50 protein-coding genes and 5 pseudogenes are annotated in these 56350 nt (G+C 71.8%); 30 read left to right on the forward strand and 25 right to left on the reverse strand.

The genetic code is table 11. The features are described from left to right. Positions 1 to 54 precede the first annotated feature (54 nt). Positions 55 to 525, reverse strand: coding sequence for an SRPBCC family protein (locus ABZ453_RS14340; RefSeq protein ID WP_359014969.1), 471 nt, complete (start codon positions 523 to 525; stop codon positions 55 to 57). 92 nt (positions 526 to 617) lie between these two features. Further along, the gene (locus ABZ453_RS14345) at positions 618 to 1445 is read right to left on the reverse strand and encodes a DeoR/GlpR family DNA-binding transcription regulator (RefSeq protein ID WP_359014971.1); all 828 of its coding nucleotides are present in this window, start codon (positions 1443 to 1445) and stop codon (positions 618 to 620) included. A 283-nt stretch (positions 1446 to 1728) separates the two neighbouring features. Here ABZ453_RS14345 and ABZ453_RS14350 point away from each other — a divergent pair. Further along, positions 1729 to 4038, forward strand: a pseudogene (locus ABZ453_RS14350) (hypothetical protein); the annotation flags it as partial. Positions 4039 to 4496: 458 nt separating this feature from the next. Here ABZ453_RS14350 and ABZ453_RS14355 read toward each other — a convergent pair. The 4 genes from ABZ453_RS14355 to ABZ453_RS14370 all read right to left on the reverse strand — a co-directional run bounded on the left by ABZ453_RS14355 (position 4497) and on the right by ABZ453_RS14370 (position 9167). Further along, the gene (locus tag ABZ453_RS14355) at positions 4497 to 6938 is read right to left on the reverse strand and encodes a right-handed parallel beta-helix repeat-containing protein (RefSeq protein WP_359014973.1); all 2442 of its coding nucleotides are present in this window, start codon (positions 6936 to 6938) and stop codon (positions 4497 to 4499) included. A 111-nt stretch (positions 6939 to 7049) separates the two neighbouring features. After that, on the reverse strand, positions 7050 to 7655 hold the full coding sequence (locus ABZ453_RS14360) for a hypothetical protein (protein WP_359014975.1): 606 nt from the start codon (positions 7653 to 7655) through the stop codon (positions 7050 to 7052). Positions 7656 to 7858: 203 nt separating this feature from the next. Then, positions 7859 to 8686, reverse strand: a complete 828-nt coding sequence (locus ABZ453_RS14365; protein WP_359014977.1) for an MOSC N-terminal beta barrel domain-containing protein — start codon at positions 8684 to 8686, stop codon at positions 7859 to 7861. Between the two features lie 43 nt (positions 8687 to 8729). After that, entirely contained in the window at positions 8730 to 9167 is a 438-nt protein-coding gene (locus ABZ453_RS14370; protein ID WP_356764708.1) for a DUF6643 family protein, read from the reverse strand. A gap of 297 nt (positions 9168 to 9464) precedes the next feature. Between ABZ453_RS14370 and ABZ453_RS14375 the strand changes: the two genes are divergently transcribed. Then, a complete protein-coding gene (locus tag ABZ453_RS14375; RefSeq protein ID WP_359015137.1) occupies positions 9465 to 10778 on the forward strand; it encodes a TerD family protein in 1314 nt (437 codons plus the stop codon). Positions 10779 to 10782: 4 nt separating this feature from the next. On the opposite strand, the gene ABZ453_RS14380 is transcribed toward ABZ453_RS14375, so the two are convergent. Beyond that, positions 10783 to 11958, reverse strand: a complete 1176-nt coding sequence (locus ABZ453_RS14380; protein ID WP_359014979.1) for a glycosyltransferase — start codon at positions 11956 to 11958, stop codon at positions 10783 to 10785. A 57-nt stretch (positions 11959 to 12015) separates the two neighbouring features. Between ABZ453_RS14380 and ABZ453_RS14385 the strand changes: the two genes are divergently transcribed. Together ABZ453_RS14385 and ABZ453_RS14390 are read left to right on the forward strand one after the other, a co-directional pair. Beyond that, on the forward strand, positions 12016 to 12801 hold the full coding sequence (locus ABZ453_RS14385; RefSeq protein ID WP_359014981.1) for an aspartate/glutamate racemase family protein: 786 nt from the start codon (positions 12016 to 12018) through the stop codon (positions 12799 to 12801). Positions 12802 to 12905: 104 nt separating this feature from the next. Further along, positions 12906 to 13448 carry a hypothetical protein gene (locus ABZ453_RS14390; RefSeq protein ID WP_359014983.1) on the forward strand — a complete coding sequence of 181 codons (543 nt, stop codon included), beginning with the start codon at positions 12906 to 12908 and terminating at the stop codon, positions 13446 to 13448. Between the two features lie 112 nt (positions 13449 to 13560). On the opposite strand, the gene ABZ453_RS14395 is transcribed toward ABZ453_RS14390, so the two are convergent. Continuing rightward, positions 13561 to 14571, reverse strand: a complete 1011-nt coding sequence (locus ABZ453_RS14395) for an O-antigen ligase family protein (RefSeq protein ID WP_359014985.1) — start codon at positions 14569 to 14571, stop codon at positions 13561 to 13563. Between the two features lie 312 nt (positions 14572 to 14883). On the opposite strand from ABZ453_RS14395, the gene lnt reads away from it, so the two are divergent. The 4 genes from lnt (at position 14884) to ABZ453_RS14415 (ending at position 19867) form a co-directional block, all read left to right on the forward strand. Further along, entirely contained in the window at positions 14884 to 16503 is a 1620-nt protein-coding gene (gene lnt / locus ABZ453_RS14400) for an apolipoprotein N-acyltransferase (protein WP_359014986.1), read from the forward strand. A 10-nt stretch (positions 16504 to 16513) separates the two neighbouring features. Continuing rightward, positions 16514 to 16993 carry an NUDIX domain-containing protein gene (locus ABZ453_RS14405; RefSeq protein ID WP_359014988.1) on the forward strand — a complete coding sequence of 160 codons (480 nt, stop codon included), beginning with the start codon at positions 16514 to 16516 and terminating at the stop codon, positions 16991 to 16993. 54 nt (positions 16994 to 17047) lie between these two features. Continuing rightward, positions 17048 to 17848 (forward strand): 3-hydroxybutyrate dehydrogenase, encoded by an 801-nt coding sequence (locus ABZ453_RS14410; protein WP_359014990.1) that lies wholly within the window; start codon positions 17048 to 17050, stop codon positions 17846 to 17848. 75 nt (positions 17849 to 17923) lie between these two features. Next, positions 17924 to 19867, forward strand: a complete 1944-nt coding sequence (locus ABZ453_RS14415) for a GAF domain-containing protein (protein ID WP_359014992.1) — start codon at positions 17924 to 17926, stop codon at positions 19865 to 19867. Positions 19868 to 19909: 42 nt separating this feature from the next. Here ABZ453_RS14415 and ABZ453_RS14420 read toward each other — a convergent pair whose 3' ends face one another. Next, positions 19910 to 21295 carry an MFS transporter gene (locus ABZ453_RS14420; protein WP_359014994.1) on the reverse strand — a complete coding sequence of 462 codons (1386 nt, stop codon included), beginning with the start codon at positions 21293 to 21295 and terminating at the stop codon, positions 19910 to 19912. Positions 21296 to 21680: 385 nt separating this feature from the next. On the opposite strand from ABZ453_RS14420, the gene ABZ453_RS14425 reads away from it, so the two are divergent. Next, complete coding sequence (locus ABZ453_RS14425) at positions 21681 to 22130, forward strand: SsgA family sporulation/cell division regulator (RefSeq protein ID WP_359014996.1); 450 nt, start codon at positions 21681 to 21683, stop codon at positions 22128 to 22130. Positions 22131 to 22177: 47 nt separating this feature from the next. On the opposite strand, the gene ABZ453_RS14430 is transcribed toward ABZ453_RS14425, so the two are convergent. The 6 genes from ABZ453_RS14430 to ABZ453_RS14455 all read right to left on the reverse strand — a co-directional run bounded on the left by ABZ453_RS14430 (position 22178) and on the right by ABZ453_RS14455 (position 28594). Continuing rightward, positions 22178 to 23323, reverse strand: a complete 1146-nt coding sequence (locus ABZ453_RS14430) for a DUF6596 domain-containing protein (RefSeq protein ID WP_359014998.1) — start codon at positions 23321 to 23323, stop codon at positions 22178 to 22180. A gap of 8 nt (positions 23324 to 23331) precedes the next feature. Continuing rightward, on the reverse strand, positions 23332 to 23778 hold the full coding sequence (locus ABZ453_RS14435; RefSeq protein ID WP_359014999.1) for a YciI family protein: 447 nt from the start codon (positions 23776 to 23778) through the stop codon (positions 23332 to 23334). A gap of 41 nt (positions 23779 to 23819) precedes the next feature. Further along, entirely contained in the window at positions 23820 to 24692 is an 873-nt protein-coding gene (locus ABZ453_RS14440; RefSeq protein WP_359015001.1) for an aminoglycoside phosphotransferase family protein, read from the reverse strand. Positions 24693 to 24790: 98 nt separating this feature from the next. Beyond that, positions 24791 to 25456 carry a YceI family protein gene (locus ABZ453_RS14445; RefSeq protein WP_359015003.1) on the reverse strand — a complete coding sequence of 222 codons (666 nt, stop codon included), beginning with the start codon at positions 25454 to 25456 and terminating at the stop codon, positions 24791 to 24793. A gap of 131 nt (positions 25457 to 25587) precedes the next feature. Next, a complete protein-coding gene (locus ABZ453_RS14450; RefSeq protein ID WP_359015005.1) occupies positions 25588 to 27039 on the reverse strand; it encodes a cytosine permease in 1452 nt (483 codons plus the stop codon). 103 nt (positions 27040 to 27142) lie between these two features. Then, positions 27143 to 28594 carry a glyceraldehyde-3-phosphate dehydrogenase gene (locus tag ABZ453_RS14455; protein WP_359015007.1) on the reverse strand — a complete coding sequence of 484 codons (1452 nt, stop codon included), beginning with the start codon at positions 28592 to 28594 and terminating at the stop codon, positions 27143 to 27145. Between the two features lie 189 nt (positions 28595 to 28783). Between ABZ453_RS14455 and gndA the strand changes: the two genes are divergently transcribed. Next, entirely contained in the window at positions 28784 to 30223 is a 1440-nt protein-coding gene (gndA, locus tag ABZ453_RS14460; RefSeq protein WP_359015009.1) for an NADP-dependent phosphogluconate dehydrogenase, read from the forward strand. Positions 30224 to 30556: 333 nt separating this feature from the next. Here the strand turns inward: gndA and ABZ453_RS14465 are convergent, their stop codons facing one another. Beyond that, complete coding sequence (locus ABZ453_RS14465; RefSeq protein ID WP_359015011.1) at positions 30557 to 30793, reverse strand: hypothetical protein; 237 nt, start codon at positions 30791 to 30793, stop codon at positions 30557 to 30559. Between the two features lie 151 nt (positions 30794 to 30944). Between ABZ453_RS14465 and ABZ453_RS14470 the strand changes: the two genes are divergently transcribed. From ABZ453_RS14470 to ABZ453_RS14490, 5 genes are all read left to right on the forward strand, one after another. After that, the gene (locus ABZ453_RS14470) at positions 30945 to 32444 is read left to right on the forward strand and encodes a cytosine permease (protein ID WP_359015013.1); all 1500 of its coding nucleotides are present in this window, start codon (positions 30945 to 30947) and stop codon (positions 32442 to 32444) included. Beyond that, positions 32441 to 32989: a cysteine hydrolase gene (locus tag ABZ453_RS14475; protein ID WP_359015015.1), complete on the forward strand. Its 549-nt coding sequence runs from the start codon at positions 32441 to 32443 to the stop codon at positions 32987 to 32989. Before ABZ453_RS14470 ends, ABZ453_RS14475 begins: the two co-directional genes overlap by 4 nt. Next, positions 32986 to 33708: a peptidase E gene (locus ABZ453_RS14480; protein ID WP_359015017.1), complete on the forward strand. Its 723-nt coding sequence runs from the start codon at positions 32986 to 32988 to the stop codon at positions 33706 to 33708. Before ABZ453_RS14475 ends, ABZ453_RS14480 begins: the two co-directional genes overlap by 4 nt. A 204-nt stretch (positions 33709 to 33912) precedes the next feature. Further along, positions 33913 to 34314 carry an SseB family protein gene (locus tag ABZ453_RS14485; protein ID WP_359015019.1) on the forward strand — a complete coding sequence of 134 codons (402 nt, stop codon included), beginning with the start codon at positions 33913 to 33915 and terminating at the stop codon, positions 34312 to 34314. Between the two features lie 206 nt (positions 34315 to 34520). Continuing rightward, entirely contained in the window at positions 34521 to 35630 is a 1110-nt protein-coding gene (locus ABZ453_RS14490; protein WP_359015021.1) for a hypothetical protein, read from the forward strand. A 78-nt stretch (positions 35631 to 35708) separates the two neighbouring features. Here ABZ453_RS14490 and ABZ453_RS14495 read toward each other — a convergent pair whose 3' ends face one another. Next, positions 35709 to 36635 carry an oxidoreductase gene (locus tag ABZ453_RS14495; protein ID WP_359015023.1) on the reverse strand — a complete coding sequence of 309 codons (927 nt, stop codon included), beginning with the start codon at positions 36633 to 36635 and terminating at the stop codon, positions 35709 to 35711. Between the two features lie 136 nt (positions 36636 to 36771). Between ABZ453_RS14495 and ABZ453_RS14500 the strand changes: the two genes are divergently transcribed. Then, a complete protein-coding gene (locus ABZ453_RS14500; RefSeq protein WP_359015024.1) occupies positions 36772 to 37377 on the forward strand; it encodes a TetR/AcrR family transcriptional regulator in 606 nt (201 codons plus the stop codon). A gap of 11 nt (positions 37378 to 37388) precedes the next feature. Here the strand turns inward: ABZ453_RS14500 and ABZ453_RS14505 are convergent, their stop codons facing one another. From ABZ453_RS14505 to ABZ453_RS14520, 4 genes and pseudogenes are all read right to left on the reverse strand, one after another. Then, the gene (locus ABZ453_RS14505) at positions 37389 to 37775 is read right to left on the reverse strand and encodes a MarR family transcriptional regulator (RefSeq protein WP_359015026.1); all 387 of its coding nucleotides are present in this window, start codon (positions 37773 to 37775) and stop codon (positions 37389 to 37391) included. A 74-nt stretch (positions 37776 to 37849) separates the two neighbouring features. Further along, positions 37850 to 38200 carry a VOC family protein gene (locus tag ABZ453_RS14510; RefSeq protein ID WP_356764758.1) on the reverse strand — a complete coding sequence of 117 codons (351 nt, stop codon included), beginning with the start codon at positions 38198 to 38200 and terminating at the stop codon, positions 37850 to 37852. Between the two features lie 112 nt (positions 38201 to 38312). Beyond that, complete coding sequence (locus ABZ453_RS14515; protein ID WP_359015028.1) at positions 38313 to 39056, reverse strand: class I SAM-dependent methyltransferase; 744 nt, start codon at positions 39054 to 39056, stop codon at positions 38313 to 38315. A 49-nt stretch (positions 39057 to 39105) separates the two neighbouring features. Further along, positions 39106 to 39456, reverse strand: a pseudogene (locus ABZ453_RS14520) (substrate-binding domain-containing protein); the annotation flags it as partial. Positions 39457 to 39462: 6 nt separating this feature from the next. On the opposite strand from ABZ453_RS14520, the pseudogene ABZ453_RS14525 reads away from it, so the two are divergent. Together ABZ453_RS14525 and ABZ453_RS14530 are read left to right on the forward strand one after the other, a co-directional pair. Next, a pseudogene (locus ABZ453_RS14525) lies at positions 39463 to 39723 on the forward strand (beta-galactosidase trimerization domain-containing protein); the annotation flags it as partial. 7 nt (positions 39724 to 39730) lie between these two features. Then, positions 39731 to 40063, forward strand: a pseudogene (locus tag ABZ453_RS14530) (glycosyl hydrolase 53 family protein); the annotation flags it as partial. Between the two features lie 53 nt (positions 40064 to 40116). Here ABZ453_RS14530 and ABZ453_RS14535 read toward each other — a convergent pair. Continuing rightward, the gene (locus ABZ453_RS14535) at positions 40117 to 40947 is read right to left on the reverse strand and encodes a ribonuclease BN (protein ID WP_359015030.1); all 831 of its coding nucleotides are present in this window, start codon (positions 40945 to 40947) and stop codon (positions 40117 to 40119) included. A 180-nt stretch (positions 40948 to 41127) separates the two neighbouring features. Here ABZ453_RS14535 and ABZ453_RS14540 point away from each other — a divergent pair, with 180 nt between their 5' ends. The 10 genes from ABZ453_RS14540 to ABZ453_RS14585 all read left to right on the forward strand — a co-directional run bounded on the left by ABZ453_RS14540 (position 41128) and on the right by ABZ453_RS14585 (position 50252). Continuing rightward, the gene (locus ABZ453_RS14540; RefSeq protein WP_359015032.1) at positions 41128 to 42090 is read left to right on the forward strand and encodes an SMP-30/gluconolactonase/LRE family protein; all 963 of its coding nucleotides are present in this window, start codon (positions 41128 to 41130) and stop codon (positions 42088 to 42090) included. 165 nt (positions 42091 to 42255) lie between these two features. Then, the gene (gene crcB / locus ABZ453_RS14545) at positions 42256 to 42717 is read left to right on the forward strand and encodes a fluoride efflux transporter CrcB (RefSeq protein WP_359015034.1); all 462 of its coding nucleotides are present in this window, start codon (positions 42256 to 42258) and stop codon (positions 42715 to 42717) included. Then, positions 42714 to 43094, forward strand: a complete 381-nt coding sequence (locus ABZ453_RS14550; RefSeq protein ID WP_359015036.1) for a DUF190 domain-containing protein — start codon at positions 42714 to 42716, stop codon at positions 43092 to 43094. Before crcB (ABZ453_RS14545) ends, ABZ453_RS14550 begins: the two co-directional genes overlap by 4 nt. Continuing rightward, positions 43091 to 43468: a fluoride efflux transporter CrcB gene (crcB, locus tag ABZ453_RS14555; RefSeq protein WP_359015038.1), complete on the forward strand. Its 378-nt coding sequence runs from the start codon at positions 43091 to 43093 to the stop codon at positions 43466 to 43468. Before ABZ453_RS14550 ends, crcB (ABZ453_RS14555) begins: the two co-directional genes overlap by 4 nt. A 69-nt stretch (positions 43469 to 43537) precedes the next feature. Next, entirely contained in the window at positions 43538 to 44374 is an 837-nt protein-coding gene (locus ABZ453_RS14560) for an undecaprenyl-diphosphate phosphatase (RefSeq protein WP_359015040.1), read from the forward strand. A 154-nt stretch (positions 44375 to 44528) separates the two neighbouring features. Further along, positions 44529 to 45206, forward strand: a complete 678-nt coding sequence (locus tag ABZ453_RS14565) for a FadR/GntR family transcriptional regulator (protein ID WP_356764917.1) — start codon at positions 44529 to 44531, stop codon at positions 45204 to 45206. Beyond that, positions 45203 to 46657 (forward strand): amino acid permease, encoded by a 1455-nt coding sequence (locus ABZ453_RS14570; protein ID WP_359015041.1) that lies wholly within the window; start codon positions 45203 to 45205, stop codon positions 46655 to 46657. Before ABZ453_RS14565 ends, ABZ453_RS14570 begins: the two co-directional genes overlap by 4 nt. A 31-nt stretch (positions 46658 to 46688) precedes the next feature. Beyond that, entirely contained in the window at positions 46689 to 47705 is a 1017-nt protein-coding gene (locus tag ABZ453_RS14575; protein ID WP_359015043.1) for an asparaginase, read from the forward strand. Positions 47706 to 47851: 146 nt separating this feature from the next. Then, complete coding sequence (gene aspA, locus ABZ453_RS14580; protein ID WP_359015045.1) at positions 47852 to 49264, forward strand: aspartate ammonia-lyase; 1413 nt, start codon at positions 47852 to 47854, stop codon at positions 49262 to 49264. 58 nt (positions 49265 to 49322) lie between these two features. Next, positions 49323 to 50252 carry a glutaminase gene (locus tag ABZ453_RS14585; protein WP_359015047.1) on the forward strand — a complete coding sequence of 310 codons (930 nt, stop codon included), beginning with the start codon at positions 49323 to 49325 and terminating at the stop codon, positions 50250 to 50252. Between the two features lie 21 nt (positions 50253 to 50273). On the opposite strand, the gene ABZ453_RS14590 is transcribed toward ABZ453_RS14585, so the two are convergent. Next, positions 50274 to 51032: an alpha/beta hydrolase gene (locus ABZ453_RS14590; RefSeq protein ID WP_359015049.1), complete on the reverse strand. Its 759-nt coding sequence runs from the start codon at positions 51030 to 51032 to the stop codon at positions 50274 to 50276. Positions 51033 to 51200: 168 nt separating this feature from the next. On the opposite strand from ABZ453_RS14590, the gene mptB reads away from it, so the two are divergent. Beyond that, positions 51201 to 52595, forward strand: coding sequence for a polyprenol phosphomannose-dependent alpha 1,6 mannosyltransferase MptB (gene mptB, locus ABZ453_RS14595; RefSeq protein ID WP_359015051.1), 1395 nt, complete (start codon positions 51201 to 51203; stop codon positions 52593 to 52595). Continuing rightward, on the forward strand, positions 52592 to 53938 hold the full coding sequence (locus tag ABZ453_RS14600; RefSeq protein ID WP_359015053.1) for a glycosyltransferase 87 family protein: 1347 nt from the start codon (positions 52592 to 52594) through the stop codon (positions 53936 to 53938). Before mptB ends, ABZ453_RS14600 begins: the two co-directional genes overlap by 4 nt. A 32-nt stretch (positions 53939 to 53970) precedes the next feature. Here the strand turns inward: ABZ453_RS14600 and ABZ453_RS14605 are convergent. Both ABZ453_RS14605 and rho read right to left on the reverse strand, forming a co-directional pair. Next, positions 53971 to 54852 (reverse strand): annotated as a pseudogene (locus ABZ453_RS14605) (serine hydrolase); the annotation flags it as partial. A gap of 120 nt (positions 54853 to 54972) precedes the next feature. Beyond that, entirely contained in the window at positions 54973 to 56115 is a 1143-nt protein-coding gene (gene rho, locus ABZ453_RS14610; RefSeq protein ID WP_359015056.1) for a transcription termination factor Rho, read from the reverse strand. Positions 56116 to 56350: the final 235 nt, after the last annotated feature.

Here is a 56350-nt window from a genome sequence, read left to right on the forward strand (position 1 = left end):
CCACGACGCCGCCGCGGACGACCGACGCCGCGTCCGGCACTTCCAGCGGAGCGCTCAGCCCTGCAGGCGCCGGTCCAGCGACACGACCGCGTCGCGGAAGGCCCGGCCGAGTCCCGCGCGGGCCGTCTTCAGGGCAAAGCGGAAGAGGGCCGTCCCGTCCGCGCCGAACGTCCACTGCACCCGGGTGCCGGTCCCGGCCGGCACCAGCCGCCACTCCTCGGCGAGGGCGCGCGCCCCGGGCGCGTTGGTCACGTCCACCCGGTAGGCGTACACCTCCGCCTCCTTCGCCGCGATCACCGTCTCGCGGAAGCGCCCGCCGCCCCTGAGCCGGATGTCACGCCCGGCACCGCCGTCGATCGCGCGGGCGTGCGTCACCGCCGCGAACCACTCCGCCCACCCCGGCACGTCGTCGTTGAGGGCGTGGAAGACCGCCTTGGGTGACGCGGAGATCTCCCGCGCGAACACCAGCCGTACGGGTGCCGTGTCGACGAAGTCGAGTCCGACGGGACGCAGACGATGGGCCATGGACGTGAACCCCCTTGACGGAAAGGGTGGTTGACCGGGGCAACGTCACGATAACTGGCGGTCCGTCAGATGTCAGCACCGCCCGGCCGGGATCAGTCCTCGTCCTCGTCTCCCTCGCCCGCCACCACCAGCCGCCGCAGATGCTCGGCGATCTCCTCGCGCGCCTCGCCCGCCAGCCCGGCGTCCGTCACCAGCGTGTCGACCTGCTCCAGCGCGGCGAACGAACTCAGGCCCACCACACCCCACTTGGTGTGGTCGGCGACCACCACGACCCGCCGCGCCGACTGCACCAGACGACGGTTGGTCTCCGCCTCCGCGAGGTTCGGCGTCGACAGGCCGGCCTCGACCGATATCCCGTGCACACCGAGGAAGAGCACGTCGAAGTGGAGCGCCGCGATCGCCTGGTCGGCCACCGGCCCCACCAGCGAGTCGGACGGCGTGCGCACCCCGCCGGTCAGCACCACCGTGGCCGCGCCCTGCCGGGGACCCGTGGTGCGCTGCGCCGCGTGGAAGACGTCGGCCACCCGCACCGAGTTGGTCACCACCGTCAGATCGGGCACGTCGACGAGCTGATGCGCCAGCGCGTACGTCGTCGTACCACCCGACAGCGCGATCGCCGTACCCGGCGTGACCAGCTCGGCCGCCGAGCGCGCGATGTCCTCCTTGGCCGTCAGTTCCAGACCCGACTTGGCCTCGAAGCCCGGCTCGTGCGTGCTCGCCTCGACCACCGGCACCGCGCCGCCGTGCACCTTCTCCAGTACGCCCTGCCGGGCCAGCGCGTCCAGATCACGGCGCACGGTCATGTCCGACACGCCGAGCTTGCGCGTCAGCTCGTTCACACGAACCCCGCCCCGGCGCCGTACCTCGTCCAGGATCAGGGAGCGCCGCTGCTCCGCGAGGAGGTTCTGATTCTCACTCACGTACGCTCCGGTCCTTTCGCCTCAATCAGCCCGCCACGCCCCCTCCGACGAGGGCATTCTTTCCCGCAACCGGTGCGCGGGAGGTCCCATCCTCGCACGTGCCCCCGCCGATGACGCCACCGACCGGCACGCCGATCCCACGCCACCGTCGCCACACGCCTTCCTCCTACGGCACACGTATCGGGGAAATTCCGTGAGAAGAGGTGTACGCCGCGGCCACAGCGGCAACCCTTGTGCCCGCACGGACACAAGCCGACGGCGCGTCACGGGGGAAGTGCGAACAGTGGAACGTGCGCAGGATCGTGTCTTGAACGCCGACCCCGCCCAGGGGCCCGGGGGATCCGGGATCGCCCTGGAACTGCTGGTCCACGGCGTGGGCGGGACGACACCGCAGGAGATGCTCGGTGATCCGCGCACGGTGCGGATCACAGGCGACGACACGGCGGCCCTCTTCCGGCGCGCCGAGGACGTCGAGGCGGAACTCAGACCCGACGACCACCGGGGCGGACCCGTCCCGGAGGCGTACGTCTGGTGCAATCTCACCTCCGGAAACAGCGCCCGCGCCCTGTGGCTGTTGCTGCTGCCCTTCATGGTGGCCAACCTCGCCCACTGGATGCGGCCCACCGCGCGGGGCCGGTCGCGCACGGTGCGCGTCTACGGACTGCTGGTCCGGCTGGTCGGTCTGAGCCTGACGGTGCTGCTGGTCGCGGCCGCCTGCGAGGTGGCCCTCGACCTCGCCGCCTGGCAGTGCGCGGGCACACGCGCGTGCGCCGAGCGGCACTCCTGGCTGGGCTTCCTGTCGCCCGATCTGTCGCACGACGGCTGGTGGAGCAGACCCGGGCGCCGCCTAGCGCTGGCCGCCGTCGTGCCCGCCGCGCTGACCGGACTGCTCTGGTACCTCTCCCGCCGCACCTGGAGCGCGTACGAGTCGGTGCGGCCGGTCCCCCACCTCGACGAGCCCGACGAGGACGGCGACCACACCTCCCTGGGCCGCCCCGGATTCTGGTACGGCCGCCGCCTGGTCGCCCGGCTGCGCGCCGCCCACACCGCCGCCGGACTGCTGACGGTCGCCGCGGCCGTCGCCTCGTCCGCCTCGCGCTTCGACCGCGGCCAGGACGGTCCCGCCGTACTCGAGACCCTGGGCGTCCTGCTGTACACGGCGCTCGCCGCCACCGCGCTCGTCGTGCTGTGGGTGGTCTGCCGCCGGGGGCGCACCGAGAACCGCCTCGACCAGGCACTCGACGCGCGTCTGGTACGACGCCTGCCGCTCGCCGCCCTCCTGCTGCTGCTCCTCGCCGCCGGATACGCGGGCTGGGAGCGCCCGGGGTGGGAGTCGGCCGGCCGGCTGTCCGGTGGCGGCACCGCCTTCGGCGGTCTCGCCCTGATCCAGGGCGCCCTGGTCGTCGCCCTCGCCGTGATCGCCCGTGCGCTGTACCGAACCGCCCCCGACCGGCGTGCGGTCCTGCGCGGCCTGGGCGGACCCGCCGTCGCGATGCTGGCCTGCGCCCTCGGCGGAGTGATGTCCGGCGGTGTCTCCCAGCGGGTGTCCGACTGGCTGGACGGCACCGGTACCTTCCTGGCCGGCCCCCCGGTCCTGCTGACCTGGCAGGCGTCCGTGATCCCCGTCCTCCTTCTGGTGCTGCTGGTGCTGTGCGCCGGCCTCGGACGGCGGGCCTGGCGGCTGCGCCGCACCGAGCTGGCAGAGGTGGAGCTCGACCACCCGGGGGAATCCGTCGACCCCGCCCGCACTCGCGCCATCGCCACCACGCGCGCGATGGCCACGCTCACCGACCGCGCCCCCCTCGTCGTCGCCGTCGCCTCCACCGCGACCCTGCTCCTGGGCGCCGGCGCCATCGTCGGCGCGCGCCTCACCGACCGGGCCCCCGGACCGGCCGCCCGGCACGCCCACGCCTTCGTGCACGGCGCCGCCCAGACCGCGCAGGGACTGGGCTCGTGGCTGATAGGGCTCGGCTTCGTCCTGTTCGTCACCTGGGGCAGGCGCGCCTACAAGGACGCCTCCGCCCGCCGCACCATCGGCATTCTGTGGGACGTCGGCACCTTCTGGCCGCGCGCCGCTCACCCCTTCGCCCCGCCCTGCTACGCCGAGCGCGCGGTGCCCGACCTCAGCTGGCGGATGGCCGGCTGGACCCGCGCCACCGGCGGTCGCCTCGTCATCTCCGGCCACTCCCAGGGCAGCGTGCTGGCCGCCGCGGCGGCCTGGCAGCTGAAGCCGTCCGTCCGTAAACGAGTCGCCCTGCTCACCTACGGCTCCCCGCTGGAACGCCTCTACGGCCGCTGGTTCCCGGCCCACTTCGGCCCGGCCGCACTCAGCTCGCTGCACCGGGAGGTCGACTGCTGGCGCAACCTCTACCGGCTGACCGACCCCATCGGCGGCCCGGTCCGGCTGCCCGGCGACTGCGGCCCCGAAGTGGACCGTGCCCCGCTGAAGGACCCCCTCGCCTACGGCCGTACCGCCCGGCACCCGCTGCCCGCCCCGATCCTCGGCCACTCCGACTACCAGGCCGACCCCGCGTTCGCGGAGGAACGCGCACGCCTCCTGGCCCGGCTCGGCCCACGGCTCCCCGCCCCGAGGGAACGGGAAGAGCGGCGGAACGACACCGCCGCGGAGCCGCCCGCCCGCGTGGAGACCACAGCTCCGACCGCACCCGCACCGGCCCCGCACGTCTACATCGCGGCCGTGCCCCCACGCACCGCACGGGCCACCGCCCCCGGACTGCGGCAGGCGGCGGCCCTGGCGCTGGTGTCGGCGGTGGCCTTCCTCGTGGCGTGGGCCTGCACCCGCGGCGCCGTCGCGGGGTTCGAGGGGCACGGCGCGCTGGTGCCGTCCGACACCGCTCAGGTCGTCGCCGCCGTCGGTGCCACGGGACTGGGCATCGGCTCGGCCATCGCCTCCGTGCTCAAGGCGATCGCCCTGCTCACCCGCGCACGGCCAGAGCCCGCCCGCACCCGCCCCGCGGCACCCCGTGCCCACGGCGCCGACGAACCGTCCGCACCGGATCCCGGCGCCGTGGCGGACACCGGCGGGATCGTCTAGGACCGGTCCGGGAGGTCCTCCGGGAAGAGCAGCGTCAGGTCGTCCGTCGACGGCTCAGCGACCTGGGCGACCCGGCCCGCGTGCCGTTCGACCATGGCCTCGAAGGTCTGCCGGGCGGTGCGGCCGTTGCCGAACGCCGCGCCCTTGGGGATCTCGGTGAAGTACCGCAGCAGCGCCTCGCCGGTACCGTCCGCCAGCCGGTACTCGTGCTCCTCGGCCTGCTGCTCCACGATCCGCAGCAGTTCCTCGGGGTTGTAGTCGCTGAAGGTGATGGTCCGCGAGAAACGGGAGGCCACACCCGGGTTGACCGACAGGAAGCGCTCCATCTCGGCCGTGTATCCCGCGACGATCACCACGACCGCGTCCCGGTGGTCCTCCATCAGCTTCACCAGGGTGTCGATGGCCTCCTTGCCGAAGTCACGGCCGGAGTCCTCGGGGGACAGCGCGTAGGCCTCGTCGATGAACAGCACCCCGCCGCGGGCCCGGTCGAAGGCCTCCTGGGTGCGGATCGCGGTGGAGCCGATGTGCTCGCCGACCAGGTCGACGCGGGAGACCTCGACGAGATGGCCCTTCTCCAGGACGCCGAGGGAGGCGAGGATCTCGCCGTACAGCCGGGCCACGGTGGTCTTGCCGGTGCCGGGGGAGCCGGTGAAGACCAGGTGCCGTTTGACCGAGGCCGCCTTCAGGCCCGCCTGCTGGCGCCGCCGCCCCACCTCGATCATGTCGGTGAGGGCGCGCACCTCGCGCTTGACGCTGTCCAGTCCGACCAGCGCGTCGAGCTCCCCGAGCACGGCCTTCGACGTGCGCACCGGCTGCTCCGGCTCGGCGGCGGCCACCAGGGGCTCCTGCTCGGTGATGCGCTGCCCGGGAATCGAGCCCAGCAGACCGGGGGACTGGCTCACCATCTCCACGGCGGTCTCATGCGCCACGGGCGGTCGCAGCCCGCCGCCGCTCTCGTCGCTGGTGCAGTCCTCGACGACGGGCCCGCTGCCGGGCGCCGCGTCGGGGCCGGCTTCCGCGAACTCGTAGCCGCCGCGCGCGCACCGCTCCGTGCGGCACTTCCTGAGCGTCGTACGGCAGCCGTCGATCACATGGAAGCCGTAGCCGCCGCTGCCCGTCACCCGGCAGTTGAGGAAGCTGCCCCGGCCGCCCGCCGAGACGTAGAAGCCGGCCTCGGCGGGGGAGTCGACCGTGCAGCGCTCGATCGTGGGGTCCGCGCCCTTGGTGACGATCACGCCGGTCTGGGTGGAGTCCACGGTGCAGTTGTTGAGCGTGCCGCCGCTGCCGTGGTCGCGGAACCAGGCGCCGGTCGCCGCGTCCCGGATCCGGCAGTCGTCCAGCTGGGCCGTCGCCCCGTCGCTCACCGACACGGCCGTGTTGCGCACCTGGGAGAGGTCGCTGTCGACGACGTCCGCGCGCGAGCCGCGGTCCAGCACGAACAGCGCGTCCGGCACGTCGTGCACCCGGCAGGAGTCCAGCACCGCAGTGGCGCCGTCGCTGACCCACACCGCCGGATAGTCGCCCGTGCTGTCGAAGATCTCGCACTGGTTGGCGTCCACGCGCGTGCCCGGGTCCCATACCGACAGCCCGTTGCGCCCGAACTGACGCACCGTCGTACGGGTCAGGGTGAGTACCGACCGGGAGCGCAGGTCGACCGCGTTCTCCGGGATGTCGTGGATCCGGCAGTCCTCCAGCGTGAGCACCGCGTCGGTGTCGAGCGTGACACCGTCCGTCGTGGTGCGGTGCACATCGCAGTCCGTCAGATGCGCGGTGGCGCGGGCGGTGACCTGGACGCCGCTGCCGCGCACCTCGTACACCTCGCAACCCACCGCCTCCAGGGCCGAGTTCTCCCCGGTCGCCGACAGGCCCGAGCCCGAGGCGTGATGGATGCGGCAGCGCTCCAGACGCGGGTGCGCCCCGCCGCGGACCGCGACACCGGACTGGCCGGCGGCCACCACCTCGCACTCCTCGAACACCCCGCTCCCGCCGTCGAGTACGGCGATGCCGACGCCGGCGGGGTTGTCGACGGTGCAGCGGCGCACGGTCGGACGCGCGCCGCCGCGCACCTCGATGCCGGCCGCGGAGCGGGTGACGATCCGCACGTCCAGCAGCTCCGGGGTGCCCTCCTCGACCAACAGGGCGGGCGCGGCGGCGTCCTGGCCCTCCACGTGCAGGTCCTGGACCACCGCGGAGGCGCGCACGGTCAGCGGCACCCCGTCCATGGGCGCGATCCGCACCGAACCGGGGGAGCCCTCGGGGCCGCGCAGGGTCACCGCCCGCTGCACCACGAGGTTCTCCCGGTAGGTGCCGGGAGCGACGGTGAGGACGTCACCGTCGGCCGCGGCCTCCAGGGCGGCGGCGAGCGACGCGTACTCACCCGTGCGGCGCCGCCACCGCGATGTGCCGGTGTGCGTCACCTGGACCGTGCCCTGTGCCATGGCGTTGCCGTGCCCCCACCTCGTCGTACGCGGGTTTGTGCTGCCGAAGAAGCTCGGCCGGTCCACCGTAGCGTGCGCGCGGGTGGTGGGTTGACCAGAGCCGTCAGGCCGTCAGCTGCCGGTGCCGGTCCGGCCCCAGTCGGGACCCGCCTTGTCCCAGGCCTGGTCCCAACGGGCGTAACGGCGGCGGACCATGCGCCAGACGATCATCCGGCGCCCGCCCTCGACGGCTCCTGCGGTCAGCAGGGCGGCGCCGAGCCCGGCCAGTACCGCGTGGGTCGTGGCCGTCGCGGAGTCCAGCGGGCGGGCCACTATGCGGCCGTGCGCGTCGGTCCATATCCGGAAGTGGTCGCCGTGGTGCGGCGATGTGAGGGCCGCGAGGGCGGCGCCCCGCCGGGCCGTGCCGTCCGGGGCGGTCCAGTCGGCGAGGACCCGGCTGCGCAGGTCCCTGCCGGAGGTGGTCTCGGGATCGGTGTCCAGCGGGGAGCGGTCCAGCTTGCGCACCACGGTGGCCGTCACCGGGTGCCGGGCCGCCTGCTGGTCCTTCGCGGCTCGCTGCAGGGCGTCCTGGGCGACACCGCCGACGAGCGAGCCGATCACGGGCGCGGCGACCAGGATCAGCAGCAGGGCGACCAGAGCCACCCACGCCTCGACCAGATCGCTCGTGCGGCGCAGCGGATTGTGCCGCCAACGCCAGAGTCCCCGGATTGCTCGCACCGTCCCGCACCCCCTTCCCGCTCCGTGATAACTCCCGGCGGAGGCGTTCACCTTGAGTCCCGGTCAAAGAGAGAGGGAAATCACCTGCGACCGGGGCCTCTCAGGAACTTCTCACGAAGAACCCAACGCCCGGCCCCCCGGCAGGGGTTCCCGCGCCACCCCCGTTGTCCGGATCTTTCTCCGTGAGCGGACGCGCCGGGCCTTCACTCCAGGACCGTGACCGGATCGCCGACCCGGATCGTGCCGCGGGAGAGGGGCACGAGGGTCTGCCCGAAGGCCAGCTTGCCGTCGATGTGGCGGTGACGCCCGAGCGAGCGCAAAGGCTCCCTGCCGCGTACGGCGGTGTCCTGGTCGGTGGTGGTCACCACGCAGCGCCCGCACAGCTTGGCGACACGGAAGGCGACGTCGCCGACGGCGATGCGCCGCCAGCCGTCCTCGGCCCAGGCGGGGCTGCCCGTCACGACCACGTTCGGCCGGAAACGGTTCATGGGCAACGGTCCCTCGCCCCGGTGGGTGCCTTGCGAGATCAGGGAGTTGAGGGCGTCGAGCGAGGCGTCCGAGGTGAGCAGCAGCGGAAAACCGTCGGCGAAGGTGACGGTCTCACCCGGCAGCGCGTACTCAGGATCCACGGGCCGGCGCGTGGCCGGATCGTCCATGTGCACCAGACGCGTACCGGCGCCGAGGTACGCGCTGCACCATGCGTGCGCGGCCGGGTCCTCGGCCGGTACGCCCTCGACCTTCTCGCCGAAGATCTCCACCGGGATCGTGCCGGCCGGGCGGGGGACCGGCACGGTCAGCGGATTCGCCCCGGGTGCGGAGACACGGATACCGCCGCCGGGCAGGAGCGCGGCGACGGCCAGTGCGAGGCGCGGCTGCTGACGCTGTGTGACGACCTTTCCCCCGTCGTCGACCAGGGTCCAGCGCCGGTCCCCGGCCAGCCCCCAGGGCTCCACGACGGCCTCCCGGACCGCGACGGCACGGAACGCCTTGACCGGGTGGACGTGGATCGACTGCAGCAGCGTGTTCCCCATGCGTCCATCGTGCCAGGCCGCGCGGGCGGCCCGGCAGGACGGCTCAGTAGCCCCGGTACTGCTGCTGGTTGTTGTACGGGTCCTGGTACGGGGCCGCGGCGGGCCGCGGAGCGGCAGGACGCATCGCCTCGTAACCGGCGCCGCCCGTCATCGGACGCATCGGCTGCGGCTGCTGCTGGGGGCCGGGATAGCCCCTCGGCGCCGTGGCCTGCTGCGGGATGTACGCGGCGGGCGCCTGCTGCAGCGGAGACGGCTGCTGCGCCTGCGGGTAGCCGTAGGAGGGCTGGGAGGGGCCCGCCGGAAGGGCGGGCAGGGCCGACGGCAGCGCGGGCAGGCTGCTGCCGGGCATGTCGTAGGCGGCGGGGACCCGGATCGGGGCGATCTGCGGGGTTCCCCGCTCGGCGACGAGCTTGTCGTAGATCGGGGTGTCCGGGAAGGCGGAGTAGTAGCCACCGCCGTAAGTGGAGCGGGGGGAGGTCATGGCACATAAGTTAAGCCCACGATGTGCTGGTTGGGGAGACCGATAAGAAGGTTGTTTTTCGTGTCCGCAGTGACTCGGGAGCACCAATGCGAGCGAACGCGGCAAAATGGGACGGCGAACCGGGTTCTGATCCGGTAAAGCCCATGTTCCGGGCGGGTTACCGGCGGGTCGGTCCGATGTCGCGCGGTGCTCCTCATGGGACTTCGCCGTCCTGGGGAATAGGTTGTGCGAAAGGCGGGCCGAACGGCCGCCGAACCCGTAATGGCGCGGTGACACGTGATGGGGGCGGACATGTCAATGTCGAAAGGCTCGAACACACCGGTGCCGCAGACGGCGCTGCGGGTGGAACTGGGCTGGCGCTCCGGCCCGGGTGTGCCCGACGCGGACTCCTCGGCGCTGCTGCTCGTGGGCGGCAAGGTCCGCTCCGACGGCGACTTCGTGTTCTACAACCAGCCCGTGCACTCCTCCGGCGCGGTGCGGCACGAGGGCAAGCGGGTCGCCGGCGGCCGCATCTCCGACACCCTTCTCGTCGACCTCGCGCGCGTGGAGCCCGCGATCGAGACCATCGTGCTCGCCGCCTCCACGGACGGGGGCAGCTTCGGGCAGGTTCCCGGCCTGTACATCGAGGTCCGCGACGCGGCGCGGGACACGGTGGCCGCCCGCTTCGACAGCGACGGCGCCACCGTCGAAACCGCTTTCGTGCTCGGGGAGTTCTATCGCCGCAACGGCGCCTGGAAATTCCGCGCGGTCGGCCAGGGCTACAGCAGCGGGCTCGAAGGACTCGCGACGGACTTCGGCATCACGGTGGACGAACCCCAGCACGCGGCCCCCGCGCCGGCACCCCCGGTGACCGTGCAGCCGCCCGTCGCCCCGCCCGTGACGATGCCACCCCCGTCCGGCCCGCCCGTTCCTCTGGCGCCCCCGGTCGGGCCCCCGGCCGCCGTACAGCCTCCGGCCCCGTCCACCGCGCCGGTCCGTCTGTCCAAGGTCACGCTCACCAAGGCGGCACCGGCGGTCTCCCTCGCCAAGCAGGGAGGCACCTCAGGCGCGATGCGGGTAAACCTCAACTGGCAGGTGCGTAAGCAGTTCTCCGGCTGGGGCAGCAAGCGGGGCCGCGCGGTCGCCATGCACGCCGACCTCGACCTGGACCTGTGCGCCCTCTACGAACTCACCGACGGCAGCAAGGGAGTCGTCCAGGCACTGGGCAACGCCTTCGGCTCGCTGCACCGTCCGCCGTACATCCACCTCGACGGCGACGACCGCACCGGTGCCCTCGAGAGCGGTGAGAACCTCACCGTCAACCTCGACCACAAGCAGGACTTCCGGCGGATCCTCGTCTTCGTGACCATCTACGAGGGCGCGCGCTCCTTCGCCGACCTGCACGCCACGGTCACCCTCCAGCCGCAGTACGGCGCAGCGATCGACTTCTCGCTGGACGAGTGCACGGTCCCCTCCACCGTCTGCGCCCTCGCCCTGATCACCAATACCGGAAGCGACCTGGTCGTCCAGCGTGAGGCCCGCTACCTGGTGCCCGAGCGTGGTGTCAGCCCGCAGCGGACCATCGACCACGCGTACGGCTGGGGCATGAACTGGACGCCGGGCCGCAAGTAAAGGTTCAGCCCTTGTCGGGCAGCGTGTCCGGGCGGGTGTAGGTGCGGCCCTTCCAGGCCGCGCCACGGCCCCGGTAGTGCTGCACCGCCGAGTCGACCGTCATCAGGAGGTAGAGGAACGCGGTGAACGGCAGGAGGGGGGCGAGCCAGGACGGCTGGTCGTAGTAGCGGAGCATCGGAAGGTACGTGCCCGTCATCACCAGCCATGCCAGGCCCCCCACGACGGCCGCCGTGGCGTCCCCCGTCGCCAGGCCCGCGATCAGGGACAGCGGCGGCACCAGATACACCAGGAGCAGTCCGAGGACCGTGCCGAGCAGCAGCAGAGGGTTGTGCCGCAGTTGTGCGTACGCGCTGCGGGAGACCATCCGCCACAGGTCGTGCAGGCGGGGGTAGGGGCGCACGCTGTCGACCTTCTCTGCCAGCCCCAGCCAGATGTGCCCGCCGCCGCCCTTCACGGCGCGCGCGAGCGCCACGTCGTCGATGACGGCGTGCCGGATGACGTCCGGGACGCGTGCCCGCTCGGCGGTCTCGGCGCGCAGCAGGACGCAGCCGCCCGCCGCGGCCGCAGTCCGCGCCCCCTTCCTGCCGATCCGGCGGAACGGGTAGAGCTGCGCGAAGAAGTAGACGAACGCCGGCACCACGAGCCGCTCCCACGGGCTCTCCACTCGCAGCCGGGCCATCTGAGAGACCATGTGGAAGCCGCCGGTGCGGGCCGCCGCGACCAACTCCCGCAGACTGTCCGGCGCGTGGGCGATGTCCGCGTCGGTCAGCAGCAGATACTCCGGCCCACGCGCGCGTGCCAGCACGATCCCGTGCCGTACCGCCCAGAGCTTGCCCGTCCAGCCGGCCGGTGGTTCACCGGGGGAGTCGACGGTGAGGGGCAACCCGCCGTGCTCGCGCGCCAGTTCGCGGGCCAGCTCCCCGGTGCCGTCGGAGCTGCCGTCGTCGACCAGGAAGACCTCGGCCCGCCCCGGATAGTCCTGCGCGAGCAGCGAGGGCAGGCTCGAGGGCAGTACGGCGGCCTCGTCGCGCGCGGGGACGACGACGCACACCGGCGGCCAGTCGCCGGGGTCGTCCCGGCGCGGCAGTCTGACGTCCGTGCGCCAGAACCAGCCCTGGCAGAGCAGCAGCCACAGCCAGGCGGCGAGGGAGACGGCGGCGGTCCACGCGATGGCGCTCACCCGCGCAGTCTGCCCCACACCACCGGCCGCCAGGGGCCCATCGTCTATCGTGGCCGGGTGAAGATCGCGCTCATGGACTCCGGAATCGGTCTGCTGGCGGCCACCGCCGCGGTACGGCGTCTGCGCCCCGACGCCGATCTCGTGCTCTCGCTCGACCCCGACGGCATGCCCTGGGGACCCCGCACGCCCGAGGACCTGACCGAGCGTGCCCTGGCGGTCGCCGAGGCCGCCGCGGCGCACCGGCCCGAGGCGCTGATCGTCGGCTGCAACACCGCCACCGTCCACGCGCTGCCGTCCCTGCGCGCCCGGCTGGAGCCGGAGCTGCCCGTCATCGGCACCGTCCCGGCGATCAAGCCCGCCGCGGCCGGCGGCGGGCCGCTCGCGATCTGGGCGACCCCGGCCACCACCGGCAGCCCCTACCAGCGCAACCTGATCGCCGAGTTCGCCGACGGGGTGACCGTCACCGAGGTGCCCTGCCACGGGCTCGCCGAGGCCGTGGAGCACGCCGACGAGGCGGCCATCGATGCCGCCGTCAGCGCGGCCGCCGCCCTGACCCCCGAGGACGTGACGACCGTCGTCCTCGGCTGCACCCACTACGAACTCGTCGGCGAACGCATCCGGACCGCCGTCCAGCGGCCCGGAAACCCGCCCCTCGTCCTGCATGGCTCGGCGGGCGCCGTGGCCGCCCAGGCGCTGCGCCGCCTCGGCGCCCAGCCCCTGCCCGACGCCCCGGCCACCGGCACCCTCACGGTGCTGCTCAGCGGACGCGAGGGCGGCCTGCCGGCCGCCGCCCTCTCCTATGAAGAGGGTCGCATCCTGCAGGCGGTCAGCCCCGCGCGGTGACCGCCTGTCACCGCGCGAACGCCCTCGGTGGACGTGTCCCGGTCGGCGGAGTCACTCTCCGCGACGCGCTACCAGCGCAGCGAAACCTGAGTAACCTCAAGGGTATGAGGGACCACCCCCACGGCGAGAGCGCCCACCCCGACGTCTGGACCGGACGTGCCACCAACCGGGTCCAGTGGCTGCTGGCGCTCGGCGGCGCGGCCTGCATGGCGCTCGGCGTCGAGCTCGCCGTCGACTCCGCCTGGAACTCCGGCATCGCCCCGCTGGTGATGTCCGTGGTGGGCTGCATCGCCGCCGGGCTGCTGGTCATGTTCGGCACCCTCGCCTTCGTCCACGTGGACCTCAAGCTCGACAAGGATTCCCTGGAGGTGCGCTGCGGTCACATCGGCCTGCCGCGCCGCCGGATCCCCCTCGACCACGTGGCCGGCGCCGAGTTCGCCCCGCACGTCACCCCGCGCCAGTGGGGCGGCTGGGGCTACCGCTGGCGGCCGGAGAAGGGCACCGCGGTCGTCGTACGGCGCGGTGAGGGTGTGGTGCTGCGCCTGTGGGACGGCCACACGTTCACCATCACCGTCGACAACGCCGAGACGGCGGTACGGGTCATCCGCGACCGTCTGCGCCCGAGCACACCCGGCACGACCCTCTGAACTGGGGCCGGCCGCTCGGATCTGGCCGGCCGCGAGGTGCCGTTCCCCGCGAGAGACGAGCGGCGGCGGCTGCGCAGGTCCCGCGACGTCGGCCTGGTCAGGATGACAGTTCTCAGGGACCGCCCGGCGTCAGTCGGTCGTCCCGTGGTCGTACGTCCGTCTCCTGCCGCGGTGAGGCGTCGGCCAGCGGGCGGGCGGTGGCCAGGCCCGCCAGCAGGCCCGCGCCCACCGACACGGCGGTGAAGCTCAGTGCGTTGCCGATGGCGGCGATCGCCGCGAGCGCCGTCAGGGCCGCGCCCGCGGTGAGCACGACGGGCGTCGGGCGCGGAGAGCGCCACAGCGTGTACAGCACCCAGCCGAACGCCGCCGCCAGCAGCACCACCCCGACCACTCCCTGTTCCGCCGCCTGCTGCAGCGGCGCCGAGTGCGGCTTGCCGTCCGGGACCAGCGTGCGGGTGGCGGTCGAGCTCAGCTCCCCGAAGCGGCCCGGACCCACGCCCACGGCGGCGTTGCGGCGCGCCAGACGCAGGGCGTCCCGCCACAGCTGCACGCGGTGCTCGGTGAGTCCGCCGGCCAGGGACGCGGTGAGCCCGGAGGGCAGCCGGTCCGCGGCGACCGCCCAGGTGACCCCACCCGTCACGACCGCCGCCCCGGCGAGGCCCACCAGCCCCGGGCCGCGGCTGGTCATCCGGCCCGCCGCGAGCGAGCACAGCAGCACGGCGACACAGGCGACGAATCCACTGGTCGAGCCGACCGCCGCCGCGGCCACCGTGATCCCGGCCGCCAGCGCGCCGAGCGCGTACCGCAGCACCGGCGCCTCGGCGGCCCAGGCGGCACAGCACGCACCACCGGCACAGAGGGTCAGCAGGGCGGCGGTGGCTCCCGCGTGCCCCAGCGGCCCGTCGATCTGCGGCCCCGGCGCGAGTCGCGGCACGGCGACGGCCAGCCCCAACCCCGCCAGCGCCCCCGCGCACGGCGCGGCGACCGGCAACAACGCCCCGCAGATGCGGCCCGCGGAATAGCCGGCGGCCACGGCCAGCACCGCGAGCAGCACACCCTCGGGGCGCCCCTCGTGCACCGTCGCCGTGATCACCGACCAGACGGCACAGGCGCCGAGCACCACGACGCCCGTAGCGTCCGAAACGTTTCGTCTGTCGCCGTCCTCCCCAGGACCGACCGCAGACGTCCTCCCCGCTGAACCCACCCCGCCCCCCGGAACCCGGCCGAATCCCCCCGACCTCGCACGACCCAGGCCGTCGAGACCGTTTCCGGCCGGACGACTGTGGCTGGGATCACCGTAACGGCTGATGGATATTTTGTGGATGAGTTGGGACGGGTTGTGCAGGAACGATGCGGCGGCCGGCCCGCCCAGCGCCGTGGGCCGCCATCCGGACCGCGCTGTCCCGGCCAAGGTCACCCGCCGTACACTCCCGGAGTGACCGTCACCGCAACCTCCGTGGACGAGTCGGACCAGCTACGGCCGCAGCCCGCGCCCGCCTCGCGCACGGCGCCCCTCGTACGCCTCGTCCCGGCCCTCGTCGCCGCGCTCTGCGGAGTGCTCCTCTACGTCAGCTTCCCGCCGCGCACCCTGTGGTGGCTGGCCCTGCCCGCCTTCGCCGGCTTCGGCTGGGTCCTGCGCGGCCGCAGCTGGAAGGCGGGCCTCGGGCTCGGCTACCTCTTCGGCCTCGGCTTCCTGCTGCCGCTGCTGGTGTGGACCGGCGTGGAGGTCGGCCCGGTGCCGTGGATCGCCCTCGCCGCGATCGAGGCGATCTTCGTCGCGCTGGTCGGCGCGGGCGTCACGCTCGTGTCGCGGCTGCCCGCGTGGCCGCTGTGGGCGGCCGCGGTGTGGATCGCGGGAGAGGCGGCACGCGCGCGTGTGCCCTTCCACGGCTTCCCCTGGGGCAAGATCGCCTTCGGCCAGGCCGACGGCGTCTTCCTGCCGCTGGCCGCGGTGGGCGGCACTCCCGTGCTGGGCTTCGGGGTCGTCCTGTGCGGCTTCGGGCTGTACGAGGTCGTGCGTCTGGTCGTCGAGGGGCGGCGGACGCGGGAGGTCCGGCGATCGGCGGCGGTGGCCCTGCTGAGCGTGGCCGTCCCGGTGGTGGGCGCGGTGGCCGCCCGGGGGCTGGTCAGCGACAAGGCCGACAACGGCTACGCCACCGTCGCGCTCATCCAGGGCAACGTCCCCCGCTCCGGTCTGGAGTTCAACGAGCAGCGCCGGGCCGTGCTCGACTACCACGCGCGGGAGACGCTGCGACTGGCCGCCGACGTCAAGGCCGGCAAGACCCCCAGGCCCGACTTCGTGCTGTGGCCGGAGAACTCCTCCGACGTCGACCCGTTCGCCAACGCCGACGCCTACGCCGTGATCGACAACGCGGCCAAGGCGATCGGCGTGCCCATCTCGGTGGGCGGTGTCGTCGAGCGCGGCGGCAAGCTGTGGAACGAGCAGATCCTGTGGGATCCGAAGAAGGGTCCGACCGACACCTACGACAAGCGGCAGATCCAGCCCTTCGGCGAGTACCTGCCGCTGCGCGGCCTCATCGGCGCCATCAACAGCAACTGGACCTCGATGGTCCGCCAGGACTTCAGCCGGGGCACCAAGCCGGGCGTGTTCACCATGGACCACGCCAAGGTCGGCCTGGTCACCTGCTATGAGGCCGCCTTCGACTGGGCCGTGCGCTCCGAGGTCACCGACGGCGCGCAGCTGATCTCCGTGCCCAGCAACAACGCCACCTTCGACCGCAGCGAGATGACCTACCAGCAGCTCGCCATGTCCCGCGTGCGCGCCGTCGAGCACAGCCGGACCGTCACCGTGCCGGTCACCAGCGGCGTCAGCGCGGTCATCATGCCGGACGGGAAGATCACCCAGAAGACCGGCATGTTCGTCCCGGCCTACCTGGTCCAGAAGGTGCCCCTGCGCTCCTCGGAGACGCCGGCCACCAAGCTGGGCATCCTGCCGGAGATCGCCCTGGTGCTGGTCGCCGCGGGCGGCCTCGGCTGGGCGATCGGCGCCGGGGTGCGCGGCCGGCGGGCCGGGGGAGCGTCCTCGGCCAGCTAGGGTCGGGATCATGGCTACCCCCGACTTCATCCGTGATCTGCGGTCCTCCATCGGCCATCGGCTGCTGTGGCTGCCCGGTGTCAGCGCCGTCGTCCTCGACGACGGGGGCAGAGTCCTGCTCAACCGCCGCTCCGACAACGGCAAGTGGTCGCTGATCGGCGGCATCCCGGAGCCGGGGGAGCAGCCCGCGGCCTGTGCCGTGCGCGAGGTCCACGAGGAGACGGGGGTGCACTGCGTCGTCGAGCGGGTGCTCGTCGTCCAGGCGCTGAAGGCCGTCACGTACGACAACGGGGACGTCTGCCAGTACATGGACATCTCGGTGCGCTGCCGGGCCGTCGGCGGCGAGGCCCGGGTCAACGACGACGAGTCGTTGGAGGTCGGCTGGTTCGAGGTGGACGCCCTCCCGCAGCTGAACGAGTTCGCCCTGCACCGGATCAAGCAGGCCCTGTCGCAGACACCCACATGGTTCGACCCCACCACTTCAGACTGAAGTATGGGGCCTGACCATATGTGGTCAGGCAACCCCGCTGCTTAGGGTCGTGCCATGACCCCGCTCAACGCCGCATCCGCCCCCCACATCCCCTCCCTGGACCTCGGCGGCCGCACCGCCCTGGTCACCGGCGCCGCCGGTGGCATCGGCGGCGCCTGCGCGCTGCGGCTCGCCGCCGCCGGGGCCAAGGTGAGAGCGGTCGACCGGGACGCGGTGGGCCTGCAGGCGCTGGCCGAGCGGGCAGCGGGCCTGGCGGGCACGGTCGAACCGCACGTCCTGGACCTCACCGACCTCGACGCCGCCGAACTCGCCGCCGCGGGCACCGACGTCCTCGTCAACAACGCCGGACTGCAGCTGGTCCGCCCCATCGAAGAGTTCCCGCCCGACGTCTTCCACACCGTGCTCACCGTGATGCTGGAAGCGCCCTTCCGGCTCATCCGCGGCGCCCTGCCGCACATGTACGGGCAGGGATGGGGCCGTATCGTCAACGTCTCCTCGGTGCACGGGCTGCGCGCCTCCGCCTACAAGTCGGCCTATGTGGCCGCCAAACACGGGCTGGAGGGCCTGTCGAAGACCGCCGCTCTGGAAGGCGCGCCCCACGGCGTCACCTCGAACTGCGTGAACCCCGGCTATGTGCGCACCCCCCTGGTCGAACGGCAGCTCGCCGACCAGGCGCAGGCGCACGGCATCCCCGAGGAACGGGTGCTCACGGAGGTGCTGCTGCAGGACAGTGCGGTCAAGCGGCTCGTCGAACCGGAGGAGGTCGCCGAGGCCGTGGCGTATCTGTGCGGTCCGCGGGCGTCCTTCGTCACCGGCACCTCGCTCGTCCTCGACGGCGGCTGGACCGCTCACTGAGCAGGCCGTAGCCGTGCACCGACGAGTTGTCCACAGGGCTGACGGGGCGAGCACCGGATGGGGAATCCTGTGACCATGTCCCGCGATCACGTGCGGTCCGCCGAGCGCGCCGACGGCACGGCGCCGGCGGGCGCGCCCACCGAGACGCCGTTCCTGGAGCTGCTGGCCAGGGGCGCGCCCGTCGACGCCTATGAGCAGCCGGTGCTGCTGGCGCGCGCGGAGGGCCGCCCCGACAAGACCGTCGTCGCGCTGGAGCACGCCAAGCTGCTCGCGCTGCGGGTGCGGGCGGAGCTGGAGGGACGGCGCCGCCGCGAGGCGGAGCTGTCGGCGCTGTTCGAGACCGCCCACGACCTCGCGGGCCTGCGCGACCTGGACTCCGTCCTGCGGGCGATCGTGCAGCGCGCCCGCTCACTGCTCGGCACGGACGTCGCCTACCTCAGCCTGAACGACCCCACGCGCGGCGACACCTACATGCGGGTCACGGAGGGCTCGGTCGCCGCCCGATTCCAGCAGCTGCGGCTCGGGATGGGGGAGGGGCTGGGCGGGCTGGTCGCCCAGACGGCCCGCCCCTATGTCACCGACGACTACTTCAAGGACGACCGCTTCCAGCACACCCACGCCATCGACGCCGGCGTACGCGACGAGGGACTGGTCGCCATCCTCGGCGTCCCCCTGATGCTGGGCCACCACGTCATCGGCGTCCTCTTCGCCGCCGACCGGCGGGCCCGGGTCTTCGAGCGGGAGCAGATCGCCCTGCTCGGCTCCTTCGCCGCCCTCGCCGCGGCCGCCATCGACACCGCCAACCTCCTCACCGAGACCCGCTCGGCCCTCGCCGGACTGGAGCGGGCCAACGAGATCATCCGGGACCGCAGCGGGGTCATCGAGCGCGCCTCCGATGTCCACGACCGGCTGACCGAGCTCGTCCTGCGCGGCGGCGGGGTGCACGACGTGGCCGCGGCCGTCTCCCAGGTCCTCGACGGCACCGTCGAGTTCACCGAGGCCGCCGACACACCCCAACGGCCCCTGGAGACCTCCCGGGCCGAAGGCCACGCCGTACGCCACAAGGACGACTGGATCGCGGCCGTGGCAGCCGGCGGCGAACTCCTCGGCGCGCTCGTCCTGCGCGGCCACCCCGGGCTCGACCCCGTCGACCAACTCACCCTGGAACGCGCGGCGATGGTCACCTCGCTGCTGCTCCTGGCCAGACGCTCCGCCGCCGACGCCGAACAACGCGTCCGCGGCGAGTTGCTGGACGATCTCCTCGACGCCCGCGACCGCGACCCACGGCTGCTGCGCGAGCGCGCCGCACGCCTGCACGCCGACCTCGACGCCACCCACGTCGTCCTCGCCGCCCGCCTCGACGGCCCCGCCGCCGACGCCGAGCAGGAGGCCGACGCCCGCCGGCGCCTGTGGTCCGCCGCCTCCCACCTCGCCGCCACCCGGCACGGCCTGGCCGCCGCCCGCGACGGCGGCACCGTCCTGCTGCTGCCGCTCCGGACCGGTGACACCGCCACCGCCCTGGCCCGCCGGACCGCCCGCGACCTGGGCACCGCCGTCCATGAGGCGGTCACCGTCGGCGCCTCCGCGCCTGTCCGCGATCTCGCCGCCCATCCCGACGCGGTGGCCGCCGCCTACCAGGAGGGCCGACGCTGCCTGGAGGCCCTGCGACTGCTCGGTCGCGCCGGTGACGGGGCCGCCGCCCAGGACTTCGGGTTCCTCGGCCTCCTGCTCGCCGGGGACCGGGACGTCGCCGGCTTCGTCGACCGCACCATCGGCCGGGTCGTCGCCTACGACGAACGCCGCGGCACCGATCTCGTGCGCACCCTCGACGCCTACTTCACCTGCGGCATGAGCCCGGCCCGCACCAAGGACGAACTCCACGTCCACGTCAACACCGTCGCCCAGCGCCTGGAGCGCGTCGGCCGTCTCCTCGGCGACGACTGGCACAGCCCAGCCCGCGCCCTGGAGATCCAACTCGCCCTGCGCCTGCACCGGTTGTCGGCGGCGGAGCAGCGCTGAACCCCCGTACGCGGACGCGTACGGGGGCCGGTCGCGACAGGGTCACACGGTCCGGGCGTCCGCCGCGGGAGTCCTCTCCGACTCGTCGGTGGCCGAGGAGTCGACGTCGGCGAGATCCCGTCGGCGCGTCTCCTTCGCGAGCCCCACGGCGACGACGGTGAGGACGGCCGCGGCGATGACGTACAGGGCGATCGGGGTCGAGCTGTCGTAGTCGGACAGCAGCGCGGTGGCGATCAGCGGTGCCGGGGCGCCGGCGGCGACCGAGGCGAACTGGGCGCCGATCGAGGCACCGGAGTAGCGCATGCGGGTGGCGAACATCTCGGAGAAGAAGGCGGCCTGGGGTGCGTACATCGCGCCGTGCAGGACCAGGCCCACGGTGACGGCGATGATCAGGTTGCCGAAGCCGCCGGTGTCGATGAGGGAGAAGAAGGGGAACATCCACAGCCCGACGCCGACCGCGCCCAGCAGATACACCGGCCGCCGTCCGACCCGGTCCGACAGCGCGCCCCAGGCCGGGATGACCGCGAAATGCACGGCGGAGGCGATCAGTACGGCGTTCAGCGCGGTCTGCTTGGAGACGCCGGCCGCGGTGGTGGCGTACACGAGGATGAAGGCGGTGATGACGTAGTAGCTGATGTTCTCCGCCATGCGCGCGCCCATCGCCACCAGCACGTCGCGCCAGTGGTGGCGCAGCACGGAGACCAGTGGCAGCTTCTCGGTGGCGCCGTCGCCGACCGCCTTGCGGGCCTCGGCCTGCGCCAACGCCTGCTGGAATACAGGCGATTCATCGACAGACAGACGAATCCACAAACCGACGATCACCAGCACGCCGGAGAGCAGGAACGGGATCCGCCAGCCCCAGGAGCCGAAGGCGGCGTCGGAGAGCAGCGCCGTCAGCAGGGAGAGCACGCCGGTCGCGAGCAACTGCCCGGCGGGCGCCCCGGTCTGCGGCCACGAGGCCCAGAACCCGCGGCGCCGCGCGTCCCCGTGCTCCGACACCAGCAGCACCGCCCCGCCCCACTCACCGCCGAGCGCGAAGCCCTGCACCAGCCGCAGCGTGGTCAGCAGCACCGGCGCCGCGGCTCCGACCGTCGCGTGCGTGGGCAGCAGCCCGATCGCGAAGGTCGCCCCGCCCATCATCAGCAGGCTGAGCACCAGCAGCTTCTTGCGGCCGATCCGGTCACCGTAGTGCCCGAAGACCAGAGCACCGAGGGGACGGGCGGCGAACCCGACGGCGTACGTCAGGAACGACAGCAGCGTGCCGACCAGGGGGTCGGAGTCGGGGAAGAACAGCTTGTTGAAGACGAGCGCGGCGGCGGAACCGTACAGGAAGAAGTCGTACCACTCGATGGTGGTGCCGATGAGGCTGGCGGCGACGATGCGCTTGAGGTTGACGGGGGTCGGTGGAGCGGATGCTGCGGAGGCCATGTGCGCCACTTCCTCGTGTGCGGTGGGGACGGGTACGTGTCGGCACACGCTAGGAAGACGCAGGTCAGGCGCACATGTGGTGGGGCTACATAGTTTGGGGCCCACCTATCCGCGCAGCCTCTATGTCTGCCGGTACGAGGGACTTGTCGTAGTACACCGTGTGGACGTTTCCGGCGCGCCAGCGAAGACCAGGGCCCGGGCCAGGGTGACGGCCCGGGATTTCACGGGGCGCGAGGCGGGAACGGGCGGCCGGACCATGGTCCCGGGCACACGGCGCCGACGGGCGGCCCGGCGTGCCGGGAGCGACCAGAAGGAGACCTGCGATGGCGAGGGTGCTTTTGCAGCAGAAGGTGGGTGTCGTGTTCAGCCGTGGCCCGGTCTTTCGATGAGAAACCTTCGCCAACCGGCCGTGGTCGCCTGCCGGATGCTCGTCAGCCTGCTGCTCGACGACGAATGGATCCAGCCGGTGTCGGCCGATCTGATCTACGACAGCATGGACCCCTACGCCGTCTGCATGGCCTTCCACGTGGCCGGTGACTCGGTGGTGTGCTGGGTGTTCGCCCGGGACCTGCTGATCGGCGGCCGGTCCCGCATCACGGGGGAGGGGGACATCCGTGTGTGGCCCTCGGCGCGCGGCGCGGTGAACGAGGTCTGCGTCCAGCTGCGGCCGGGCGGGGAAGCGGAGCGGGTCGTCCTCATCGCGTCGGCACGGGCCGTGGAGGCGTTCCTGCACCGGACCCTGCAAGCGGTGCCCGCGGGCACGGAGACAGGTCACCTCGACCTGGACGACCTCGCCGACCAGCTCCTGAACCGGCCGGGCAGGCCGCACGGGTAGCCCCGGCAGTCCCGACGTCCGTCCGGATCACCGCGGTCGGGCCGGTGTCATGGGCGCAGGAGGGTGTTGAGCCGGGCGGCCTGGCGGGTCAGGTGGTCGCGTTCGGCGAGGTTGGGTGCCGTCCGCGCCGCCTCGGCGTACAGCCGGGCCGCGGTCGTCAGGTCGCCGTCGCGTTCGTGGAGGTGGGCCGCCACCGCCGTGTGGCGGGGCAGCGAGGAGTCCAGCTCCGCGAGCGCGGCCAGACCCGCGCGCGGTCCGTCCGCCTCACCGACGGCGACCGCGCGGTTGAGGCGGGCGACGGGGCTGTCGGTCAGGCGGACGAGCTCGTCGTACCACTCGACGATCTGCACCCAGTCGGTCTCCTCGGCGCGGGCCGCGTCCGCGTGCAGGGCCGCGACGGCGGCCTGCGCCTGGAACTCGCCGAGCCGGTCGCGGGCGAGGGCCGCCTGCAGGATCTCGACGCCCTCCGCGATCGTCCCGGTGTCCCACCGGCCGCGGTCCTGCTCGGCGAGCGGCACCAGGCTGCCGTCGGGCGCCGTGCGAGCGGTGCGGCGGGCGTGGTGCAGCAGCATCAGGGCGAGCAGCCCCGCCACCTCGGGATGGTCGACGGCGGCCGCGAGCTGCCGGGTGAGCCGGATCGCCTCGGCGGCGAGGTCGACGTCCCCGGAGTAGCCCTCGTTGAAGACCAGGTAGAGGACGCGCAGCACGGTGGCGACATCGCCGGGCTGCTCGAAGCGCACCCCGGAGACGGTGCGCTTGGCCCGGCTGATGCGCTGCGCCATGGTCGCCTCGGGCACCAGATAGGCCCGGGCGATCTGCCGGGTGGTGAGCCCGCCGACGGCGCGCAGGGTGAGCGCGACGGCGGACGAGGGCGTGAGGGACGGGTGGGCGCACAGGAAGTAGAGCTGGAGCGTGTCGTCGACCGCGGACGCGGGCCCCGGCGGCGGCTGTTCCTCCAGACGGTCCTCACGCCGACGGCGCGCGCTGTCCGCCCGGGCCTGGTCGAGGAACTTCCGCCAGGCCACGGTGACCAGCCAGCCCTTCGCGTCCCGCGGCGGGTCGTGCGGCCACCCGCGGACCGCTTCGAGCAGGGCCTCCTGCACGGCGTCCTCGGCCGCCGCGAAGTCGGCTCCGCGGCGGACGAGGACCGTGAGGACGTTCGGCGTGAGGCTCCGCAGCAGGGCCTCGTCCATGGGCGAGCTCACTCCTGCGCGGGAGCCGTGCTGGTGCAGTGTTCGGCGAAGTCCGTGACGTTGGGGTGCGGGTTCATGAACGGGCGCACCTCCAGCCACTCGTGGATCGGCCTGCCGCCCGCCCCGGGAGCGGCCGACAGCTCCGCGGCCAGTTCGACGGCGCGCTCGTGGCTGTCCACGTCGATGATCATCCAGCCGGCGATGAGGTCCTTGGTCTCGGCGAACGGGCCGTCGGTGACCGGCGGGCGCCCCTCACCGCCGTACCGGACCCAGCTCCCCTCGGGGGTGAGCGCCTGGCTGTCGACGAACTCGCCGGACTTCTCCAGCCGGGCCGCGAAGTCGTTCATGTACCGCACGTGCGCCGAGATCTCCTCCGGTGTCCACTGGTCCATCGGCACGTCGTTCACCGGAGCCGGGGCGCCGCGGTAGTGCTTCAGCAGCAGATACTTGGCCATCGTGTCCTCCTCGGTGCTGGTGCGACCCCTCGTGGCCGCGTTCACCCCTGGGACGGAGCCGGTCGGGTGTTCTCGACATCGCCGCGAGGATGTGTTCGCGCCCGGATCTCGCCGAGCCATTCCGTGCCCAGCCGGCGCCCGTCGGGGAGCTGGTCGTCCCGCTCCCAGCGCCATGTCGTGATCATCGCCAGGACGAGGAGCCGGCAGGCGCGCAGCAGCTCCTGATCGACCCCCGGGTAGTGGTCGCCGACGTCCTCGGGCGCATGGGCGAGGTCGAATTCGACGGGTCCACGGCAGCAGGTCTCGAGGTCGATGAACAGGGGGCCGTTCGCCGTGGTGAGCAGGTTGCCCGGGTGCGGCTCGCCGTGCAGCAGCTGATCGGGGCCGGCGCGCTCGCCGATCACTTCTCTCAGGTTCCGCAAGGTGCCGCCGAGCAGTTCCCGGTCCGCGCCGGTGAGCGCCGGAGTGCGGTCGCGGCTCGCCACCAGGTGTTGGGCCTGTGCGACCCGGTCCGTGAAGTGGGGTGCGGGGACGTGGAGTTGGCGCATGCCGGCGTGCAGCCGCCGGAGCGCGTGGGCGTAGTCGGCCGGTGCGATCTGTCGTGGTCCCGCGGGTTCGTAGTAGGTCCAGAGCGTGATGACGAAGCCGTCGTGTCGGTGGACGCGCGGCTTCACGCGAGGATCGAGTACGGCAACGGGGCACCCGGCCTCGGCGAGTCGCTGGGCGAGGTCGACCTCGAATCGCGCGACCTGATCCGCCGCCAGTGCCACCCGGGCAAGGACGTCGCAGGGCAGCAGCCGCAGGGTGAGTTTGTTGGAGTCGTGCAGCACGATCGCGTCGTCGACGCTCAGGCCCAGGGACGAGGCGGTCGCCGTGGCCGCCGCCACGGCGCGCGGGAGCACGGACGCCTGCATCGTCGCCTTGCCTCTCTCCCGTGAGTGCCGCAACTCTCGCACCCTACCAAGGCGCACTCCGCGACCGTGGTCACGGAGTGCGTTTCAGCAGCGGCTCGTCATTCGGTGGGAGTGGTGCGGATGGCGGCGATGTCGAATTGCAGACGCACTTTCTCGCTCACCATGGCACCGCCTTCGGCGAGTTTGGCGTTGTAGGTAAGACCCCATTCGGAGCGGTTGATGGTGGTGGTGCCGTCGAATCCGACACGTTCATAGCCGAAGGGGTCGGTCACATGGCCTATGTAGGTGAGTTCCAGCACCACGGGACGCGTCACCTTCTTGATGGTGAGGTCGCCGGTCATGCGGTAGACATCGTTGCCGTCGACCTCGACGGCGGTGCTCCGGAAGCTCATCCGGGGGTAGTTGCGGGCGTCCAGGAAGTCGCGGCCGACCAGGTGCGCGTCGCGTTGTTCCACGCCGGTGTCGACGCTGGCGGTGGACAGCACGATCTCCGCCTGCGAGCGGGCGGGATCGTGGCCGTCGAAGAAGAGCCTGCTGCGGTACTCGGTGAAGGCTCCGCGCACGGTGGTGACCATGGCGTGCCGGACGGAGAAACCGATCCGGCTGTGCGCCGGGTCGATCATCCATTCCCCGGTCAGGGAGGCCAGGGTGGGGGTGGCGGCACCGGCGGTGGGGGAGAACGCCGGCGGCCGGGTGGTGGGGGACGGTGAAGCTGCGGGGGGAGCCGGGCGGCGCAGGGACGCAGCGCGGGTGAACAAGTTCATGGTTCACGTAGTTACTTCATGAAAGATATTGCCGCAAGCCTGCTTCACGTCCCGTGGCGGCCCGAACATAACCCACACACATTCACCACGGAATCGGTTCGCGGCGATAATGCCGGATTCGCCGATATCCGTCAGGGCTCGCGGTGTTCGTGCGCCGCCTGCTCCAATTCCTCCGCCTCCGCCTCGGCCAGCCGTGCCTCCGCGGCCACGTCGATGGAGCGGGTCAGCCACCAGTACAGGGCGCCCGCCACCGGCAACCCGATGAACAGCGAGATGTCCGCACCGCCGAGCGCGTCCGCCACCGGGCCGGTGTAGAGGGTGCCCACGGCGAAGAACGGCACCATGACGCCGAAGCCCACCAGATAGGCGATGATGCCCTGCCAGCCCCAACGGCCGTAGATTCCATGCGGGTTGAAGATCTCGGCGATGGCGTAGTGACCGCGGCGCACGACGTAGTAGTCCATCAGGTTGACCGCGGTCCACGGGATGAACAGATAGAGCACCAGCAGCAGGAAGTTGTTGAAGTTCTCCAGGAAGTTGGAGGTCGCGGCCAGCGCGCCGACCAGGGAGAGCGCCGCGGTCAGTCCGATGGTCACCAGCCTTACGCTCAGCGTCGGGCGCACCCGTCTGATCGAGTCGACGGCGCTGATCAAGGTGAGCGAGCCGCCGTACATGTTGAGCGCGGTGACGGAGACCAGCCCCAGCACGGCGAAGAGCAGCACGATCGCGCCGAAGCCGGTGAAGACCTTGTCGCCCGCCGCGTTGATCGACTTGATCGTGTCGAAGTCCTTGCCGGCCCAGGCGGCGAGCAGCGCGCCGAGCACCATCAGCCAGATGCCGCCGAGGGCGGAACCGAAGTACGTCCAGTAGAAGGTCTTGCGGACGGTGACGTCCGGCGGGAGATAGCGGGAGTAGTCCGAGACGTAGATCGCCCAGCTGATCTGGTAGCCGGCGACCACGCCGAACTGGGCCAGGAACGGCGTCCACTTGAAGGCGCCGAGGTCGAAGGAGCCGGCCGGGTAGTGCAGGGTGACCAGGACGCCGACGGTGAAGATCCCGAAGACGACCAGGAAGGTGTAGGTCAGGAACTGCTCGGCCTTGTGGATGACGTCGTAGCCGACCAGCGCGATCACCAGGGCGACCACGGTGACCACGACCACCCACAGCTTCACCCCGCCGTGCACGGTGGTGTGCATGGCCTCGCCGGCGAGGATGGTGTTGAAGACGTTGAAGCCCGCGTACTGGATGTAGGCGAACAGCCACACCAGCAGGGCGCCGATGTAGCCGAACTGGGGCCGCGACTGGATCATCTGCGGCAGACCCAGCTGGGGGCCCTGGGCCGAGTGGAAGGCCATGAAGAAGGTGCCGAGGACGGTGCCGGCCACGATCGCGATCAGCGACCAGATGAGGTTGCCGCCCTCGGTGATGCTGATCAGGCCCACGGCGAGGGTGGCGATCTGGGCGTTCGACATGAACCACAGCGGGCCCAGGTGCCACAGCTTGCCGTGGCGCTCGTCGAGCGGAACGTAGTCGATGGAGCGGATCTCCAGCCCCGACACCCGCGGTTCCGATGTTGTGGTCACGGCGCCTCCAGAGTGTTCCATCCACCCTTGTGGCCGGATTCCTTCCCTGGAATTGTCTGGCCAAAGGTCACATTGCCGACCCTTGACCAGACAATTCTCCTGGTCAGACCGCCGGGCTGGGGAAGGTGGGGTACTCCACCCCGGAGACGTGCTGGACGACCCGGATGACCTGGCAGGAGTAGCCGAACTCGTTGTCGTACCAGAGGTAGAGGATGGCGTTGTCGCCCTCCACCTTGGTGGCGCCCGCGTCGATGATCGAGGCGTGCCGTGAGCCGATGAAGTCGCTGGAGACCGCGTCGGGGGCGGTGGTGAAGTCGATCTGGCGCCTGAGCGGCGAGGTCAGCGACACCTTGCGCAGGTGGTCGAGTACCTCCTCGCGGTCGGTCTCGCGGGCGAGTTGGAGGTTGAGGATCGCGATCGAGACGTCCGGCACCGGGACCCGGATCGAGCTGCCGGTGATCCGCGCCCTCAGGTCGGGCAGCGCCTTGGCGACGGCGGAGGCGGCACCGGTCTCGGTGATGACCATGTTCAGCGGCGCCGAGCGGCCACGGCGGTCGGCCTTGTGGTAGTTGTCCAGCAGGTTCTGGTCGTTGGTGAACGAGTGCACCGTCTCCACGTGTCCGCGCAGCACGCCGTACTCGTCGTCCATCGCCTTCAGCGGCGGCACGATCGCGTTGGTGGTGCAGGAGGCGCAGGACAGGATCTGCTCGTCGGGCTTGATCGTGTCGTGGTTGACGCCGTGCACGATGTTCGGGACGTCGCCCTTGCCCGGCGCGGTCAGCACGACCTTGTCGATGCCGGGACGCAGGTGCTGGGACAGGCCCTCGCGGTCGCGCCACTTGCCGGTGTTGTCGATCAGGATCGCGTTGCTGATGCCGTACGCCGTGTAGTCCACCTCGGAGGGGTCGCCTGCGTAGATCACCTTGATCGCGTTGCCGTTGGCGAAGATCGTGCTCGACGCCTCGTCCACGGTGATCGTGCCCTGGAACTGGCCGTGGATGGAGTCCCGGCGCAGCAGCGAGGCCCGCTTGACGAGATCCTCGGGGGCCCGCTCGCCGCCGCGCACGACGATCGCGCGCAGCCTCAGGCCGTTGCCGGAGCCGGCCTTCTCGATCAGCAGGCGGGCCACGAGCCGGCCGATACGGCCGAAGCCGTAGAGGACGACGTCGCGCCCGACGCCTCCCTCGATCTTGTTGGCGCCGGTGGCCCCGGCGACGGCCTCGGCGGTGAACGCCTCCACCGTCAGGCCCCGGTCGTCGTCCTTGTACGTCGCGGCCAGCATGCCGATGTCGATCTGCGAGGGGCCGAGGTCGAGCGTCGTCAGCGCCTGCAGGAAGGGCAGGGTCTCGGTGACCGAGAGCTCCTCGCCGGCGATCTGCCGGGCGAAGCGGTGGGTCTTGAGGATGCTCACCACCGACTTGTTCACCAGGGAGCGGCTGTGCAGCAGGACGGTGACGTCCCGCTCGCGGTGCAGCTTCCCGATGATCGGGATCATCGACTCCGCGATCTCCTCGCGGGTCTTCCAGTTGGTGAACGAGTCGTCGTTGACAGTCACAGATCCATCTTTCGAGCTAGGCAGCGCTCATATGTTAAACCCCTCGTGTTTCGATACTTCGAACGGGGGTGCCAGGCGGTGAACGCGGAGCGAATCGAGACGATCCGGCTCCCCGTCCGTACCTCACGGTCATGGGGGCCTGCCCGCCCCGCCGACCGCCACCGGAACCGATCGAGGGACACCATCACCATGAACGCAACCGCAGCCATCGGCGTGACCGGCCTGGGGGTCATGGGCCGCAACCTGGCGCGCAACTTCGCCCGCCGCGGGTACACCGTCGCCGTCCACAACCGCACGGCCGGCCGCACGCGCGCGCTGATGGAGGTGTACGGCGACGAGGGCTCCTTCGTCCCCGCCGAGACGGCCGAGGAGTTCGTCGCGGCCCTCGAACGCCCCCGCCGCCTGATGATCATGGTGCAGGCGGGTGCCGCCACCGACGCGGTCATCGCGGAGTTCGCCCCGCTCCTGGAGCCCGGCGACATGATCATCGACGGCGGCAACGCCCACTTCGCCGACACCCGCCGCCGCGAGGCCGCCCTGCGCGAGCGGGGCCTGCACTTCGTCGGCGCCGGCGTCTCCGGGGGCGAGGAGGGCGCCCTGGAGGGACCGTCCGTCATGGTCGGCGGCTCGGCGGAGTCGTACGACGTGCTCGGCCCGATGTTCGAGACCATCAGCGCCAAGGTCGACGGCGAGCCGTGCGCCGCCCACATCGGCAGCGACGGCGCCGGACACTTCGTCAAGATGGTGCACAACGGCATCGAGTACGCCGACATGCAGCTCATCGCCGAGGCGTACGACCTGCTGCGCCAGGTCGCCGGATACACCCCGGCCGAGATCGCGGACGTCTTCCGCCGCTGGAACGACGGCCGGCTGGGCTCCTATCTGGTCGAGATCACCGCCGAGGTCCTCGCCCACACCGACCCGGAGACCGGCGCCCCCTTCGTCGACGTCGTGGCCGACGCCGCCGGGCAGAAGGGCACCGGCCGCTGGACCGTGCAGACCGCCCTCGACCTCGCCTCCCCGGTCACCGCCATCGCGCAGGCCACCTTCGCCCGCGCCGCCTCCGGCCAGAGCGAACTGCGCGCCGCCTACGCGGGCCTGCCCGGCGGCACCCGGCCCCACCTGAGCCGCACCGAGGCCGAACGCTTCGCCTCCCAGGTCGAGCACGCCCTGTACGCGTCCAAGGTCATCGCCTACGACCAGGGCCTGAAGATGATCCAGGACGCGGCCGCCGAGTACGGCTGGAAGATCGACCTCGGCACCGTCGCCAGGATCTGGCGCGGCGGCTGCATCATCCGCGCCTCCTTCCTCGACCGCATCCGCACCGCCTACGCCGCCGACCGCGAACTGGTCAGCCTGCTGGGCGAGATGGAGTTCGCCATGGAGATCACCGACGCGCAGGTGCCCTGGCGGGAGACCGTCGCCTCCGCCGCCCGCCGCGGCATCCCCGTCCCCGCGTTCTCCGCCGCGCTCGCCCACTACGACACCCTGCGTGCCGACCGCCTGCCCGCCGCCCTCCTGCAGGGCCAGCGCGACTACTTCGGTGCCCACACCTACCAGCGCACCGACCGGCCCGGCGCCTTCCACACCCACTGGGCCGCCCCGAGCCGCCCGGAGACCCCCGCCTGACCCGCCCCGGGCGTGACCCTCGGGCGGAACCGGTCGTTCCCGAGGGCATGATCCACACATCAAGCGCGGACTCGGCACGGCCGCCCCGGCGCTCGCCGCCATGGCGGCCCTGACCGCCCCCGCCCCACACAAGGTGCCCTGCCACCGCACCTCGAGCAGGGCGACGACGCCAACTGGTTCGTCACCGACATGAAGGGCGAGACCTTCGCTGGCGGGGACAACAACGAGGACGACGCGGGCCTGCTCATGCCCGGCGCCTACACCTGCGCCGACGTCTGCCCACCCCTGCCGTTCTGGGACCGCTGAACGGGCCTCACAGGCACAGGGCGACATTCACAGCCGGGGCGCGACCCCGAACCGCGGGCCGAGAGCCGGCTCGTCGCCGCCCGCCAGCTCCGTCACCCGGCGGTGCACCTGCGTCAGATCGTCCAGCAGATCGCGTGTCTCGTCCTTGGGCAGCCGCGCGGTGCGGGCGATCTCCTCCAGGTGGACGGGCATGCCGCCGTGCTGTCGCTGGGCCGCGACGAGGGCCTGGAAGACCTGCTCGTGACGGTCGCTGTTGTCGATCATCGGATTGCTTCCTGTGGGGTACGTCCGGCCCTACGGGTAACCACCCCGCCCAAGGTCATCACACGCCGGTCGCTTGATCCTTGACGCCCTCACCCACCCGACCTAGCCTCCCCTGGTCACGTCTGGACACGTCTGGACAGGTAGGTCGACCATGCCAGACCCCTCGGATTCCCCCGACAACAGATCCACGGCCGGCCGGCTCCAGGTGGAGACGCACGGCCTCGACGTCATCGGCGACGCCGAACGCAAGGGCACCCCGCGCACCCTGTTCTGGCCCTGGTTCGGCGCCAACGTCTCAATTCTGGGCCTGAGTTACGGCGCCTTCGCGCTCGGCTTCGGCATCTCCTTCTGGCAGGCCCTGATCGCCGGCGTGATCGGCATCGTCTTCTCCTTCCTGCTGTGCGGTTTCATCGCCGTGGCCGGAAAGCGCGGCTCCGCACCGACGATGGTGCTCGGCCGGGCCGCCTACGGTGTGCGCGGCAACCGGCTGCCCTCGGTGATCTCCTGGGTGCTCACCGTCGGCTGGGAGACCGTGCTGTGCGCGCTCGCCACCATGGCCACCGCCACCGTCTTCGGGCGGCTCGGCTGGGGCGGCGGCACCGGGACCAAGGTGGTCGCCCTGCTCCTCGTCGGCGCACTGACCGTGGTCGGCGGTGTGATGGGCTTCGACCTGATCATGCGACTGCAGACCCTGATCACCGTCGTCACCGGTGTGCTCACCGTCGCCTACATCGGGCTGGTCGCCGACCACATCCACTGGAACACCGTCAGCGCGATCCCGGCCGGTTCCGCCCAGGAGTTCATCGGCGCGCTGGTGTTCATGATGACCGGCTTCGGACTGGGCTGGGTCAACGCGGCCGCCGACTACTCCCGCTATCTGCCACGCCGTTCCTCCAGCCGGGGCGTGATCGGCTGGACCACCTTCGGCGCGTCCCTGGCACCCCTGCTCCTGCTGGTCTTCGGCCTGCTGCTGGCCGGCTCGTCCACCAAGCTGAACACGGCCGTCGCCGCCGACCCCATCGGCGCGCTCACCACCATCCTGCCCACCTGGTTCCTGGTCCCCTTCGCCGTGGTCGCCGTGCTCGGACTGGTCGGCGGCGCGGTCCTCGACATCTACTCCTCCGGCCTCGCCCTGCTCTCGGCGGGCATCCGGATCCCCCGCTATCTGGCCGCCTTCGTCGACGGCGTCCTGATGATCGCGGGCTCCGTCTACATCGTCTTCTTCGCCGACGACTTCCTCGGCCAGTTCATGGGCTTCCTCACCACGCTGGGCGTCCCCATCGCCGCCTGGTGCGGCATCATGCTCGCCGATCTGCTGCTGCGCCGGCGCGACTACGACGAGGGCGACCTCTATCGGCCCTCGGGCCGCTACGGCGACGTACAACCCGTTCCGCTGCTGCTGACCGTCGTCGCCACGGCCCTCGGCTGGGGCCTGGTCACCAACGCGGCCGCGAGCTGGCTCACCTGGCAGGGCTATCTGCTCGGCCCCTTCGGCCTCGGCGGCAAGTCCGGCTCCTGGGCCTACGCCAACCTCGGCGTCCTCGCCGCGCTCGCCCTCGGCTTCCTCGGCACGCTCGTCCTCGGCCGCGCCCGCGTCCACGCCCAGGAGGCACTGGCGCCGAGCCCCGCGGACGCGGGGGCCGCCGTATGAGCGGCGGCCTGCTCGCCGTCATCGACATGCAACGCGTGTTCGCCGAACCGGACAGCCCCTGGGCCGCGCCGCGCTACGCCGAGGCCGCGGCGGGCGTACGACGCCTGCTGCCGGCCTTCGGTGACCGGGTCGCCTTCACCCGCTTCCTGGCCCCCGCGAAACCCGAGGGTGCCTGGCGGTCCTACTACGACCGCTGGCCGTTCGCGCTCCAGCCGCCGGACGCCCAACTCTGGTCCCTGACGGAGGACTTCGTCCCTCACGCCCGCCACACCCTGGACGCGACGACCTTCGGCAAGTGGGGTCCGGATCTCGCCCGCCGCCTCGGTCCGGCGGACCGCCTCGTTCTGACCGGCGTCAGCACCGACTGCTGCGTCCTGTCCACCGCCCTCGCCGCCGCCGACGCGGGGGTCGAGGTCGTGGTCGTCACGGACGCGTGCGCGGGAGCGGACGACACGGCACACGCGCGGACACTGCGAATCATGGAGTCCTACGGCCCGTTGATCCGTCTGACCACGGTCACCGAGCTGCTCGCGGAGGCGGGGTGAGCCGCAAGCCGATCGCCCGCGACCGCCGCCGCATCGCCCTCCTCGGCGGAGGCTTCGGGACTGGGGGTCCGCTGGATGGCTGGGTCCTGGGCCACGCGCGTACCTCCTTGCCGCGCGTCTGCTTTCTGCCCACCGCCAGTGGCGACGCCCCGGCGTACGTGGAGTGGTTCCTCGAGGCGTTCGGCGCGCGCCGGGACTGCGAGGCGTCCGTACTGCCCTTGTTCCAGCGGGAGTTGGACGATGACGCGTTGCGCGCGCAGGTGCATGCGCAGGACGTCGTGTACGTCGGCGGGGGCAACACCGCGAACTTGCTGGCCGTCTGGCGCGTGCACGGCGTGGACCGTCTGCTCCGGGAGGCCTACGAACACGGCACGCTGCTGTGCGGCACCAGCGCCGGCGCCAACTGCTGGGCGGAGGCCTCCCACACCGACTCCTTCGGTCCCCTGAGCCACCTCCGGGACGGACTGGGGCTGCTGTCCGGCTCGGTCTGCCCTCACTACGACAGCGAACCGGGCCGGCGCCCCTCCTACCGGGCGGCCGTGGCGGACGGTTCGCTGCCGGGCGGATGGGCGCTGGACGACGGGGTCGGGGCGCTGTTCCTGGACGGCGAGCTGGCGGAAACGGTGTCGGTGGCGCCCGGCGCTCATCTGTACCGGGTGGAGCAGGACGGACGCGGGGGCGTGCAGGAGTGGGTCGTCGGCGGGCGTTCGCTGGTGTGAGGGGCCTGGCCTGATTCCGGTGGGCCTGCCCTGCGATCACATTCCGCTCACTTCCCTGGGCTGTCGACGCGGTGGCCGGCCCCGTGGATTCTCCCGGTGGCGGGGGAATGGGCTGCTCCGGATCGGGTACGCGACCCGGAGCCCTGCCCGGAGGCGATCTTGTTCCGGGCGTGTCGTAAGACCGTCGCTACCAGGGGATCTGCCATGGAGACACCTGCCCACGAGAACAACCCCACACCGGCACGGCAGGCGCTCGACGCGCTGGCCGTGAACACCGACGACACGGCGGCGCTGGACACGCTGGCCGGCAGCGAGGTCCTCGTCCCGGTGCCGGACGACGCGAACCAGGACGACGCCGGCGACCCCTCGGCCGTGGCGCTGCCCGTCCTGGAGCAGCCGGACGGCGACCCGGTGGTACCCGTGTTCACCTCGGAGGTGGAGATGGCCGAGCTGCTGCCCTTCGTCTCCCGCTACCGCCTGGTCCCGCTGGGCGCCCTCGCCTCCCAGTGGCCGGCCGACGAACTGTCCCTGACGATCGACGCGGGCTCCGAGCACCCGCTGACCCTCACCGCGGAAGGCGTGCGCACCCTGCTCGCGCGGCCCTGAGCCCGTGCCGCGAGAGCTCCCGTGCTCGCGCGACCGGAGCGCGAACGGCACCGACCCCGTTCTCAGCCCCGGACGCGTGCAGCCGGGGCCGACGACACGGCTGGTGCGGCGTCGTGGCACGGGCTGCGCGGCCGACCGCTCCGCCCGGTCCGCTCGTGAGCTGACGAAACTGATCGCCGGTCGCCGCAGCGGGTCACAATGTCCGCATGGAATGGATCTCCGGCGTGGCCGGCGGGCTGTTGCTGGCGGTCCTGGTCGGCAGCGTCCTGCGCACCCTCGTGGTGCCGCGGGGCCTGTACTCGATGCTGGTGTACCGGCTGTGGTGGCTGCTGCGCCGCCTGCTGCGGCTCGCCGCGCCCGGCGGGGGATACGACGCCGTGGACCGCGCCCAGACCTGGCTCGCGCCCCTGATCCTGATCGGCATGCTCACCACCTGGCTGGGCGGCGCGCTGCTCGCCTTCGGCCTGCTGCTGCACGCCCTGTCCGGGCTGTCCTGGGGCAGTTCCTTCCGTGAGGCCGGCTCCAGCCTGCTCACCCTCGGTTTCGCCAGCGGCGACCGGCTGCGGCTGTCCGCGCTCGACTTCGTCGCGGCGGCCACCGGACCCGTCCTGATCGCCCTGCAGATCGCCTACCTGCCCACGCTGTACGCCGCCTACAACCGCCGCGAGCTGGAGGTGACCCTGCTGCAGTCACGGGCCGGGGAGCCCGCCTGGGGTCCGGAGATCCTGGCCCGGCAGTGGCTGGTCGACACCGAGACCGCTCTGCCGGAGCTGTACCGGGCGTGGGAACGGCTGGCCTCCGACGTCGGCGAGAGCCACTCCGCGTACCCGGTGCTGATGGCGTTCCGCTCGCCACGCCCGTACCGGCACTGGCTGGTCGGCCTGGTCGCCGTGATGGACGCGGCGGCCGTCCAGCTCGCGCTCACCCCGCGCACCGCCCCGCCGGCCGCCCGCCTGGTGCTGCGCGCCGGTTTCACCGCCCTGCGCGACATGGCCCGCGCCCAGCGCATCCCCTTCGACCCCGACCCCGCCCCGGACGCCCACATCCGGCTGACCTATGTGGAGTTCGAGGCCGCGGCGGCCATGCTGGAGGCGGCGGGCTTCCGCGCCGAACGCCCCACCGCGGAGGCCTGGCCGCACTTCCACGGCTGGCGCGTCAACTACGAGGCCATCGCCTACGAGCTGTGCCGCCGCTGCGACGCCGTACCGGCGCTGTGGACCGGGCCGCGCGACTTCGACTCGACGCCCGTTCCGCCGCGCCGGCCCGCGGACCGCAGACCCGGCGAGGGGCGGCCCGAGCTGCCTCCGGCCGGCTGAGCCGGGTGACGCGTCAGAAGGCGACCGCGGTGGCGAGGCAGAGCAGGCCGAGAACGAACACGGCGGCGAGCAGACCGATCACGGTCGTGCCCCGGCGGTGGCGGCGGCCGACAGCGGGAAGGTGACGCCGGTCAGTTCCTCGGAGACGGTCCACAGCCGGCGCGCGGTCGACGGGTCGCTGGCCGCCGCCGAGCGGCCCACGAGGGTGGGGGCGCCGCGCATCTCGCCGAGACCGTCCGGTCCGACGTAGCTCGCACCGGGCAGGTCCTGGACGGCGGCGTAAAGGGTGGGCAGGGCGCCGGCCTTGTTGTCCTGGGCGACGAAGCGGTTGCCGACCCGCATGAAGAGACGGCGCAGGGCGCTGCCGTCGTGGCTCTGGAGGTTGGTGGCGGCCCAGCCCGGGTGCGCGGCCGTGGCACGTACGGCCGAACCGCTCTCGGTCAGGCGGCGCTGGAGTTCCAGGGTGAACAGCAGGTTGGCCAGCTTGGACTGGCTGTAGGCCTTCATCGGGGCGTACTCGCCGCTGAGGTTGAGGTTGTCGAAGTGGATACGGGGGCTGCCCGGCATCCGGTGGGCGCCGGAGGACACGGTCACCACCCGGTCGGTGATGTGCGGCAGCAGCAGGTTCGTCAGGGCGAAGTGGCCCAGATGGTTGGTGCCGAACTGCGTCTCGAAGCCGTCCTTCGTGGCGGATTCGGGGATGTTCATGACGCCGGCGTTGTTCACGAGCAGGTCCAGGTCGCCCTGCCAGCCCGCGGCGAACTCGCGCACGGAGGCGAGATCGGCGAGGTCGAGCCGGCGGACCTCCACGCTGCCGTGTACGCCCGCCGCCGCGGCCGCTCCGCGCTGGGGGTCCCGCACGGCGAGCACCACGTGCGCGCCCGCGCCGGCCAGCGCCTCGACGGTGGCGATGCCGAGCCCGCTGTTGGCGCCGGTGACGACGGCGGTGCGGCCGGTCTGGTCGGGGATGTCGATGACGTTCCACTTGCTGGATGCAGTAGTCATGCCAGCGAATGTAGGCGTTGCCAACAATGCTGTCAATGCCAACAATGGTGACGACGTCAACAATGCTGTCGCCGACAACAAAGCTGACGATGACAACAATGTAGGCGGAATAAACATGACGGGTACACTGACGTCCATGCACACCCGCACACGCAGCTACCACCACGGAGACCTGCGCGCCGCGCTGCTGACCCGCGCCGAGGAGACGTTGAGAGACAAGGGGCCCACCGCCCTGTCGCTCCGGGAACTCGCCCGCGATCTGGGCGTCAGCCATGCCGCGCCCAGCCGCCACTTCAAGGACAAACAGGCACTGCTGGACGCCCTGGCGCGAGTCGGCTTCGAGCGGCTGCGCGAGACACTGGAGGCGTCACAGGAGGGTGTGGGGGAGGCGTTCGCGGAGCGCCTCGACGTGATGTTCCGGGCGTACGTCGGTTTCGCCCTGGACAATCCCGCGCTCCTGGAGCTGATGTACGCACTCAAGCACGCCCCCGAGGCCTCCGCGGAGCTGGTCGAGGCGACCGGGCGCTGGTCGGAACTCCTCGAGCGGGTGATCGACGAAGGGCAGCGCCGCGGTGAGGTCCGCAAGGGGGAACTGGAGCGCGTGGGCGTGCCGATCTTCGCGGCCCTGCACGGCTACGCCGAGCTGGCGGCCGCCGGACATCTGCCCCCGGAGGTCCACGAGCACGGGCTGGACGAGGTGATCGCCTTCACCCTGCGCGGCTGCGCCCCGGACGGGGCGTGAGGGGGCGGGTCTCAGCCCAACATGCGCTGGAGCGCCGCCCGTTGCAGCGGCAGAACCTCGGCGTGCAGGTCGCGGCCCTTGCGGGTGAGGGTGACATACACGCCGCGCCGGTCCTCGACGCACACGGAGCGCTCCAGCAGGCCGTCCTTCTCCAGCCGGGCGATGAGCCGGGACAGCGCGCTCTGGCTGAGATGGACCCGGCCGACCAGGTTCTGCACCCGGCACTGGTCACCCTCCCGGGGTGCCTCGGACGCGAGGATGTCGAGCACCTCGAAATCGCTCGCGCCCAGGCCGTGGGGGTGCAGTACCCGGTCGATCTCGCACATCGTGCGCGCGTGCACGGACAGGATGTCCCGCCACTTCTCCTCGAGCCCGGCCCCGGCCGTCTTCACTGCCATACCCGCACGGTAACACCGAACGAGCCATTCGTTGAGTGTGCAACCAATGCGGCTGCATGCAGCGCGGGCCTTCGTCAGGCGGCCGGGTCCTCGAGGAGCCCGATCAGATTGCCGTCCGTGTCCTTGAGCGAGGCGATCAGCCGGCCGTTGCCGACGTCCCGGACGTCCTGCACGATCTCCGCACCGGCCTCCACCAGCGCGGCCAGCCGGCCGCGGATGTCGGTCACGTGCCAGTACGGCACCGGCCCGGTCAGGCCCTGAGCGTGACCGTTGGGGTCCAGGCCGACGTCCTGCCCGGCGTCCTTGAAACCGACGTAGTACGGCTCGTCCGCGTACGGCTCCACCTCCAGCAGGGCGCTGAAGAGGGCCTTCGCCCGGTTGATGTCCTTGACGGGGTAGATGATGGTCTTCAGGCCGGCAGTCATGACGGGCTCCTCCGTGTCCGGTGGTCCGACGGGTTTTCGTCGGTGGTTTCACGCTAGGGCGGGGGAGCGGGATGTGGCTTCTCGGATCCTGACCGGTTGCGCCGAGGGGGGCTCAGCGCTCCGCCACCAGCAGCCGGTAACCGACGTCGACACTGTCCCGCGCGAGCAGATCCGCGTGCCGGGCGTGCCAGCGGCCCGAGGACAGATCCGCGGCGAGCCTCGCCAGCCCGGGCGCCAGGACGTCCTCGCCGGTCTGGGCGAGCAGGGAGACACCGGCTCGCACCCGCGGATCGAGGTAGGCGTGCGGACGGCGCCAGAAAGCGGCCCCGAAACCGTCCGTGCAGTCGTACGGGACCGGCACGGGCTCCTGACGCGCCCCGCCCAGCCAGGAGGTCAGCCGTTCGATGGGAAGGGCTCGGGCGTCGTCGAAGACGGCGACCTCGGGAAGGTAGTCGCGCACCAGCCAGAACCGCTCACGGAAGACCTCCTGGTCCCAGGTCAGCACGACGATCCGGCGCCGGGCGACCCGGCACATCTCGGCGATCCCGGCCGCCGGATCACTCCAGTGGTGGACGGTCAGCAGCGCCATCACCGCGTCGGCGGCACCATCCCGCAACGGCAAACGCTCGGCGACCGCGCGCACCGCCGGGGCGGAACCGGGCGGCCGCTGGCCGACCATCACCCGGCTCGGCTCCACCGCGAGCACGGTGCACGCCGGCTCGTAGGAACCGGTACCGGCCCCCACGTTGACCACGTCCGTGGCGTCCCCGAGCGCGGCGTGGATCCGCGCGGCGATCCGCGGATCCGGCCGCCGGGTCAGGCCGTACGTCGTACCGAGCGAGTCGTAGAGGGCCATGGCCCTCAGTATGCGAAGCGACCGGCACACCGAGGGCCCGTTCGGGACGTTACGTCAAGTCCCGCTTCACCAGCTCCGTCGGCAGGATCACCGCCGCCGCGTCCTCGCTCCCGATCTGCGCCGGCAGCACCCGCACCATCTCGGCGCTGATGCGGTCGTAGGGCTGACGGATCGTGGTGAGGGCAGGCGTGGCCTGCGTAGCGGCGCTGGAGTCGTCGAACCCGCCCACGGCGACGTCCCCGGGCACCCGGCGGCCCGCCCGGCGCAGCGCCGCGAGCGCGCCCTGCGCCATCAGGTCCGAGGCCACGAACACGGCGTCCATGTCCGGGGCCTGCGCGAGCAGCCGCTCGGTGCCCGCGTCACCGCTGGCACGGCTGTGGTCCCCGGAGACGACGAGCCGCCCGCGATCGTCGAACTCGGTGCGTCCCTGGACTCGTTGAGCACCGTCCGCGGCACCCGTACCGAGGCCGACGTGGCCGTCGTGTGGGACTGGCGGTCCCGGTGGGTGCAGAACCTCGCCTGGCGGCCCAGTGCGGACCACGACCCCCGCGAGCGCGCCGACGCCTTCTACGAGGTGCTCTACGACCGCCACCTCACGGTCGACTTCGCCCATCCGGAAGCCGACTTGTCGAAATATCCCCTTGTCGTCGTACCGGCCCTGTACCTGTCGGCCTGTCGGCCTGTCGTACTACGGCTACTGGCACGGCTCGCTCGCCGCCGCGCAGACCACCCTCGACGACGTGGTCTCCCGTTACGGCAAGCCGGTCTTCGTCGCCGAGACGGCCTACCCCTTCACTCTGGCCCAGGACGACGCGGTCGCAGGCATCGTGGAGGCGGTCCTCAACCACAAGGGGCTGGGCGTCTTCTAGTGGGAGGCCACCTGGACCGCGGTCACCGGCAACGGCTGGGACCCGGCCGACTCCACCTCCGGCAACGGCTGGGAGAACCAGGCACTGTTCGACCACAACGACAGGGCCACATCGGCCATGAGCTGGTTCAGCCACCGCCGAACCGACGAGCCGAGGGCCCGGTCGCAGGGGAGCGGCCGGGCCCTCACCCCTCACGCTCGGTTCCTGCGGGGGAGGTACTCACCGTGGTCCTCCTCGTCCTCCTCGTCGGGCTCGTCCGTGTACCCGAAGCGCTCACACAGCAGCCGCCCCACCAGGGCGCCGCCGTAGACGACGAAGCCGACGCCGATCAGCCAGGACTCCACGACCAGGATGGTGCCCATGGGGCCGTAGCTGACCGCGTTGGTGACCAGCAGGGGAGTGAACACCAGGTAGGAGAACCAGCGCAGGCCCACCAGGCCCGCCATGGTCGCGAGGGCTCCGGGCAGGAGATGGCGCCACTGCACCTGGCGGTGGAGCAGGAAGTGCGGCCCCCACCAGAAGAACAGCACCCCGATGGCCACGCTGAGCACGATGCGCGGCGGTCCCTGCAGCACGTTGCGGGTCTGCACCTGCGCGTACACGTACATCATCAGGACGACCAGCCACACCACCTGCTGCCAGAGCCGGTGCCAGGGACCGGCGTACGGCTTCCAGATCCGCTCGTAGCCGCTCTGCACGCTGGAGGCGAAGGACAGGCCGAACAGGGCCAGCAGCGCGATACTCCAGGCGCCGGTGGTGCTGATCACCCGCTTGGGCGGGCCGAAGACACTGGTCAGCGCGTGGGCGGAGCGGCCGGACAGGTCCATGCCGTCCACCAGCCACAGCGCGAACCCGCCGTGTCCCAGCGGGTCCGCCGCCGCGACCACGATCAGCAGCGGTGCGAGCGTGACCAGGGCCAGGGTCGCGAACCCCATGGCCCGGTGCAGCAACTCCAGCTCCCTGCCCCGCCGGTGCAGCTCGGCAAGCCCCAGCCGATGCCACCAGGCGGCCGACCGTGACATGGGGACCACCCCTTCTGGATTCCGGTACGCCTTTACGCGCATGGTCCGGTGGGGACACTGGTGGCGATGTCCAGAGTGGCCCCGAAACCCCGGAGGTAAACCTGATCGGGTGACGCGGTACCCGGTGTGCCGTCGTCCGCATGGCAGCGTGAACCGTCCGACCTCGTCGAGGAGCTTTTCATGGAGCGTGCCACCGAACTCGTCCCGCTGCGATACGTCGCCATCGGCGGCCGGGGCCCCGAGGACGTCGTCGCCGACGCCCGCGGCCGGGTGCTGACCGGAGTGGAGGACGGCCGCATCCTGCGCGTCGACGGTCTCACCGGGCCGGGGCCGGCCCGTGTGGAGGTGCTCGCCGAGACCGGGGGCCGCCCCCTCGGCCTCGAACTCCTTCCCGACGACGTCCTGTTGGTGTGCGACGCCGAGCTGGGGCTGCTGCGGGTCGATCTGCGCGAGGGCATCGTCCGGATCCTCGCCGACTCGGTGGCGGGGGAGCGGCTGCGGTTCTGCAGCAACGTCGTGGCCCTGTCCGACGGCAGCGTCTGCTTCACCGTCTCCAGCCGCCGCTATCCCCTGGACCAGTGGATCGGCGACATCGTCGAACACACCGGCACCGGCCGGCTGCTGCGCCTGGCGCCCGGAAGCGAGCGCCCCGACGTGCTGATGGAGGGGCTGCAGTTCGCCAACGGTCTGGCGCTGAGCGCCGACGAGTCCTTCCTGGTCGTCGCCGAGACCGGCGCCCGCCGCCTCACCCGCTACTGGCTCACCGGTCCCCGGGCCGGACACGGTGAGCCCTTCACCGAGAACCTGCCCGGCATGCCCGACAACATCTGGCGCGCCGCCCCCGACGGACCCATCTGGGTCTCGCTGGCCGGCCCGCGCGTCCCCCCGCTCGACCTGTTGCACCGCGCCGCCCCGGCCGTGCGCGCAGCAGCCGCCCGCGTCGCCGTCCACGCCCCCTACCGCCCCACCGGCACCGTCGGCGTCCTCGCGGTCGACGACCTGGGCGGGATCGTCCACCACCTCGCCCGCCGCCGCTCCGGCTACCGCTTCGTCACCAGCGTCTGCGAGGCCGCCGGCCACCTCGTCCTGGGCAGCCTGTGGGAGCGGGGCCTGGCGGTGTGCGAGCGACCGGCCCCGAAATGACCTCGGCGCGGCCCGGGCGCTACCCTGTAGCCCGGCCGCGACCCCTCGCGGCGCGGCGGTGGGGCCCGCCGTACCCGAACCGCGGCTGTGGTGCCGCCAACGGTCCCTACTTGCGAAGGAGCGGCGCCCGCACGCCCGGGCCCCGGCGAGTAGGAGACGTACGACATGACTGCCCCGGAAGCCGAGAGTCTGCGCACCCGCCCCCGTACCCCGCGACCGCCCGCCTGGCGTGCCCAGGCGCCCGTCGTCGCGGTGGTCGCGCTCGGCGGCGCGATCGGCGCCACCGGACGGTACGCGCTCTCCCTGTGGTGGCCGACCCAGCCCGGCGGCTTCCCCTGGGCGACCTTCTGGACCAACGTCGTCGGCTGCGCCGTGATCGGCGTGTTCATGGTCGTCATCACCGACGTGTGGGCCGCCCACCGCCTGGTGCGCCCCTTCTTCGGCACCGGCGTGCTCGGCGGCTTCACCACCTTCTCGACCTACGCCGTCGACATCCAGAAACTGGTCGACGCCGGCCATCCCCGCACCGGGCTGGCCTACCTCGCCGCGACCCTGCTCGCGGCCCTCTCGGCGGTGTGGCTCGCGGTGGCCGCGGCCCGCCGCGTCCTGAAGTGGAGGCAGCCATGACGAGGCTGACCGGCAGCGCCCTGCGCGTGACCGTCTTCATCGGCGAGAACGACACCTGGCACCACAAGCCCCTCTACTCCGAGATCGTGCACCGCGCCCACGCGGCCGGCCTCGCCGGCGCCAGCGTCTTCCGCGGTATCGAGGGCTTCGGCGCCTCCTCGCTGATCCACACCTCGCGGCTGCTGTCGCTGAGCGAGGACCTGCCGGTCGCGATCGTCGTCGTGGACACCGAGGAGCGGGTCCGGGCCTTTCTGCCGCAGCTCGACGAGCTCGTCGACGAGGGCCTGGTGATCCTCGACGACTGCGAGGTCATCCGGTACGTCGGCCGTGCGGATGAACCCGGCAAAACGGTCACGAAGGGTAAGAAGTCGTTGTGAACTGGCTGTTGGTCGTCGCGGGCGCCATGATCGGCGCCCCGCTGCGGTATCTGACCGACCGGGCGGTCCAGTCGCGGCACGACTCCGTCTTCCCCTGGGGCACCTTCCTGGTGAACGTCTCCGGCTGCCTGATCCTGGGCCTGCTGACCGGCGCGGTGGCCGAGGGGACCGCCGGCAGCCATCTGCAGCTGCTGCTGGGAACGGGCCTGTGCGGGGCCCTGACGACGTACTCGACCTTCTCGTACGAGACCCTGCGCCTGTCCGAGACCGGTGCGGGGCTCTACGCTGCCGCCAACGTCGTCGGGAGTGTGGCGGCGGGCCTCGGCGCGGCATTTGTCGGGGTGACGCTCGCCCGGGCCCTGTGGGCCGGGTGACTTGACCCCACGCGCGCGTAGTAAGACTGTCTACAGCACTGTCGACCAACCTTCTCAGAACTGGATTCCATGAGCGTCATCAACGTCGGTCAGGCCGCCGTCCTCGGAGTCGTGGAAGGGCTGACCGAGTTCCTTCCCGTCTCCTCCACCGGACATCTGAAGATCGCCGAGGGGCTCATGAGCATCCCCGTCGACGATGACGCCGTCGTCGGCTTCTCGGCCGTCATCCAGGTCGGCGCGATCGCGGCCGTGCTCCTGTACTTCTTCAAGGACATCGTGCGGATCTGCGCCGCCTGGGGCCGCGGGCTGGTCCACAAGGAGGAGCGCTACCACCACGACTACAAGTTCGCCTGGTGGGTCATCTACGCGACCATCCCGATCGTGATCGTGGGCCTGGCCGCCAAGCCGCTCATCGAGGGTCCGCTCGCCTCCCTGTGGGTGGTCGCCGCCTCGCTGATCGTCGGCAGTGGTGTGATGTGGGCGGCGGACCAGATGGGCCGGCACAAGCGCGGTGAGGACGACACCACCCTCAAGGACGCGATGCTGGTCGGCGGCTCGCAGATCCTCGCCCTGCTCTTCCCCGGCTTCTCCCGCTCCGGCGCCACCATGTCCACGGCCCTGATCCTGGACCTGGACCGGGTGGCCGCCACCCGGCTCTCCTTCTTCCTCGGCATCCCCGCCCTCACCGGCGCCGGCCTGTACGAGCTCAAGGACGCCCTCGGCACGGGCGTGGGCGCGGCCCCCCTCGCCGTCGGCACAGGCGTCTCCTTCGTCGTCGCCTACGCCTCCATCGCCTGGCTGCTGAAGTATGTCGCCAAGCACTCCTTCAACGCCTTCGTCATCTACCGGATCATCGTCGGCGTGCTGCTGCTCGGACTGCTGGCCACCGGCGGGCTGAGCAGCTGACCGCGGCAGGGCGCGGGGCCGTATTCAGGCCCTGCGCCCCGTGAATCTCTCTTTTCACAGCCCTTGACATCTCCCGCACCTCACCCGGAGGATCGCACCCGTGAACCTGTCAGACAGCAAGACAGCCAGTCAGCGGCCGCGGCGCGTCAGCGCCATGGAAGCGGTCCTCGGGCATCTGCGTGCCGCCATCGAGAACGGCGACTACGCGGTGGGCGACAAGCTGCCCTCCGAGGCCGAGCTGTGCCGCACCCTCGAGGTCAGCCGGCCCGTGCTGCGCGAGGCCCTCAGGGCGCTGCAGACGATGGGCCTGACCGTCTCCAAGACCGGCAAGGGCACCTTCGTCGTCGCCAGCACCGTCGAGGACCCCACCTTCGGCGACTACGCGGCCAGCGACCTGCTGGAGGTGCGCCGGCACGTGGAGATCCCGGTGGCGGGCTACGCGGCCCAGCGCCGCACGCCCGAGGACCTGGACCACTTGGCGCACCTGCTGGAGCGCATGGAGCGGGAGACCGACACCACCTCGTGGGTCGCCCTCGACACGCTGTTCCACCTCGCTGTCGCCCAGGCCGCCCAGAACCCGGTCTTCCGCCGGGTCATCGAGGAGATCCGCGACGCACTGGCGCGTCAGTCGGCCTTCCTCAACGAACTGGGCGGACGCCGCGAGCAGTCCAACCGCGAGCACCGGGCGATCGTCGAGGCGCTGATGGACGGTTCCGAACTCGACGCGGTGGACGCCATGGCGCACCACCTCGACCGCGTCGAGACGACCCTCACCGACATCGTGCGCCCAGCGCGCACGGACCCATCCACGGAAGGCGGACCCGAGGCGTGAGCGAGCAGTACCTGCACGAGGGCGTGCAGAAACGTTCTGGCCATGTCGACGCCGGAGACGCGGGCTACAGCAAGTCCCTGAAGTCCCGGCACGTCAACATGATCGCCATCGGCGGCGCCATCGGCACCGGCCTCTTTCTCGGCGCGGGCGGGCGGCTGGCCGACGCCGGACCCTCCCTGTTCATCGCCTACGCGGTTTGCGGCGTCTTCGCCTTCCTGGTCGTCCGCGCCCTCGGCGAACTCGTCCTGTACCGGCCCTCCTCCGGCGCCTTCGTCTCCTACGCCCGAGAGTTCCTCGGCGAGAAGGGCGCCTACACCGCGGGCTGGATGTACTTCCTCAACTGGGCGACCACCGGCATCGCCGACATCACCGCCGTGGCGACCTACACGCACTACTGGGGCATGTTCTCCGACATCCCCCAATGGCTGATCGCATTGATCGCCCTCGCGGTCGTGCTGACCGTCAACCTGATCTCCGTCAAGATCTTCGGTGAGCTGGAGTTCTGGTTCGCGATCGTCAAGGTCAGCGCGCTGGTGATCTTCATGTGCATCGGCATCTACCTGCTGGTCACCCAGCACCCCGTCGACGGCGCCACCCCAGGTCCGTCCCTGATCACCGACAACGGCGGTGTCTTCCCCAACGGCCTGCTGCCCATGCTGCTGATCATCCAGGGCGTCGTCTTCGCCTACGCCTCCGTCGAACTGGTCGGCGTCGCCGCCGGTGAGACCGAGAACCCCGAGAAGATCATGCCCAAGGCGATCAACTCGATCATGTGGCGCGTCGGCCTGTTCTACGTCGGCTCGGTCGTCCTGCTGTCGATGCTGCTGCCCTGGAACAAGTACAGCGCCGCCGAGAGCCCCTTCGTGACCGTGCTCTCCAACATCGGCATCCCCGCGGCCGGCGGCGTGATGAACCTCGTCGTCCTCACCGCGGCCATGTCCTCGCTCGACTCCGGCCTGTACTCCACCGGCCGCATCCTGCGCTCCATGGCCATGTCCGGCTCCGCGCCGAAGTTCACCCGCGTGATGAGCCGCAGCCAGGTCCCGTACGGCGGCATCCTGCTCACCAGCGGTATCTGTGTCCTGGGTGTCGGCCTCAACTTCGTCGTCCCGGCGGACGCCTTCGAGATCGTCCTGAACTTCGCGGCGATCGGCATCCTCTCCACCTGGGGCATGATCATGGTTTGTCACCTGCTCTTCTGGCGGAAGACCCAGAGCGGCGAACTGACCCGCCCCGGCTACCGGCTGCCGGGATCCCCCTGGACCGAACTCGTGACGCTGGCCTTTCTCGCCTCCGTCCTGGTCCTCATGTACGCCGACGGAGGCGCCGGCCGCACCACCGTGCTGTGCCTGCCGCTGATCGTCGGAGCCCTGGTCGGCGGATGGTTCGCCATCCGCCGCCGCGTCGCACGCACCTCCCCCCAGAACACATCGACCGGAGCCGGCGCGTGACCCACGCGCCGCTCCCTGACAAGAGGCAGTGATGTTCAGCAGTTCCGTCGCGGACGCACCCCAGATCCGCGAGCCCCTCCACGCCCCCGTCGCCCACCTGATCCGCGACGGGGTCGTCGAGGGCATCCACTACGGTTCCGTCGTCGTCCTCGACGCCGACGGGAAGGTCGCCTTCCAACTCGGCGACATCGAGGCCGCCTTCTACCCCCGCTCGGCCCTCAAGCCCGTGCAGGCCGTCGCCATGGTCCGGGCCGGACTGCCGCTCGACGGTGAACTGCTCTCCCTCACGGCGGCCAGCCACTCCGGTGAGGAACGCCACCTCGCCGGGACTCGGCGGATCCTCGAACTCGCCGGGCTGACCGAGGACGATCTGCGCAACGTCCCGGACATGCCGTTCGACCCGGCCGTGCGGGACGCATGGGTCCGGGAGGGGCGTGCGCCCTCCCGGCTGGCCCAGAACTGCTCCGGCAAGCATGCGGCGATGCTGTACACGTGCGTGCTCAACGACTGGCCCCTCGAGGGGTACCTCGACCCGTCGCACCCCTTGCAGCAGGCGATCGCCGAGATCGTCGAGGACCTCACCGGGCAGCGGATCGCGCGGGTGACGGTCGACGGGTGCGGGGCGCCTCTCTTCTCCGTCTCGCTCCACGGGCTCGCGCGGGCGGCCGCGCGGATCACCACGGCCGCCGCCGGCACGCCGGAGGCTCAGGTGGCCGACGCGATGCGCTCTCATCCGGAGATGGCCTCGGGTGCCGCGCGGGATGTCGCCGCGCTGATGGCGGCCGTGCCGGGACTGCTCGCCAAGGACGGGTTCGAGGGCGTTCAGGTCGCCGCGCTGCCGGACGGACGGGCCGTCGCCGTGAAGATCGCGGACGGGGCGAACCGGGCGCGGGTGCCGGTGGCCGCGGCCGCGTTGGCGTGGGCCGGAGTTGATCCCCGGCTGCTCGTCGAGTTTCAGGGGGAGCCGCTTCTCGGGGGCGGTCAGGCGGTCGGGTGTGTGCGGCCCGTTCGTTCGCTGGAACCGGTTGTCGTGCCGGCTTGCGCCTAGCGGGGCGGGTCGACCACTCGATTGGCGGGTGCGGGTCCGTTGTGGCTCGTCGCGCCCACGCGGCGGCAGCCGCACATCAATGACGTACAGCGCCCCTTACAGGGGCGCTGTACGTTCCGTACCTCAGAAAGAGGACCTTCTCCCTCATGACCACCGCCACCACTCGCAGCGAACACGATCTGCTCGGCGACCGTGATGTTCCCGCCGATGCCTACTGGGGAGTGCACACCCTCCGGGCCACGGAGAACTTTCCCATCACCGGGACTCCGATCTCCGCCTATCCGCATCTGATCGACGCGCTGGCCGCCGTCAAGGAAGCCGCGGCACTCGCCAACGAGGAACTCGGGCTGCTGGCGTCGGAGAAGGCCGCTGCCATCGTGGAAGCCTGTCGGGAGATCCGGGACGGGAGGCTGCACGATCAGTTCGTCGTCGACGTGATCCAGGGGGGTGCGGGGACCTCGACGAACATGAACGCCAACGAGGTCGTCGCCAACCGGGCGTTGGAGTTGCTGGGGCACGACAAGGGGCAGTACCGGTTCCTGCACCCCAACGAGGACGTCAACCTGGGGCAGTCGACCAATGACGTCTACCCGACCGCCGTCAAGATAGCGACGGTGTTCGCGGTACGTGGACTGCTCAAGGCGATGGCTGTACTGCAGGACTCGTTCGCCCGTAAGGCCGTCGAGTTCCGCGATGTGCTCAAGATGGGCCGTACACAGTTGCAGGACGCGGTGCCGATGACGCTCGGTCAAGAGTTCTCCGCGTATGCCGTCATGATTGACGAGGACCGCCACCGTCTTGACGAGGCCGTCCAGTTGATCCATGAGATCAACCTAGGAGCCACGGCCATCGGCACCGGGCTCAATGCTCCGGCCGGGTACGCGGAGGCGGCCCGCCGTCACCTCGCGGCGATCACGGGACTGCCCCTGGTCACCGCCGCCAACCTGGTCGAGGCGACCCAGGACTGCGGGGCGTTCGTCCAGATGTCCGGCGTGCTCAAGCGGATCGCCGTCAAGCTGTCGAAGAGCTGCAACGACCTGCGGCTGCTGTCGTCCGGGCCGCGCGCCGGGCTCGGGGAGATCAACCTGCCGCCGGTGCAGGCCGGCTCGAGCATCATGCCCGGCAAGGTCAACCCGGTGATCCCCGAGGTCGTCAACCAGGTCGCCTTCGAGGTGATCGGCAACGACGTCACCATCACCATGGCCGCCGAGGCCGGTCAGCTCCAGCTGAACGCCTTCGAGCCGGTCATCCTGCACTCCCTGTCGGAGTCCGTCACGCATCTGCAGAGCGCCTGCCTCACCCTGGCCGAGCGGTGCGTGGACGGCATCACCGCCAACACCGAGGCGCTGCGGGCGACCGTGGAGAACTCCATCGGCCTGGTGACCGCCCTGAACCCGCACATCGGGTACACGGCCGCCACCGACATCGCCAAGGAAGCCCTCGTCACCGGGCGCGGAGTGGCCGAACTCGTCCTGGAGAAGGGTCTGCTGCCCGCCGAGACGCTCGCCGACCTGCTGCGGCCCGAGGTCGTCGCCGGCAGCGGCTCACTCCTGGTCTGACCAGCAGCCCCTGACCTGCGGCGACGCGCCGGGACCGTGCGGAGGCACAATAGTGATCATGACAACGACGTCGTCCTTCGCCTTCCAGCCGGTCCTGGAGCGCATCGCCGAGGAGATCGAACGCACCCCGGGCCGCGGCCGGCCCGCCGACTACATCCCGGCGCTCGCCGCCTGCGACCCGCGCCGCTTCGGCATGGCCGTCGCAGAGCTGGACGGGACGGTGTACGGCGTGGGGGACTGGCGCGAGCCGTTCTCCACGCAGTCCATCACCAAGGTCTACACCCTCGCCCTCGACCTGGCCCGCGAGGGCGACGAACTGTGGGAGCACGTGGGCCGCGAGCCCTCCGGCAACCCTTTCAACTCCCTGGTCCAGCTGGAGTACGAGAACGGCATCCCGCGCAATCCCTTCATCAACGCGGGCGCGCTCGTCGTCACCGACCGCCTGCAGAGCCGTACCGGGGACGCGGCCGGTGAACTGCTCGGTTTCCTGCGTTCCGAGAGCGGCAACCCGGCCCTCGACTTCGACAAGGACGTAGCCGCCTCCGAGGCCGCGCACGGCGACCGCAACGCTGCGCTCGCCCACTTCATGGCGTCCTACGGCAACATCGACAACCCGGTACCGGTCCTGCTCGACCAGTACTTCCGGCAGTGCTCGATCACCGCCTCCTGCGCCGACCTCGCGCTGGCCACCACCTTCCTGGCCCGCCACGGCGTGCGCGCCGACGGCACCCGGCTGCTCACCCGCAGCCAGGCCAAGCAGGTCAACGCCGTGATGCTGACCTGCGGGACGTACGACGCGGCCGGCGACTTCGCCTACCGCGTCGGCCTGCCCGGCAAGAGCGGTGTCGGCGGCGGCGTCATCGCGGTCGTGCCCGGCCGCTGCACGCTGTGCGTGTGGAGCCCGGGCCTCGACTCGCGCGGCAACTCCGTGGCCGGCGTCGCGGCCCTGGACCGCTTCACCACCCTGACCGGACTGTCGGTGTTCTGACCGGCCCCCTGAAGTCCCCGGTCACCCCAGGAACTCGGTCAGCAACGGCACCAGCACGGACGCTCGCCCCATCAGCCGCGCATGAGTGGTGTCCGGGAGGACGGCCAGGCGCGCCCGGGGAATGAGGCGCTGCATCTCGGCCGCGTGCTCGACCCGTACGAAGTCCGTGTCACCGACGACCACAAGCGTGGGCGCGTCCAGGGCTCGCAGATCGTCGGCGGTCCAGGGCAGCGGGGCGTGGGCCGCCCCCGTGACCTTGGCGAGGAAGTCCTGGAAGTGCTCGGGATGCGGTGCGACGGCCGCGTACGCGTCGGCCATTTTCTGGAAGTCCGCCTGACCGGGCAGACGGGGAGAGGCGAAGTCGGGGGTGCGGACGTCGTCGTGGTAGCCCTCCTGGCGGTACGGCGTGGCCGCGAGCACCAGCCGGCCGACCCGCTCGGGATGGCGTACCGCGACCTCGAGCGCGGTCATGCCGCCGAGGCTGAAGCCGAGGAAGTCGGCCTGCTCGATGCCGAGTTCGTCCAGCAGGTCCACCACGTCAGCGGCGAGGTTCGCCACCGTCATCGCGCGCTCGGTGTCGGCCGTGTGGCCGTGCCCCTGGAGTTCGGGTGCCACGACACGACGGCCGTCGGCCAGGGCGGGCAGCACGGCCGCGAAGGACAGGTCCACGGTGAGCGCTCCGCCGTGCAGCAGCACCAGCGGCCGTCCGTCGTCGGGGCCGTGGGTCTCGTAGTACATCTCCAGGCCGTCGACCTTGGCGTAGGCGGAGCTGGCGGGCATCGTCATCACGTCCGTCCGGTGGGTGTCGTACCAGGAAGACCGGCCGTACGCGGAGAACTCATCGGCCTCGGGGCGCAATCACACGCCGGTCACACGCAGGTCCCCGGACCGCAGGCGGCGCGTCAGGTTCCGGCCACCCGGCGTTGACACGCTGAACGAGTGTTGGCCATGGCTTTCCCCGTCGATCTTCGCCGCAGTCAGGTCCTGGGCCTGGCCGGCACCGCCTTCCTCGCGCTGGGCGGTGAGACGGCCGGTGCCCTTCCCGTCCAGGAACTGCTCGCCCCCGCCAACGTCCGCGCGGCGCTGGGGCTGGTCGGTGTCTACTTCGGTGTCGTCCTCCTCATAGCGGCCTGGGTGCTGCTCGGCCGGCTGGTGCGCAGCCACGAGCCACCCAGCCCGCGCTCACTGCTGCTGGTACTCGCCACCTGGTCGGCACCGCTGCTGATCGCACCACCCCTGTTCAGCAGGGACGTCTACAGCTATCTCGCCCAGGGCGCCATGGTCGACGCCCACATCGACGTGTATTCCAACGGACCCGCCCAGCTCGGCGGCCCGCTCGCCGACGAGGTCGCGCCGCTGTGGCAGCACACCGGAGCGCCATACGGCCCGGTGTTCCTCGCCGTCGCCTCCCACCTGTCCGACCTGACCCGGGGCCAGCTCCCCGCCGGTCTCGTCGGGATGCGGCTGGTGGCGCTGCTCGGGGTCGCGCTCATGGCCGCGGCGCTGCCCCGGCTCGCGCGGCACAGCGGCGCGGACCCGGCCGCCGCGCTCTGGCTCGGCGCCCTCAACCCGCTGGTCCTGCTCCATCTGGTCGCCGGCGCCCACAACGACGCGATCATGCTCGGACTGCTCGGCGTCGGCCTGGTGGCGGCGCTGGGACGGTGGCCGGTCCTGGGGGCCGTACTCGTGACGCTCGCCGCGCTGGTCAAGGCGCCCGCGGCACTCGGGCTCGCCGCGGTGGTGGTCCTGCAGGTGCGCGCGGAGAGCCGCCCGACGAAGGCCGTGCTGACGACCGGTGTCGCCGCCGCGGGCACCACGGTCGCGGCCACGGCCGTCGCCGGAACGGGGTACGGCTGGATAGGGGCCCTCGACACCCCGGTCTCCGCGCACAACTGGGCGCTGACCAGCCTCCTCGGCCGTGCCACCGGCGCCCTGCTGGAACACCTCGGCAGTGACCTCGCGCCGCTCGCCCTGCCCGCCTGGCACGTCCTCGGTCTCGCCGTCACCGTGCTGGTGATAGCGGCCATATGGTGGCGGCTGCGTCCCCGCCCGGTCTACGCGCTGGGTCTGAGTCTCGCCACGGTCGCCGCCTTCGGCCCGGCCATCCGACCGTGGTACGCCCTGTGGGGCCTGTTCCTGATAGCCGCCGCGGCGCCCACCACCTCGGTGCGGCACCGGGTGGCGGCCGTCACGGGCGTGCTGGCGCTGGCCACGCTGCCCAGCGGCGGTCCGGTGGACACCGGGCAACTGGTGCTGGCGGTCTCCGGGGGCGTGCTGGCCGTGGTGGTCCTCTGGCAGGCCCACCAGGCGGCCCAGGCACCCGTGTTGGGACACACCGCATGACCCCGCCCCGCACCGACCGCGGCCGGCTGCTGCTGGTCCTCGCCGTCGCCGCAGCCGTCACGGCCTTCACCGCGACCGTGCCCCTGTTGCGCGACTGGTTCGACCTGCGCGTCTACTACGGCGCCGTCAACACCTGGATCCATGACGGTGGACGGCTCTACGACTACCAGGTCCCCGGGACGACCTACGGCTTCACCTATCCGCCGTTCGCCGCCGTCGCCATGCTGCCGATGTCCCTCATCGGCCTGCGCACGGCGATCGCCCTCGCCCTGCTGCTCAACCTGGCGGCGCTCGCGCTGATCGTGCACCTGCTGACCGAGGGGGCGTGGCGGCGCTACGGCTGGTACGGCTGCGCCCTGGGCGCCTGTGTGCTCGCGCTGTTCGAGCCCCTGCGCGACACCTTCAGCTTCGGGCAGGTCAATCTGCTGCTGTTGGCCCTCGTCCTCGTCGACGCCTGGCTGCTGCGCACCGGGCGGGACCGCTGGGCGGGCGTCGGGACCGGGCTGGCGGCCGCGATCAAACTGACCCCGGCCGTTTTCATCGGTCTGCTCCTGCTGGCCCGCCGCTGGCGTGCCGCCGCCCTCGCCACCGCCGTGACGTGCACGGCGACCGGCCTCGCCGCCCTGGTGGCCCCGAACGCCTCGCGCTACTACTGGACCGACGCCCTGTGGGACACCAACCGGGTGGGCCGTCTCGACTACGTCTCCAATCAGTCCCTGCAGGGCATCCTCGCCCGCCTCGGGGTGACCGACCGCCCCGTCTGGGCGGCGACGGTGCTGCTGGTCCTCGGTGTCTGGGCGATTCGCACCCGCCGCGCCCTCACCTGCGACGACTGGCCGGCGGCGTTCGCCCTCACCGGCCTGACCGCGTGTCTGGTCAGCCCGATCACCTGGGTGCACCACCTGGTGTGGCTGCTGCCGTCCTTCGCCGTCCTGGTCCGCGCCGGGCACCCGCGGATCGCGGGCGCCCTGTACGCGGTGCTGTGCACCAGCGTGGTGTGGCTGTGGTTCCACGACGCGTCCGGCATCGACGGCTTCCTCGGCAGCAACACCTACGCCTGGATCACCCTCGGCCTGCTGTTGTGGCTGCCGGTCGGTCAACTCCCTTCCACGGGCTCACCTTTGACCCGCAGCACCAAGGCCACCGCACCCGCGCCGAGCGCCGCAGCACCGGAGATGGCGCCCGTCTCCGCCCACCCCCGCCCGCGTTCCACGGGAGAGGCCACGGGAACCGGGACGGGCGCCGGGCGCGGCTTGACCCGCAGCCCGTCCAGCGACCCGACCGGCGCCACCCGCCCGGCCGCCCCGAACCCCCAGTCGAGCAGCTCCCGCGCCTCCTCGTAGACGGTGAACCCGCCGCCCGTCTGCGGGTTCATCACCGTCACGACCAGCGTGCGCCCGCCCCGGCGGGCCGCGGCGACCAGAGTGTTGCCGGCATGCGTCGTGTATCCGTTCTTGATGCCGATCAGTCCCGGATAGCGCGCCACGCCGTCCGCGCCGCTCAGCAGCCGATTGGTGTTCCGGATCCCGTACGACGATCCGTCCCCGGCGGGGAAGAGCGCCTGGGCCGTGCCGCAGTACCGCGCGAAGTCCGCGTTGCGCAGTCCGGCCCGGCCGAACACCGCCAGGTCGTACGCCGACGACACCTGCCCCGGAGTGTCGTAGCCGTCCGGCGAGCGCACCTGGGTGTCCAGCGCGCCCAGGGCGCGCGCCTTGGCCTGCATCCGCTGGGCGGTCACCCGCCAGCCGCCGTTGAGCGCGGCCAGGACGTGCACGGCGTCGTTGCCGGAGTTCAGGAAGACTCCGCGCCACAGGTCGGCGACCTCGTAGGTGCGCCCCGGGGCGACACCGACCATGCTGCTGCCCGGCCCGATGCCCGCCAGGTCCTCCTCCGTGACCGTGTGCTGGATGCCGGCGGGCAACGTGGGCAGCACGGTGAGGGCGAACAGGGTCTTCAGCGTGCTGGCGGGGGGCAGTCCGCGATGCGCGTCGTGGGCGGCCAGCACCTCGCCGCTGCCCGCGTCGGCCACCAGCCACGACAGCGCGGAGACGTCCGGGAGGCGGGGTACCCCGCGCGGGGCCCGGACCAGTGTGCCGGACCGGTGGAGGAGCGACGGCTGCGGCATCGCCGCCCGGGTCCCGCCGTTCGGCGTGGGCTGCGCGCCGACGGCCACCGCGACGGGGCCGAACGCCAGGACACTCGCCGCGCAGAGCGCGCAGGCCGTGACGCCGACCCGGGAATAGAATCCGATGGTCATACTTATCAACGTAGGAATCGATCGTCCGGACGCGCCGCTGACCGGGCCGGACGGGGGGCGCCAGCACCCGTATGCCGCAGCGTGTATCCGTCGGCGGCTCGGCCTCGCGGCCGTCACGGGTCACTCGGCAGGCAGCGTCGGCTGGACGCGCCGCAGGAAGGTCGCGTTGTCGGGGGTGGCCCGCAGGTGTTCCAGGAGGGTCTCCAGACCGCCCTGGGCGTCGCGGGTCTGCAGGGCGCGCCGCAGGCCGCGGACGGTGGTCAACTCGGCGGGGGAGAGGAGGAGTTCCTCGCGGCGGGTGCCCGAGGGGGTGATGTCGACGGCCGGGAAGACACGGCGCGAGGCGAGTTCGCGGCTGAGGCGGAGCTCCATGTTGCCGGTGCTCTTGAGCTCCTCGAAGAAGTAGTCGTCGGCCCGCGAGCCGGTCTCCACCAGGGCGGTGGCCAGGATCGTGAGCGAGCCGCCCTCCTCGGCCAGCCGCGCGGCGCCGAAGAACCGCTTCGGCCCGAGCAGCGCGGCGGCGTCCACACCGCCGCTGAGGGTACGGCCGCCCGAGGAGGCCGCGTTGTTGTGCGCCCGGCACAGCCGGGTCAGGGAGTCGAGCAGGATGACGACGTCCTCGCCCGCCTCCACCAGCCGCTTGGCCCGCTCGATGACGAGCTCGGCGAGGGCGATGTGCTGCTTGGCCGCCCGGTCGAAGGTGGAGGCGTACACCTCGCCGCGCACCGAGCGGCGCATCTCGGTGACCTCCTCGGGGCGTTCGTCGAGGAGTACCACCATCAGACGGCACTCGGGGTGGTTGCCGGCGACGGCGGCCGCGATCTGCTGGAGCAGCACGGTCTTGCCGGTCTTGGGCGGTGCCACGATCAGCCCGCGCTGGCCCTTGCCGACGGGCGCGAGCAGGTCGGTGATCCGGCCCGTGAGCCCGGACGCCGGGTGTTCCAGGCGCAGGCGCCGGCTGGGGTGGAGCGGGGTGAGATCACGGAAGTGACGGCGGCCGCGCAGGTCGTCGGGCGTGCGCCCGTTGACCCGTACGACCTCGGTCAGGGCGCGCCGTCCGTCGCGTACGCCTTCGACGAGGTCGCCCTTGCGCAGGCCGTGACGGCGGATCAGCGCGGGGGAGACGGGCAGGTCGGAGGGCGAGGCGTGCAGGGTCTCGGCGCGCAGGTGCCCCTTGCCGCCCGCGTCGATGTCGAGGACACCGGTGACGATCTGGGCCTGGGGCTCCTGCCGGACTGGAGGGTGTTCGAGAGTGGTGGTCATGGTGGGGGTCCTTTCGAGGACGGATGGCATGAGACATGCGGAAGGAAGGGGTGGAAGCCGCGACGGGAAGGCGGACAGCGCCTTCGGCGGCGGGAACAGCGCCTCGGGTACGGCACGGCCGTACCGGTCACGAGGTGGTGCTGGAGAGCCGGTGCGCCGGCCGGGTGACGGCGGGCGGAGCGGCGAACTGAGAGGGAACCGGCACCGGCGCCCACGACAGGGGGCGAACTCAGGT

Origin of the sequence: Streptomyces sp. NPDC005799 (assembly GCF_040630525.1) — a bacterium.
In the GTDB taxonomy this organism is placed as follows: domain Bacteria; phylum Actinomycetota; class Actinomycetes; order Streptomycetales; family Streptomycetaceae; genus Streptomyces; species Streptomyces griseorubiginosus_B.

Coding starts and splice junctions, on each gene's coding strand:
- ABZ453_RS14340 (WP_359014969.1), bottom strand. CDS start 525: ATGGCCCATCGTCTGCGTCCCGTCGGACTCGACTTCGTCGACACGGCA.
- ABZ453_RS14355 (WP_359014973.1), bottom strand. CDS start 6,938: ATGGCACAGGGCACGGTCCAGGTGACGCACACCGGCACATCGCGGTGG.
- ABZ453_RS14365 (WP_359014977.1), bottom strand. CDS start 8,686: ATGGGGAACACGCTGCTGCAGTCGATCCACGTCCACCCGGTCAAGGCG.
- ABZ453_RS14370 (WP_356764708.1), bottom strand. CDS start 9,167: ATGACCTCCCCCCGCTCCACTTACGGCGGTGGCTACTACTCCGCCTTC.
- ABZ453_RS14375 (WP_359015137.1), top strand. CDS start 9,465: ATGTCGAAAGGCTCGAACACACCGGTGCCGCAGACGGCGCTGCGGGTG.
- ABZ453_RS14390 (WP_359014983.1), top strand. CDS start 12,906: ATGAGGGACCACCCCCACGGCGAGAGCGCCCACCCCGACGTCTGGACC.
- ABZ453_RS14405 (WP_359014988.1), top strand. CDS start 16,514: ATGGCTACCCCCGACTTCATCCGTGATCTGCGGTCCTCCATCGGCCAT.
- ABZ453_RS14410 (WP_359014990.1), top strand. CDS start 17,048: ATGACCCCGCTCAACGCCGCATCCGCCCCCCACATCCCCTCCCTGGAC.
- ABZ453_RS14415 (WP_359014992.1), top strand. CDS start 17,924: ATGTCCCGCGATCACGTGCGGTCCGCCGAGCGCGCCGACGGCACGGCG.
- ABZ453_RS14420 (WP_359014994.1), bottom strand. CDS start 21,295: ATGGCCTCCGCAGCATCCGCTCCACCGACCCCCGTCAACCTCAAGCGC.
- ABZ453_RS14425 (WP_359014996.1), top strand. CDS start 21,681: ATGAGAAACCTTCGCCAACCGGCCGTGGTCGCCTGCCGGATGCTCGTC.
- ABZ453_RS14430 (WP_359014998.1), bottom strand. CDS start 23,323: ATGGACGAGGCCCTGCTGCGGAGCCTCACGCCGAACGTCCTCACGGTC.
- ABZ453_RS14435 (WP_359014999.1), bottom strand. CDS start 23,778: ATGGCCAAGTATCTGCTGCTGAAGCACTACCGCGGCGCCCCGGCTCCG.
- ABZ453_RS14440 (WP_359015001.1), bottom strand. CDS start 24,692: ATGCAGGCGTCCGTGCTCCCGCGCGCCGTGGCGGCGGCCACGGCGACC.
- ABZ453_RS14445 (WP_359015003.1), bottom strand. CDS start 25,456: ATGAACTTGTTCACCCGCGCTGCGTCCCTGCGCCGCCCGGCTCCCCCC.
- gndA (WP_359015009.1), top strand. CDS start 28,784: ATGAACGCAACCGCAGCCATCGGCGTGACCGGCCTGGGGGTCATGGGC.
- ABZ453_RS14465 (WP_359015011.1), bottom strand. CDS start 30,793: ATGATCGACAACAGCGACCGTCACGAGCAGGTCTTCCAGGCCCTCGTC.
- ABZ453_RS14470 (WP_359015013.1), top strand. CDS start 30,945: ATGCCAGACCCCTCGGATTCCCCCGACAACAGATCCACGGCCGGCCGG.
- ABZ453_RS14475 (WP_359015015.1), top strand. CDS start 32,441: ATGAGCGGCGGCCTGCTCGCCGTCATCGACATGCAACGCGTGTTCGCC.
- ABZ453_RS14485 (WP_359015019.1), top strand. CDS start 33,913: ATGGAGACACCTGCCCACGAGAACAACCCCACACCGGCACGGCAGGCG.
- ABZ453_RS14490 (WP_359015021.1), top strand. CDS start 34,521: ATGGAATGGATCTCCGGCGTGGCCGGCGGGCTGTTGCTGGCGGTCCTG.
- ABZ453_RS14495 (WP_359015023.1), bottom strand. CDS start 36,635: ATGACTACTGCATCCAGCAAGTGGAACGTCATCGACATCCCCGACCAG.
- ABZ453_RS14500 (WP_359015024.1), top strand. CDS start 36,772: ATGCACACCCGCACACGCAGCTACCACCACGGAGACCTGCGCGCCGCG.
- ABZ453_RS14505 (WP_359015026.1), bottom strand. CDS start 37,775: ATGGCAGTGAAGACGGCCGGGGCCGGGCTCGAGGAGAAGTGGCGGGAC.
- ABZ453_RS14510 (WP_356764758.1), bottom strand. CDS start 38,200: ATGACTGCCGGCCTGAAGACCATCATCTACCCCGTCAAGGACATCAAC.
- ABZ453_RS14515 (WP_359015028.1), bottom strand. CDS start 39,056: ATGGCCCTCTACGACTCGCTCGGTACGACGTACGGCCTGACCCGGCGG.
- ABZ453_RS14535 (WP_359015030.1), bottom strand. CDS start 40,947: ATGTCACGGTCGGCCGCCTGGTGGCATCGGCTGGGGCTTGCCGAGCTG.
- ABZ453_RS14540 (WP_359015032.1), top strand. CDS start 41,128: ATGGAGCGTGCCACCGAACTCGTCCCGCTGCGATACGTCGCCATCGGC.
- crcB (WP_359015034.1), top strand. CDS start 42,256: ATGACTGCCCCGGAAGCCGAGAGTCTGCGCACCCGCCCCCGTACCCCG.
- ABZ453_RS14550 (WP_359015036.1), top strand. CDS start 42,714: ATGACGAGGCTGACCGGCAGCGCCCTGCGCGTGACCGTCTTCATCGGC.
- ABZ453_RS14560 (WP_359015040.1), top strand. CDS start 43,538: ATGAGCGTCATCAACGTCGGTCAGGCCGCCGTCCTCGGAGTCGTGGAA.
- ABZ453_RS14565 (WP_356764917.1), top strand. CDS start 44,529: ATGGAAGCGGTCCTCGGGCATCTGCGTGCCGCCATCGAGAACGGCGAC.
- ABZ453_RS14575 (WP_359015043.1), top strand. CDS start 46,689: ATGTTCAGCAGTTCCGTCGCGGACGCACCCCAGATCCGCGAGCCCCTC.
- aspA (WP_359015045.1), top strand. CDS start 47,852: ATGACCACCGCCACCACTCGCAGCGAACACGATCTGCTCGGCGACCGT.
- ABZ453_RS14585 (WP_359015047.1), top strand. CDS start 49,323: ATGACAACGACGTCGTCCTTCGCCTTCCAGCCGGTCCTGGAGCGCATC.
- ABZ453_RS14590 (WP_359015049.1), bottom strand. CDS start 51,032: ATGCCCGCCAGCTCCGCCTACGCCAAGGTCGACGGCCTGGAGATGTAC.
- mptB (WP_359015051.1), top strand. CDS start 51,201: ATGGCTTTCCCCGTCGATCTTCGCCGCAGTCAGGTCCTGGGCCTGGCC.
- ABZ453_RS14600 (WP_359015053.1), top strand. CDS start 52,592: ATGACCCCGCCCCGCACCGACCGCGGCCGGCTGCTGCTGGTCCTCGCC.
- rho (WP_359015056.1), bottom strand. CDS start 56,115: ATGACCACCACTCTCGAACACCCTCCAGTCCGGCAGGAGCCCCAGGCC.